The organism is Microbacterium sp. 01T413_2 (assembly GCF_056398985.1).
Map to the genome: position 1 here is coordinate 1 of NZ_JBFTQL010000018.1, position 55649 is coordinate 55649.

At 69.2% G+C, this 55649-nt stretch carries 55 protein-coding genes, 5 tRNA genes and 1 pseudogene (1 of these 61 running past the window's edge); 15 read left to right on the forward strand and 46 right to left on the reverse strand.

Translation table 11 applies throughout. The features are described 5' to 3' along the window. Positions 1-12: 12 nt before the first annotated feature. The 3 genes from AC1DMN_RS10730 to AC1DMN_RS10740 all read right to left on the reverse strand — a co-directional run bounded on the left by AC1DMN_RS10730 (position 13) and on the right by AC1DMN_RS10740 (position 2094). On the reverse strand, positions 13-1272 hold the full coding sequence (locus AC1DMN_RS10730; RefSeq protein WP_477230521.1) for an ABC transporter substrate-binding protein: 1260 nt from the start codon (positions 1270-1272) through the stop codon (positions 13-15). Between the two features lie 195 nt (positions 1273-1467). Then, complete coding sequence (locus AC1DMN_RS10735; protein ID WP_477384202.1) at positions 1468-1671, reverse strand: hypothetical protein; 204 nt, start codon at positions 1669-1671, stop codon at positions 1468-1470. Between the two features lie 57 nt (positions 1672-1728). Further along, positions 1729-2094: a cupin domain-containing protein gene (locus tag AC1DMN_RS10740; RefSeq protein ID WP_440735018.1), complete on the reverse strand. Its 366-nt coding sequence runs from the start codon at positions 2092-2094 to the stop codon at positions 1729-1731. 202 nt (positions 2095-2296) lie between these two features. Here AC1DMN_RS10740 and AC1DMN_RS10745 point away from each other — a divergent pair, with 202 nt between their 5' ends. Next, complete coding sequence (locus tag AC1DMN_RS10745; RefSeq protein WP_477230523.1) at positions 2297-3871, forward strand: amino acid permease; 1575 nt, start codon at positions 2297-2299, stop codon at positions 3869-3871. Between the two features lie 146 nt (positions 3872-4017). Here AC1DMN_RS10745 and AC1DMN_RS10750 read toward each other — a convergent pair whose 3' ends face one another. Genes AC1DMN_RS10750 through AC1DMN_RS10760 form a run of 3 tightly spaced genes read right to left on the reverse strand, consistent with a single transcriptional unit; the run spans position 4018 to position 7447 of the window. Then, positions 4018-4863: a transglutaminase family protein gene (locus AC1DMN_RS10750; RefSeq protein ID WP_477230524.1), complete on the reverse strand. Its 846-nt coding sequence runs from the start codon at positions 4861-4863 to the stop codon at positions 4018-4020. Continuing rightward, the gene (locus tag AC1DMN_RS10755; RefSeq protein ID WP_441975482.1) at positions 4860-5789 is read right to left on the reverse strand and encodes an alpha-E domain-containing protein; all 930 of its coding nucleotides are present in this window, start codon (positions 5787-5789) and stop codon (positions 4860-4862) included. Before AC1DMN_RS10755 ends, AC1DMN_RS10750 begins: the two co-directional genes overlap by 4 nt. After that, positions 5783-7447, reverse strand: a complete 1665-nt coding sequence (locus AC1DMN_RS10760) for a circularly permuted type 2 ATP-grasp protein (protein WP_477384204.1) — start codon at positions 7445-7447, stop codon at positions 5783-5785. Before AC1DMN_RS10760 ends, AC1DMN_RS10755 begins: the two co-directional genes overlap by 7 nt. Before the next feature lie 250 nt (positions 7448-7697). Between AC1DMN_RS10760 and AC1DMN_RS10765 the strand changes: the two genes are divergently transcribed. From AC1DMN_RS10765 to AC1DMN_RS10775, 3 genes are all read left to right on the forward strand, one after another. After that, positions 7698-9236 carry an APC family permease gene (locus AC1DMN_RS10765; protein ID WP_477230526.1) on the forward strand — a complete coding sequence of 513 codons (1539 nt, stop codon included), beginning with the start codon at positions 7698-7700 and terminating at the stop codon, positions 9234-9236. Between the two features lie 172 nt (positions 9237-9408). Beyond that, positions 9409-11085 carry a purine-cytosine permease family protein gene (locus tag AC1DMN_RS10770; protein ID WP_477230569.1) on the forward strand — a complete coding sequence of 559 codons (1677 nt, stop codon included), beginning with the start codon at positions 9409-9411 and terminating at the stop codon, positions 11083-11085. A gap of 147 nt (positions 11086-11232) precedes the next feature. After that, complete coding sequence (locus AC1DMN_RS10775) at positions 11233-11616, forward strand: MmcQ/YjbR family DNA-binding protein (RefSeq protein WP_440735012.1); 384 nt, start codon at positions 11233-11235, stop codon at positions 11614-11616. Positions 11617-11678: 62 nt separating this feature from the next. On the opposite strand, the gene AC1DMN_RS10780 is transcribed toward AC1DMN_RS10775, so the two are convergent. The 6 genes from AC1DMN_RS10780 to serS all read right to left on the reverse strand — a co-directional run bounded on the left by AC1DMN_RS10780 (position 11679) and on the right by serS (position 16829). After that, positions 11679-11770 (reverse strand) — tRNA-Ser (locus AC1DMN_RS10780). A 64-nt stretch (positions 11771-11834) separates the two neighbouring features. Further along, the gene (locus tag AC1DMN_RS10785; protein ID WP_477384206.1) at positions 11835-13082 is read right to left on the reverse strand and encodes an LCP family protein; all 1248 of its coding nucleotides are present in this window, start codon (positions 13080-13082) and stop codon (positions 11835-11837) included. A 27-nt stretch (positions 13083-13109) separates the two neighbouring features. Beyond that, positions 13110-14366, reverse strand: a complete 1257-nt coding sequence (locus AC1DMN_RS10790; RefSeq protein WP_477230528.1) for an LCP family protein — start codon at positions 14364-14366, stop codon at positions 13110-13112. A gap of 59 nt (positions 14367-14425) precedes the next feature. After that, positions 14426-14510, reverse strand: a tRNA-Ser gene (locus tag AC1DMN_RS10795). 136 nt (positions 14511-14646) lie between these two features. Then, entirely contained in the window at positions 14647-15495 is an 849-nt protein-coding gene (locus tag AC1DMN_RS10800) for an HAD family hydrolase (RefSeq protein ID WP_477230529.1), read from the reverse strand. Beyond that, positions 15492-16829 (reverse strand): serine--tRNA ligase, encoded by a 1338-nt coding sequence (gene serS / locus AC1DMN_RS10805; RefSeq protein ID WP_477230530.1) that lies wholly within the window; start codon positions 16827-16829, stop codon positions 15492-15494. The genes AC1DMN_RS10800 and serS overlap by 4 nt, the downstream gene beginning before the upstream one ends. A gap of 133 nt (positions 16830-16962) precedes the next feature. Here serS and AC1DMN_RS10810 point away from each other — a divergent pair, with 133 nt between their 5' ends. Then, positions 16963-17958, forward strand: coding sequence for a diacylglycerol/lipid kinase family protein (locus tag AC1DMN_RS10810; protein WP_477230531.1), 996 nt, complete (start codon positions 16963-16965; stop codon positions 17956-17958). Between the two features lie 6 nt (positions 17959-17964). On the opposite strand, the gene AC1DMN_RS10815 is transcribed toward AC1DMN_RS10810, so the two are convergent. The 4 genes from AC1DMN_RS10815 to AC1DMN_RS10830 form a co-directional block, all read right to left on the reverse strand. Beyond that, on the reverse strand, positions 17965-18684 hold the full coding sequence (locus AC1DMN_RS10815; RefSeq protein ID WP_477230532.1) for a hypothetical protein: 720 nt from the start codon (positions 18682-18684) through the stop codon (positions 17965-17967). Between the two features lie 70 nt (positions 18685-18754). Then, positions 18755-20215, reverse strand: a complete 1461-nt coding sequence (cls, locus tag AC1DMN_RS10820; RefSeq protein ID WP_440735005.1) for a cardiolipin synthase — start codon at positions 20213-20215, stop codon at positions 18755-18757. Positions 20216-20321: 106 nt separating this feature from the next. Next, complete coding sequence (locus tag AC1DMN_RS10825; protein ID WP_309336988.1) at positions 20322-20498, reverse strand: hypothetical protein; 177 nt, start codon at positions 20496-20498, stop codon at positions 20322-20324. 104 nt (positions 20499-20602) lie between these two features. Then, entirely contained in the window at positions 20603-20959 is a 357-nt protein-coding gene (locus AC1DMN_RS10830) for a winged helix-turn-helix transcriptional regulator (RefSeq protein ID WP_440735004.1), read from the reverse strand. A 94-nt stretch (positions 20960-21053) separates the two neighbouring features. Between AC1DMN_RS10830 and AC1DMN_RS10835 the strand changes: the two genes are divergently transcribed. Further along, positions 21054-21908 carry an SDR family oxidoreductase gene (locus AC1DMN_RS10835; RefSeq protein ID WP_477230533.1) on the forward strand — a complete coding sequence of 285 codons (855 nt, stop codon included), beginning with the start codon at positions 21054-21056 and terminating at the stop codon, positions 21906-21908. 271 nt (positions 21909-22179) lie between these two features. Continuing rightward, a complete protein-coding gene (locus AC1DMN_RS10840) occupies positions 22180-23451 on the forward strand; it encodes a DUF4192 family protein (protein ID WP_477230534.1) in 1272 nt (423 codons plus the stop codon). Positions 23452-23570: 119 nt separating this feature from the next. Here AC1DMN_RS10840 and lysS read toward each other — a convergent pair whose 3' ends face one another. The 11 genes from lysS to hpt form a co-directional block, all read right to left on the reverse strand. After that, entirely contained in the window at positions 23571-25097 is a 1527-nt protein-coding gene (gene lysS / locus AC1DMN_RS10845) for a lysine--tRNA ligase (RefSeq protein ID WP_477230535.1), read from the reverse strand. Between the two features lie 102 nt (positions 25098-25199). After that, positions 25200-25889, reverse strand: coding sequence for a DUF2520 domain-containing protein (locus tag AC1DMN_RS10850; RefSeq protein ID WP_441975470.1), 690 nt, complete (start codon positions 25887-25889; stop codon positions 25200-25202). Beyond that, positions 25886-27733, reverse strand: coding sequence for a PH domain-containing protein (locus AC1DMN_RS10855; RefSeq protein ID WP_477230536.1), 1848 nt, complete (start codon positions 27731-27733; stop codon positions 25886-25888). The genes AC1DMN_RS10850 and AC1DMN_RS10855 overlap by 4 nt, the downstream gene beginning before the upstream one ends. Then, positions 27730-28359, reverse strand: coding sequence for a PH domain-containing protein (locus AC1DMN_RS10860; protein WP_441975697.1), 630 nt, complete (start codon positions 28357-28359; stop codon positions 27730-27732). The genes AC1DMN_RS10855 and AC1DMN_RS10860 overlap by 4 nt, the downstream gene beginning before the upstream one ends. A gap of 151 nt (positions 28360-28510) precedes the next feature. Next, positions 28511-29026 carry a DUF3180 domain-containing protein gene (locus tag AC1DMN_RS10865; protein WP_440734998.1) on the reverse strand — a complete coding sequence of 172 codons (516 nt, stop codon included), beginning with the start codon at positions 29024-29026 and terminating at the stop codon, positions 28511-28513. Further along, positions 29023-29577: a 2-amino-4-hydroxy-6-hydroxymethyldihydropteridine diphosphokinase gene (gene folK / locus AC1DMN_RS10870; RefSeq protein ID WP_440734997.1), complete on the reverse strand. Its 555-nt coding sequence runs from the start codon at positions 29575-29577 to the stop codon at positions 29023-29025. The genes AC1DMN_RS10865 and folK overlap by 4 nt, the downstream gene beginning before the upstream one ends. Next, positions 29574-29966 carry a dihydroneopterin aldolase gene (folB, locus tag AC1DMN_RS10875; protein ID WP_440734996.1) on the reverse strand — a complete coding sequence of 131 codons (393 nt, stop codon included), beginning with the start codon at positions 29964-29966 and terminating at the stop codon, positions 29574-29576. Before folB ends, folK begins: the two co-directional genes overlap by 4 nt. A 66-nt stretch (positions 29967-30032) precedes the next feature. Further along, positions 30033-30824 (reverse strand): dihydropteroate synthase, encoded by a 792-nt coding sequence (gene folP / locus AC1DMN_RS10880; protein ID WP_477384208.1) that lies wholly within the window; start codon positions 30822-30824, stop codon positions 30033-30035. After that, positions 30821-31429 carry a GTP cyclohydrolase I gene (gene folE / locus AC1DMN_RS10885; protein ID WP_440734994.1) on the reverse strand — a complete coding sequence of 203 codons (609 nt, stop codon included), beginning with the start codon at positions 31427-31429 and terminating at the stop codon, positions 30821-30823. Before folE ends, folP begins: the two co-directional genes overlap by 4 nt. 3 nt (positions 31430-31432) lie before the next feature. After that, a complete protein-coding gene (ftsH, locus tag AC1DMN_RS10890) occupies positions 31433-33436 on the reverse strand; it encodes an ATP-dependent zinc metalloprotease FtsH (RefSeq protein WP_477384210.1) in 2004 nt (667 codons plus the stop codon). 138 nt (positions 33437-33574) lie between these two features. Beyond that, the gene (gene hpt, locus AC1DMN_RS10895; RefSeq protein ID WP_440734992.1) at positions 33575-34126 is read right to left on the reverse strand and encodes a hypoxanthine phosphoribosyltransferase; all 552 of its coding nucleotides are present in this window, start codon (positions 34124-34126) and stop codon (positions 33575-33577) included. Positions 34127-34246: 120 nt separating this feature from the next. On the opposite strand from hpt, the gene AC1DMN_RS10900 reads away from it, so the two are divergent. After that, a complete protein-coding gene (locus AC1DMN_RS10900; protein WP_477230538.1) occupies positions 34247-34852 on the forward strand; it encodes a DUF937 domain-containing protein in 606 nt (201 codons plus the stop codon). Between the two features lie 66 nt (positions 34853-34918). Here AC1DMN_RS10900 and tilS read toward each other — a convergent pair whose 3' ends face one another. After that, positions 34919-35908, reverse strand: coding sequence for a tRNA lysidine(34) synthetase TilS (tilS, locus tag AC1DMN_RS10905; protein ID WP_477230539.1), 990 nt, complete (start codon positions 35906-35908; stop codon positions 34919-34921). A 161-nt stretch (positions 35909-36069) separates the two neighbouring features. Between tilS and ppa the strand changes: the two genes are divergently transcribed. Continuing rightward, positions 36070-36561, forward strand: a complete 492-nt coding sequence (gene ppa / locus AC1DMN_RS10910; RefSeq protein ID WP_440734989.1) for an inorganic diphosphatase — start codon at positions 36070-36072, stop codon at positions 36559-36561. Positions 36562-36667: 106 nt separating this feature from the next. Here ppa and AC1DMN_RS10915 read toward each other — a convergent pair whose 3' ends face one another. Further along, the gene (locus tag AC1DMN_RS10915; protein WP_477230540.1) at positions 36668-38023 is read right to left on the reverse strand and encodes a peptidoglycan DD-metalloendopeptidase family protein; all 1356 of its coding nucleotides are present in this window, start codon (positions 38021-38023) and stop codon (positions 36668-36670) included. 256 nt (positions 38024-38279) lie between these two features. Here AC1DMN_RS10915 and AC1DMN_RS10920 point away from each other — a divergent pair. The 3 genes from AC1DMN_RS10920 to AC1DMN_RS10930 all read left to right on the forward strand — a co-directional run bounded on the left by AC1DMN_RS10920 (position 38280) and on the right by AC1DMN_RS10930 (position 38604). Then, a tRNA-Glu gene (locus AC1DMN_RS10920) sits at positions 38280-38352 on the forward strand. A gap of 27 nt (positions 38353-38379) precedes the next feature. After that, positions 38380-38453, forward strand: a tRNA-Asp gene (locus AC1DMN_RS10925). A gap of 78 nt (positions 38454-38531) precedes the next feature. Further along, a tRNA-Phe gene (locus AC1DMN_RS10930) sits at positions 38532-38604 on the forward strand. Between the two features lie 184 nt (positions 38605-38788). Here the strand turns inward: AC1DMN_RS10930 and AC1DMN_RS10935 are convergent. From AC1DMN_RS10935 to AC1DMN_RS10950, 4 genes are all read right to left on the reverse strand, one after another. Then, positions 38789-39958, reverse strand: a complete 1170-nt coding sequence (locus AC1DMN_RS10935; RefSeq protein WP_477230541.1) for a Cmx/CmrA family chloramphenicol efflux MFS transporter — start codon at positions 39956-39958, stop codon at positions 38789-38791. Between the two features lie 245 nt (positions 39959-40203). Further along, positions 40204-40488 carry a hypothetical protein gene (locus AC1DMN_RS10940; RefSeq protein WP_477230542.1) on the reverse strand — a complete coding sequence of 95 codons (285 nt, stop codon included), beginning with the start codon at positions 40486-40488 and terminating at the stop codon, positions 40204-40206. Further along, a complete protein-coding gene (locus tag AC1DMN_RS10945; RefSeq protein WP_477230543.1) occupies positions 40485-40724 on the reverse strand; it encodes a hypothetical protein in 240 nt (79 codons plus the stop codon). Before AC1DMN_RS10945 ends, AC1DMN_RS10940 begins: the two co-directional genes overlap by 4 nt. Positions 40725-40918: 194 nt before the next feature. Further along, positions 40919-41575: a response regulator gene (locus AC1DMN_RS10950; RefSeq protein ID WP_477230544.1), complete on the reverse strand. Its 657-nt coding sequence runs from the start codon at positions 41573-41575 to the stop codon at positions 40919-40921. Between the two features lie 358 nt (positions 41576-41933). Here AC1DMN_RS10950 and AC1DMN_RS10955 point away from each other — a divergent pair, with 358 nt between their 5' ends. Continuing rightward, entirely contained in the window at positions 41934-43067 is a 1134-nt protein-coding gene (locus tag AC1DMN_RS10955) for a sensor histidine kinase (RefSeq protein ID WP_440734984.1), read from the forward strand. A gap of 382 nt (positions 43068-43449) precedes the next feature. Here the strand turns inward: AC1DMN_RS10955 and AC1DMN_RS10960 are convergent, their stop codons facing one another. Continuing rightward, the gene (locus AC1DMN_RS10960) at positions 43450-43953 is read right to left on the reverse strand and encodes a MarR family winged helix-turn-helix transcriptional regulator (protein ID WP_477230545.1); all 504 of its coding nucleotides are present in this window, start codon (positions 43951-43953) and stop codon (positions 43450-43452) included. A 72-nt stretch (positions 43954-44025) separates the two neighbouring features. Here AC1DMN_RS10960 and AC1DMN_RS10965 point away from each other — a divergent pair. After that, a pseudogene (locus AC1DMN_RS10965) lies at positions 44026-44754 on the forward strand (EamA family transporter); the annotation flags it as partial. Positions 44755-44877: 123 nt separating this feature from the next. Here AC1DMN_RS10965 and AC1DMN_RS10970 read toward each other — a convergent pair. Further along, positions 44878-45822 carry an amidohydrolase family protein gene (locus AC1DMN_RS10970; RefSeq protein ID WP_477230546.1) on the reverse strand — a complete coding sequence of 315 codons (945 nt, stop codon included), beginning with the start codon at positions 45820-45822 and terminating at the stop codon, positions 44878-44880. Positions 45823-46003: 181 nt separating this feature from the next. Between AC1DMN_RS10970 and AC1DMN_RS10975 the strand changes: the two genes are divergently transcribed. Further along, positions 46004-47374: an MFS transporter gene (locus AC1DMN_RS10975; protein WP_440734980.1), complete on the forward strand. Its 1371-nt coding sequence runs from the start codon at positions 46004-46006 to the stop codon at positions 47372-47374. An 85-nt stretch (positions 47375-47459) separates the two neighbouring features. Here AC1DMN_RS10975 and AC1DMN_RS10980 read toward each other — a convergent pair whose 3' ends face one another. The 11 genes from AC1DMN_RS10980 to AC1DMN_RS11030 form a co-directional block, all read right to left on the reverse strand. Continuing rightward, positions 47460-48188, reverse strand: a complete 729-nt coding sequence (locus AC1DMN_RS10980; RefSeq protein WP_477230547.1) for a DUF2071 domain-containing protein — start codon at positions 48186-48188, stop codon at positions 47460-47462. Beyond that, entirely contained in the window at positions 48185-48541 is a 357-nt protein-coding gene (locus tag AC1DMN_RS10985) for a metalloregulator ArsR/SmtB family transcription factor (RefSeq protein ID WP_441978334.1), read from the reverse strand. The genes AC1DMN_RS10980 and AC1DMN_RS10985 overlap by 4 nt, the downstream gene beginning before the upstream one ends. Positions 48542-48585: 44 nt before the next feature. Further along, positions 48586-49428, reverse strand: a complete 843-nt coding sequence (locus AC1DMN_RS10990) for a DUF6597 domain-containing transcriptional factor (RefSeq protein ID WP_477230548.1) — start codon at positions 49426-49428, stop codon at positions 48586-48588. Positions 49429-49434: 6 nt separating this feature from the next. After that, on the reverse strand, positions 49435-49857 hold the full coding sequence (locus AC1DMN_RS10995) for a hypothetical protein (RefSeq protein WP_477230549.1): 423 nt from the start codon (positions 49855-49857) through the stop codon (positions 49435-49437). A gap of 2 nt (positions 49858-49859) precedes the next feature. Continuing rightward, positions 49860-50456: a TetR/AcrR family transcriptional regulator gene (locus AC1DMN_RS11000; RefSeq protein WP_477230550.1), complete on the reverse strand. Its 597-nt coding sequence runs from the start codon at positions 50454-50456 to the stop codon at positions 49860-49862. A 53-nt stretch (positions 50457-50509) separates the two neighbouring features. Continuing rightward, a complete protein-coding gene (locus AC1DMN_RS11005) occupies positions 50510-51424 on the reverse strand; it encodes an NAD-dependent epimerase/dehydratase family protein (RefSeq protein WP_477230551.1) in 915 nt (304 codons plus the stop codon). Beyond that, complete coding sequence (locus AC1DMN_RS11010) at positions 51421-52047, reverse strand: dihydrofolate reductase family protein (protein WP_477230552.1); 627 nt, start codon at positions 52045-52047, stop codon at positions 51421-51423. Before AC1DMN_RS11010 ends, AC1DMN_RS11005 begins: the two co-directional genes overlap by 4 nt. Before the next feature lie 129 nt (positions 52048-52176). Next, positions 52177-53268 (reverse strand): metallophosphoesterase family protein, encoded by a 1092-nt coding sequence (locus AC1DMN_RS11015; RefSeq protein ID WP_477384212.1) that lies wholly within the window; start codon positions 53266-53268, stop codon positions 52177-52179. Between the two features lie 241 nt (positions 53269-53509). Further along, positions 53510-54610: an ABC transporter substrate-binding protein gene (locus AC1DMN_RS11020; protein ID WP_477230554.1), complete on the reverse strand. Its 1101-nt coding sequence runs from the start codon at positions 54608-54610 to the stop codon at positions 53510-53512. 68 nt (positions 54611-54678) lie between these two features. Next, on the reverse strand, positions 54679-55593 hold the full coding sequence (locus tag AC1DMN_RS11025; RefSeq protein ID WP_477230555.1) for an ABC transporter permease: 915 nt from the start codon (positions 55591-55593) through the stop codon (positions 54679-54681). Beyond that, on the reverse strand, positions 55590-55649 hold the 3' portion of the coding sequence (locus AC1DMN_RS11030) for an ABC transporter ATP-binding protein (protein WP_477230556.1). The gene runs 798 nt beyond the window's last position; only the last 60 of its 858 coding nucleotides appear in the window; its start codon lies off the right edge, out of view — the gene reads right to left on this strand; the stop codon is at positions 55590-55592. Before AC1DMN_RS11030 ends, AC1DMN_RS11025 begins: the two co-directional genes overlap by 4 nt.

Sequence of the window (55649 nt, forward strand, 5' to 3'; positions counted from 1 at the left end):
GTCCGGAGTGGGTCATTTGCCGAGCGTCTGAGAAACCTGCGCAGAGGCAGACTTGAGGAGGGCCGAGGGATCGCCGCCGGTCAGAGACTTCTGCGTGGCTTCGTCGACCGCGGCGAGCACGTCGGTGCTGTCGGCGACGCCGGGCAGGAGCGGGCGGGCCGTACCGGCGAGCTCGGTGAGGGACGCGACCACCGGGTTCGACGAGACGGCCGAGGCAGGAACGTCGGAGCGCAGCGGCGGCCAGCCGGATCCCAGCGACCACTTCGTCGCCACGTCTTTCGTGAAGAAGTAGGCGAAGAACTTCTCGGCTGCCGCCTTCTTGGCGGGATCCGCCTGCGCCGTCACGGCGGCGGAGATGCCGATCGCCGACACGGCATCGGCCTTCGGGCCGGCGGGGACGCCGGCGATGCCGTAGTCGATCTTGTTCTCCGTCGCCACGGAAGCCATCCACGGACCTCCGATCTCCATGGCCGCCTTGCCGGACGAGAACAGCTTGTCGGCGGCGACGCCGTCGAGACCGGTCGGAGAGATCTTGCCGTCCTTCACCGCGGTTGCCCAGTAGGAGAGCGTTTCGGCGTTCGCGCTCGAGTCGAGCACGGACTTCCCGTTGTCCACGATCCCGCCGCCGTTGCCGTAGAACAGGGTGGGCCACACGCCGTTTCCGACGGTGGCGTGATCGGGCAGCGCGAGGCCGTACCGCTCTGGCGTGCCGTCACCGTCGGCGTCGACCGTGAGCTTCTTGGCGTCGGCGACCCATTCGTCCCACGACTTCGGGAAGGACGTGATGCCGGCCTTGTCGAAGAGGGCCTTGTTGTAGATGACCGAGAGCGGCACGAAGCCGGTGGGGATTCCGTAGTACGAGCCGTCGACCTTCTCCATCTCGACCGCGCTCTTGTTGAGCGAGGCACTTGTCACGGCGTCGCTCGCATAGAAGTCGTCGAGCTTGGCGAATGCTCCCTTGCCGGCGTAGACCGGAAGGTTCTCCGCGGGCAGGGCGACGATGTCCGGCCCGGTCTTGGCGGACAGCGCGGGCAGCAGGGTGTCGCCGATGACGGCCCAGGTCTTGGTCTCGGTCTTGATCGTGATGCCCTTCTGGGACTTGTTGAAGTCCTGGACGATCTGGTCGAGCACCTTGCCGTCGGCCTCGGTGTAGCCGTGCCAGAAGGTGAGCGTCACGGGTGCCGAGGAAGCGGATCCGGTTGATCCGGAGCATCCGGTCAGCGCTGCGGTGACGCCGGCGGCGACCACGGCGGCCGCAAGCAGTTTCTTCATTGAATGCCTCTCGTGATTCCGATCGCCTCTGATCGGTCGGGTTTACAACGTTGTACTTCAACGTTGTAAACCCGAGTTTAGACACGCGGATCTGGTACGTCAACGCCTGCTTGTCACGACTTCGACACGACGGGATCACCCGCGGCGCTGCGGCCCTCCTTCGCGACGCTCCGGCACAGCTGAGCGGCGTGATGCCTAAGCGATAACGGCGCCGAGGGCGCCGAACCAGAGCGCGAGGAACCACAACGGCGGCCCGGCGTGACCGGTCGCTGTCCGTACCAGGATGAACACGCCCGCGACGACGAGGATCGACATGATGAGCAATTGGAACCCCACCCACACGACCGGCAGCGACCAGGTCTGGATCCCGGTCKCCTCGTCCCGTTCATCGCGCGTCATGGCTCCCCCTCTGGAGTGCTGTCGGCTGACAGTACCAACGCGCGGCGACGCCCGCTGCTAACTGAGCTCGCGCAGCTGCGCCGTCCGATCTCCACCCGCGTCCCCGGTGTTGAGCGTCCCCTGGGGCTCGAACAGGATCGCCTGGACTTCTCCCTCTGCCTTCGGGCAGTGTTCGACGCCCCGCGGCACGACGAAGAGGTCGTTCGGGTTCAACACGACATCCCGATCTCGGAGCTGGATCGTGAGCTGTCCACTCACCACCATGAAGAGCTCATCGGTCTCGGGGTGCGTGTGCCAGACGAACTCGCCCTGCAGCTTGACCACCTTGAGGTCGTAGTCGTTGATGCTCGCGAGTCGATGCGGCTGCCAATGCTCGCCGATCGTAGAGAGCGCTTCGTGCACGTTGCGAACGTCATCTGCCATGCAGCCGAGCCTAACCGCGCGGCATTCTCAGACATGACGCGCAAATCGTCCTGCGAAACGTGTGTGATCTCCGAGAAACGACGATGTAACGCCCCTCCATGAAACTGGCGCCTTACCGCGGAGCACGGCCCGAGCATCGAGGATCCCGGGAGGCATCTCCGGACTCGGCCGGCTCCAGCCCTTCCAGTGAAAGGAGTCTCTGATGAGCACTTCTCCTGAACACGGCCCGACCCTCGACCCCGAGGACGCCCTCGAGAACGAGCGCGAGCTGACCGGCGACCGCACCATGGCCGTCGAAGACTTCTCCAAAGAGGACGCGGGTTATCACAAGGCGCTCAAGCCCCGGCAGATCCAGATGATCGCGATCGGCGGCGCCATCGGCACCGGCCTCTTCATGGGCGCCGGCGGCCGACTCGCCTCCAGCGGACCCGCCCTCATCCTCGTCTACGCCGTCTGCGGCTTCTTCGCCTTCCTCATCCTCCGCGCCCTCGGCGAACTCGTCCTGCACCGCCCCTCCTCCGGATCCTTCGTCTCCTACGCCCGCGAGTTCTACGGCGAGAAGATGGCCTTCGTCAGCGGCTGGCTCTACTTCCTCAACTGGGCCATGACCTCCATCGTCGACGTCACCGCCGCCGCCCTCTACGTCAAGTTCTGGGCCCACTACTGGCCGCCCCTGCAAGCCGTCCCGCAATGGGTGATCGCCCTCGTCGCCCTCGTCGTCGTGCTGTCCCTCAACCTCGTCAGCGTGAAGCTCTTCGGCGAGATGGAGTTCTGGTTCGCGATGATCAAGGTCACCGCACTGGTCCTGTTCCTCGTGATCGGCACCTGCGTGATCGTCTTCCACGGCACGACCGACATCGGTGTGACCGGATTCTCCGTGATCACCGACCACGGCGGGATCTTCCCCACCGGCGCCGTGGCGCCGCTCCTCGCGATCTCCGGCGTGGTCTTCGCGTACGCCGCCATCGAGCTGGTCGGCACGGCCGCGGGCGAGACGGCGGAGCCGGCGAAGGTCATGCCGAAGGCCGTCAACACCGTCGTGATCCGGATCGCGATCTTCTACGTCGGATCCGTGCTGCTGCTCTCCCTGCTGCTGCCGTTCAGCACGTACAAGGCCGGGGAGTCGCCGTTCGTGACCTTCTTCTCCCACCTCGGGGGCGCCGAAACCGGCGCCGTGGCCGGCTCGGTCATGAACTTCGTCGTGCTCACCGCCGCCCTGTCCAGCCTGAATGCCGGGCTGTACTCCACCGGCCGCATCCTGCGCTCCATGTCCGTCAACGGCTCCGCACCCCGCTTCACCGCCCGGATGAGCCGCAACGGCGTCCCCTACGGCGGCATCCTGCTCACCGCCGTCATCACCTTCGCCGGCGTCGGGATCAACGCACTGTGGCCCTCTCAGGCGTTCGAGATCGTGCTCGAGGTCTCCGCACTCGGCATCATCGGGGGCTGGGCCACCATCATCCTGTGCCAGCTCAAGTTCCACTCGCTCACCAAGAAGGGCGTGCTGCGGCGCACGTCGTTCCGGATGTTCGGCGCTCCCTACACCGGCTATCTCACCCTCGCGTTCCTGGCCTTCGTGCTCGTGACCATGGGCTTCTCCGAGGTGGGCCGCTGGGTGCTGCTCTCCCTCATCGTGATCATCCCGGCGCTCATCGTCGGGTGGTTCGCCGCCCGCAAGGGGATCCTCGCCGCGGCGCGCGAACGCGAGGGCTTCACGGGCAAGCACCCTGTGGTGGCGCACCGCCAGGCGACCGAGGCGCTGCGTTCCGACGGCTGACCGGTACCGCAGACCTCGGCCCTCCCGGATGAAGTCAGGGAGGGCCGAGGTCATTCTCGCGAAGCAGGTCGGATCCGCCCCGGACGACTTCGCCCCGAGCGTCCGAAGACGCCCGGGGCGGGATCCGTCAGGTCACGACGGCCGCGTCACTCCAGCCGTGTGATGTCGACCGAGACGAACAGCTCCGACGCGCCGGATCCGGCGTAGACCCCGCGAAGAGGCGCGATGTCGGAATAATCGCGGCCGACGCCCACGAACACATGCGACGGGCCGATCTCGACGAGGTTGGTGGGGTCGTACCCGCACCACCGGCCCGAGAACCACTCCACCCAGGCGTGCGACTCGCCCACGACGGTCTCCCCCACCTTCGGATCCGCGTCCGGATGCAGATAGCCCGAAACGTACCGGGACGGAATGCCTGCGGCGCGGAGCATCCCGAGCGTCACATGTGCGATGTCCTGGCACACCCCTGCGCGCGCGGGCCATGCGTCGCGGGCCGTCGAGTTCACGCCCGTCACGCCGCGGCGGTAGGTCATCGCCTCGCCGACGATCCGGCAGATGGCCGTCGCCGCGTCATCGATGCCGTCGTGCGAGGCCCGGGTCTCGGCCGCGATTTCGCGCATCTGCTCGTCCGGCTGGGTGGCGTGCGTCTGGATCAGCATCTCCGCGACGTCGAGCGACGTCGCTGCGGCGTGTGAGATCTGCGCCCAGCCGATCTCGCGGCCCCGGGCGGGGACCGTCCGCGTCTCGACGACGCTCGTCGCCACGACGGAGAGCTCCTCATGCGGGGTGAGCACCTCGAAGGCGGTCACCGGGGTTCCCCAATGGTCGTTGTAGGTGTTCGGATGCGTCGCCGGCTGAGTCTCGACGCGAGCCTGCAGCACGAGCTGGCGATCCTGCGTGCGCGGCARCATGCGGGCCTCGTTGTACGAGGCTGTCGCGGGCGAGGCGTACTGGAAGCCGGTGCGGTGCACGATCCTGAGCCTGGTCATAGCGTCTCCTCGGTCCAGACGGGTGCGGCGATCGATGGGAAGTACTGGTCCTGCACGGCGTTGCTGATCGTGGAGACGCTCTCCTGCACGTGATGCATGCTGCTCTCCAGCACGAGCACGAGATCCGCCACGGGACGGTACTCCAGATCCGATCGGAGTCGTCCGATCGCCCGTCCCACGGCGTCGGGTGGCAGCAGCGGCGAACTCTGTCCGATGCGCTGCAGGCTCTCCTCGGCGCGGATCACGCTCGACAGCACCGAGCGCGGGAAATGCCGGTCGATCAGGAGGAACTCCGTCGCCGAGGTCGCGGTCGGCATGGACCGATGCACCCGCAGATGGGCGTCGTACGCATCGCAGCTGCGCAGCAGCGTCATCCAGTTGATCGCACCCCCGCCGTCGGTGCGCGCGGCGGAGACCAGCAGCCGCGCGGTCATGTCGGCGGCCTCCAGCGCACGCCCGAGCACGAAGAAATACCAGGCCTCATCACGGCTCATCGACGTCTCGGCGACGCCATAGGTCAGCGCCGCGCGCTCGCGCACCCACTGGAAGAAGGAGTGGGACCGCTCGAAGTCGACGCGCAGCGGCAGACGGGCGTTGGTCGTGTTCAACACCTCCCAGAGGTCCTGGGAGATCACCTCGCGGGCGCGGCGGGCGTTCTCACGGGCGGAGGACAGCGAATGCGCGACGGAGATGGCCCTGGTCCGATCCGTCGCGAGCGCGCGGAGCGCGTCACCGCGACGCGGGTTGCCCCCGGCCGCATCCGGCATGCCCATGACGGACAGCACGGTGCGGCACACCGACTCCTCGTCGGCCCACGGATCCTCGAGCAGCAGCTGCAGGTGCACGTCGAGGATGCGCGCGGTGCCGTCAGCGCGTTCGACATATCGCCCGATCCAGAACAGCGCCTCGGCGATCCGGCTCAGCATGATGCCTCCTCCTGCCGCCGTTGCTGTTGCTGTTGTTGTTGCTGCTGCTGCTGCTGCTGCTGCTGCTGCTGCTGCGGATCATCCAGCGGCGGCACCGGCAGCGGCAGGACCGCTGCCCCGGAGAGGCCGGCAGCGGTCGGCGCGGCGACCCTGGCGGCGCGGATCGTCGCCGACGCCCGCGGCATCGCCGGATCCTCCAGCACCCAGGTGTCCTTCGAGCCGCCGCCCTGGCTCGAGTTCACGACGAGCTGCCCCTCCGGGAGCGCCACGCGGGTGAGGCCGCCCGGCAGCACCCAGATGTCCTCACCGTCGTTGACCGCGAACGGTCGGAGATCGGAGTGCCGGGGTCGGAAGCCGTCGTCCACGAGCGTGGGGATCGTGGACAGCTGCACGACCGGTTGCGCGATCCACCCTCGCGGATCCTCGCCGAGCGTCTTCCGCGCCGCATCGAGCTCGGCACGCGACGCGGCGGGACCCATGATCAGACCCTTGCCCCCGGACCCGTCGACCGGCTTCACGACCAGTTCGTCCAGCCGGTCGAGCACCTCTTCGAGGGCGCCAGGATCCTCCAGCCGCCAGGTGTCGACGTTCGCCAGGATCGGCTCCTCGGAGAGGTAATAGCGGATCAGGTCGGGCACGTAGGTGTAGACGAGCTTGTCGTCGGCGACGCCGTTGCCCACCGCGTTCGCGATCGTGACGTTGCCGAGCCGGGCCGCGTTCAGGATCCCGGCCGCCCCCAGCATCGAGTCGGGGCGGAACTGCTGCGGATCCAGGTACTCGTCATCCACACGGCGGTAGATCACGTCCACCCGGCGCGGGCCGGTGGTGGTGTGCATCCAGACCCGCCCGCCGGAGCAGAACAGATCGCGGCCCTCCACCAGCTCGACGCCCATCAGCCGCGCCAGCAGCGTGTGCTCGTAGTACGCCGAGTTGAACACGCCAGGTGTGAGCACCACGACCGTCGGATCGTCGGCGGCCGACGGAGCCGCCGCGCGCAGGGCGCCGAGCAGGCGGTTCGGATAGTCGACCACGGGCAGCACGCGCATGTCCGCGAACATCTCCGGCACCATCTGCGCCAGCGCCCGCCGGTTGGCGAGCACGTAGCTCACCCCGCTCGGCACCCGGACGTTGTCCTCCAGCACGCGCCACCCACCCGACTCGTCCCGGATGACGTCGATCCCGGCGACCTGGATCCGCACTCCGTTCGCGGCCACGATCCCCGCCGCCTGCCGGTGGAAGTGGCTCGAGGAGGCGATCAGCGGAGCCGGCACCACGCCGTCCGTGACGCACCGGCGTGCGCCGTACACGTCTGCGAGAAACGCCTCCAGCGCCCGCACCCGCTGCGCGACGCCGAGGTCGACCTCGCGCCACTCGTCGGACGCGATCACCCGGGGGACGACGTCGAGCGGGAACGGACGCTCCTCGCCGGCGAAGTCGAAGGTCACACCCTGTGACAGATACGCCCCGGCGAGCGCCTCGACCCGTCCTTGGAGATCGTCCGCCGACATGTCGCTGAGGGCACGGTGGATGGATCGGTACGGATCCCTGGYGGCGAGTTCCGCGCCCGCATCGTGCGCGTCGAACATCTCATCCCAGGGCGAACCGGATCGGGATCCCGCGATCTGTCGACTCCAGTAGCCGGCGAAGGACGTTTCCATGACTGGACCTTTCCACCCGCGCATTTCGCGGGGATTTCCGGCGGAAGTCCGCGATGCAACATGGCGAGCGCGCTCCGGGGCGGTCCGCCGCACGGATCCGGCCGGCCACCTCGTCCGCATATCAGGCACCCTGACTGTCGAAAGTCGGTAAGTGTGCGGATTTCATCGTGATGCACCCGTAACAGATACGTAATTCGTTGTTATTGCGCGGACATTGACTCGAAACCGTATCCCGCATACGGTTCTGTTCATGTCAACAACACCCATCCAGCTGGAACGCCCCGAAGGCAAGGGGCTGGCGGCCGGAACGCTGGGCCTCTGGGGCTCGACCGTCATCGGCCTGGCGTCCACGGCACCGGTGTACTCCCTCGTCGCCTCCCTCGGATGGGTGGTCATCGCGGTCGGAGCCCAGGCGCCCATCGCGTTCGTGCTCGCCTTCGTGCCGATGCTTCTGATCGCCTTCGCCTATCGGGAGCTGAACAACGCGGTTCCCGACTGCGGCACCACCTTCACCTGGGCCACCAAGGCATTCGGTCCCTGGGTGGGCTGGATGGGCGGCTGGGGCGTCGCGGTCGCCGGCATGGTCGTCCTCGCCAACCTCGCGCAGATCGCCTCCGTGTACTTCTGGTCCCTGATCGGCTTCGATCTCGAGAACAGCGACTGGCGCGTCATCCTCGCCGCGGTCGTCTTCATCGCGGCGATGACCTGGGTCAGCTGGCGCGGCGTCGAGATCGGCGAGCGCATCCAGAACGTGCTGCTCGGCATCCAGTACCTCGCTCTCGTCGTCTTCATCGTCGCCGTCTTCTGGCAGATCGCCAGCGGCAACGCTCCGCACGCGATCGACTTCTCCTGGGAGTGGATGAACCCGTTCGCGTTCACCTCGTGGTCGGGATTCACCGAGGCGATCCTCCTCGCCCTCTTCATCTACTGGGGATGGGACACCTGCCTGGCCCTGAACGAGGAGACGAAGGATCCGAAGCGCATCCCCGGCCGGGCCGCGCTGCTGACCTGCGTCATCCTGCTCCTCACCTATGTCGCGGTGACGATCGCCGCCATGATGTACGCGGGTCTCGGCAAGACCGGGACCGGCCTCGGCAACGAGGAGCACGCGGATGACTTCTTCCTCGCGATCAAGGACGGGCTGCTCGGCCCGTTCGGCTGGGTGCTGGTGGTGGCCGTCATCATCTCGGCGATCTCCTCCACACAGACCACGATCCTCCCGACCGCCCGGGGAACGCTCGCGATGGGCGTCTATCGCGCACTTCCCGCGAGGTTCAAGGAGGTGCACCCGGTCTACAAGACCCCGTCGTTCTCGACGATCATCATGGGCATCGTCGCGGTCGCGTACTACGTCGGCATGACGCTGATCAGCGACAACATCCTGCAGGACTCGATCCTCTCGCTCGGCCTGGCCATCGCGTTCTACTACGCGATCACCGGCTTCGCGTGCGTCTGGTACTTCCGCAGGGACATCTTCACCTCGCCGCGCAGCTTCTTCTTCAAGGGACTGTTCCCCCTGCTCGGCGGGCTCATGCTCGCGGCCGCCTTCGTGCAGTCGGCGATCGACATGTGGGATGTCGATTACGGCTACTCGGTGCTCTTCGGCATCGGCGGCACCTTCGTGGTCGGCATCGGCTCGCTCGCTATCGGACTCGTGCTGATGTTCGTCTGGTACCTGTTCCCCCGATCGAAGAGGTTCTTCCAGGGCGAGAGCCTGAATGTCGACACCCAGGTCATGGTCCCGGAGAACCCGACCGAGTTCCCCCGGTCGATCGACGGAGGCATCTGAGATCGGTCGATCCTGGCGAGGTCTCCCGGAACGGGACTTAACAGGATCGCAACACGGCTGACATCGTCGGCGGCTCCCGGGGGAACAGGATGGCTCCACGAGCGGCGCGGGCTCACCTGCACCGCTCGCTCCGTGTCCATCCCCCGACGAACGGATCCGCATGACCATCGAAATGACCCGCCCCGAGGACGCCGGCCCCACAACGACGGGCGAGGGCGGTGAGACGACCGATGCGCGCGCCGCGACCAAGGAGAGCCTCGAGGACTACACGCTGCGCTTCGCGCCGCGCAGCTACCGCAAATGGGCGCCCGGCGTCGTCGCGACCAGCGCCCTGGGCGGAATCGCCTACCTCGCCGACTTTTCGATCGGCGCCAACATCGGCATCACGCACGGCACCGTGAATGCGCTGCTGGGCATCGCCGTCGCCGCCGTGGTGATCTTCGTGACCGGCATCCCGCTCGCGTACTACGCCGCGCGCTACAACCTCGATCTCGACCTCATCACCCGCGGATCCGGTTTCGGATACTACGGATCCGTAATCACCAACGTGATCTTCGCGACCTTCACCTTCATCTTCTTCGCCCTCGAGGGCTCGATCATGGCGCAGGGCCTTCAGCTCGGCCTCGGGATCCCGCTGTGGGCGGGCTATTTCGTGTCCACCGTCATGGTGATCCCGCTGGTGATCTACGGCATGAAGGCGCTGTCCAAGCTGCAGGTGTGGACGACGCCGCTGTGGCTGGTGCTCATGGTGCTGCCCTTCGCATACCTGGTGATCACGCACCCGTCTTCGATCGGCGACTTCTTCTCGTTCCACGGCCAGGGCGACGGATCCGTGTCCTTCTCGTCCGTCATGCTCGCCGCCGGCGTGTGCCTGTCGCTGATCGGGCAGATCGCCGAGCAGATCGACTACCTCCGGTTCATGCCTCCGAAGACGTCGGCGAACCGGCGCCGCTGGTGGGCCGCTGTGATCATCGCCGGCCCGGGATGGGTCGTGTTCGGCGCGATCAAGCAGGCCGTCGGTCTGTTCCTCGCGGTCTACCTGATCTCGACGCTCGACCCGCAGGCGTCTGCGAGCGCGAACGAGCCGGTGCACCAGTTCCTCGGCATCTACCAGCAGATGGTGCCCGGATGGCTGGCCATGACGCTCGCCGTGGTGCTCGTGGTGATCTCGCAGATCAAGATCAACGTGACGAACGCGTACTCCGGATCGCTCGCGTGGACGAACGCGTACACCCGCATCACGAAGAGTTATCCCGGACGCGTGGTCTTCGTCGTCGTGAACGTGGCCATCGCGCTCGTGCTGATGGAGGCCAACATGTTCGCCTTCCTCAACACCGTGCTCGGGTTCTACGCCAACCTCGGCATGGCGTGGATCGTCACGGTCGCGACCGACATCGCGATCAACAAGTACGTCCTGAAGCTCTCGCCGAAGCAGCCAGAGTTCCGCCGCGGCATGCTCTACGCCTGGAACCCGGTCGGGATCGTCGCCCTGCTGCTGAGCGGCGGCATCTCCATCGCGATGTTCTTCGGTGCGTTCGGAGCGGCCGTGCAGCCGTTCTCGCCGGTGTTCGCCGTGCTGATCGCGTTCGTCGCGACCCCGGTCATGGCGATCCTCACTCGCGGCCGCTACTACCTCCGCCGCACGGATGACGGCATCGACCTGCCCCTGCTCGACGCGGATGGCAACCCCAGCGCGGAGAAGCTGCTCGACGTCGCCACCGGCATCTCCTTCGAACGGCCGGACATGCTCGCCTCGGCGGTACCCGGCCCGAACGGCGAGAAGCAGTACATCTCGTCGCTGTCGCTCGCGACCGACCGCAGCGGGGAGCACGTGCTGCCGGCCCAGTGACCCCGGCGACGGATGCGGGGTGCGCGGTTGTCTCCGCGCACCCCGCATCCGTCTGCAGCGCGAGTGATCACGCCGAATGTCGCGGAGGCCCCGGCGAAGCCCCAGGGCGATTCCGTTCGTGTCCGAGGGGATGCCTAGTCTCGACGCATGGCCACGCTCGATGATCTGCGTCGTGTCGCCGCCCGCCTGCCCGGCAGCGAGGAGCGCGCGATGACCGGCGGTGCCGCCTGGTTCGTCCGCAACAAGCTCTTCGCGTGGGAGTGCTCGCCGTGGCCGAGCATCCCGGAAGACCTCCGTGAGGTCATCGCGTCGGAGCTTGTGGTCGGCGTGAAGGTCGCCGACGCGCTCGATGCGCTCGCGTTGCGGGAAATGGCGCCGGACGTGTTCCTCCGCCAGACGACACGGTGGGGCGAGCCGAAGATCGCGTTCCGGATGCGGGCGATCGACGACGATCATCTCGCCGAACTCGTGACCGAGGCATGGCGGGTGCAGGCGCCCCAGTACCTGCGCCGCGAGTTCGACGACGGGTAGATCCTCGTCAGAAAGAGGGCGGCGGGAGGAAACCCTGAAGATGTCTCTGCTCAGGTACTTCGTGGCGGAGACGGAGGGATTTGAACCCTCGGTCCCCTTGCGAGGACTCCACCTTAGCAGGGTGGTGCACTAGGCCTGACTATGCGACGTCTCCAGATGTCCGGCATGCCGAACACCAGGGACCATCCTAACGGGTCCGCGAGGGCCTTGCGAACCGGCTAGGAGTCGCCGCCGTTCGAGCAGGTCTCCTGGTTCGCCGACTGACCCGTGATGTTCTCGGGCAGCGTGACGGGACCGGCCGTCTCGCCGGGTGCCGGCGTCGCCCCATCCGGCGTCGTCGGGTCGGTGGGCGCGGGTGTGGCCGGCACGACAGCATCGCGCTGACCGGTCACCTGGATCCGCTCGTTCGCGGCGAGCGCCGCCCACAGCAGGTCGGCGCTGTCGCGGTCCGGGATGACTTTGACGCCGGGGTTGTCCGGGTCGTCGAACACCGGATAGTTGACGAAGTTGATCTCGTCGAGCGGCACGTCCTTCATCGCCAGCGCGATCTGCACCAGCAGCCTGGGGCTGGTCAGCGTGGTGCTCGGCGTCACGTTGGACATCACGGTGTTCGCGAGCTTCAGCAGTGTGCCGGGGTTGCCGAGCACCTCGGCGGAGACCATCTTGCGCGCAAGTGACGACATGTACACCTGCTGGTTGCTGCCCCGGCTCAGGTCTCCCCCGTCGCCGACGCCGTGCCGCACGCGCAGGAATTGCAGCGCCCAGTAGCCCTGCAGCGTGTGCGTGCCCGGACCCAGCTCGAGGCCGGTGTTGTCCGGGTCGCTGATGCCGTTGGCGACGCACACGTCGACTCCGCCGATCGCGTCCGTGATCTTCATCACGCCGCCCCACGTCACCTTCGCGGCGAACTGGATGTCGAGGCCCGACACCTCGCTGATCGTGCGGTGCACGCACGCAAGGCCGTTCTTCGGGCCGCCGATGCCGATGGCCTCGTTGAGCGGCGCCTTCTCCCTGGGGCTCGTGTCGTTCCCCTCCGAGTCGACGCACGACGGGATCGGCACCATCAGGTCGCGCGGGAACGTGATGACGGTCACCCGTCGCGGGTTGTCCGAGATGTGCAGCAGAAGGTTCGTGTCGTTGCGCTCACCGCCGGCCTCGGGATCCGAGCACCGGTCGCCGAACTGCGCTTTGAAGTCGTCCTCGCAGACGTCGCTGCCGACGAGCAGCATGTTCACGCCGCCCTTGATCGCGCCGATGTCCGGCGGCACCGACTCCTCGCCGTCGAGGGCGACCGCACCCTCTCCGAAGGTGCGGCTCAGGTCGTACGCGACGTATGCCGCGACGCCGACGCCGGAGACCAGCATCACCGCCAGGACGATGCCGACGATCTTCAGGAGCTGGCTCCCCGCGCTCGGGCGGCTCAGCTGGCCGTGCCCGGTAACCGGCCGTYGCGTGCGGGGAGTCATCCCCACACGCTACCGTCGGGAAGCTGCTCAGCCTTCGAAGCCGTTGCCGTTGGAGCAGGTCTGCTGTGCCGCGGACTGGCCGGAGACGTTCTTCGGCAGCTCGACGGGGCCCGAGGTCGCCCCGGGGGTCGGGGTCGCGGACGGATCCGTCGTCGCGGGATCGGTCGTCGCGGGATCCGTCGGCGTCGGCGTCGCGGAGACGACCGCATCGTCGCGCTGGCCGGCGACCTGGATCGGCTGGTTCGCCGCGAGGGCCGCCCAGAGCTGGTCCGCACTGTCGGTGTCCGGCACGACCTTGTTCGGGTTGTCGGGGTCGGTGAGCACCGGGTAGTTCACGAAGTTGATCTGGTCCAGCGGCACGTCCTTCATCGCCAGCGCGATCTGCACGAGCAACGTCGGGCTGGTCAGGGTGGTGCTGGGGGTGACGTTCGACATCACCGTGTTCGCGAGCTTGAGCAGCGTGCCGGGGTTGCCGAGCACCTGTGCGGACACCATCTTGCGTGCCAGCGACGACATGTACACCTGCTGGTTGCTGCCGCGCCCGAGGTCGCTGCCGTCGCCGACGCCGTGCCGGGTGCGCAGGAACTGCAGGGCCTCGTACCCCTGCAGAGTATGCGTGCCCGGCGTGAGCTTGAGCGCGGTGTCGGGATCGTCGATGCCGTTGGCGATGCAGACGTCGACGCCGCCGATGGCGTTCGTGATCTCGATCACGCCGCCCCAGGTGACCTTCGCGGCGAACTGGATGTCGAGCCCGGACACTTTGCTGATCGTGCGGGCGACGCAGTTCAGCCCGCCCGTCTCGAGCGTGACGTTGATCGGCTGCTTGGACATCTCGCTGGTCGCGTTGCCCTGCGCGTCGGTGCACGACGGGATCGGGACCATGAGGTCACGCGGGAACGTGATGACGGTCACCCGTCGCGGGGCGTCGGAGATGTGCAGCAGCAGGTTCGTGTCGTTGCGCTCGCCCTCGTTGCCCGGATCCGAGCAGCGGTCGCCGAACTCCGCAGAGAACTTCGACTCGCAGATGTCGCTGCCCACGAGCAGCATGTTCACGCCGCCCTTGATCGCACCGATGTCCGGCGGCACCGACGCTTCGCCATCCAGAGCGACCGCGTTCGCACTGAACGTGTGGCCCAGGTCGTAGGCGACGTACGCCGCGACGGAGACACCCGAGACGAGCACCACGGCCATGGCGATGCCGAGGATCTTCATCAGCTGGCTCCAGGCGCTCGGACGGCGCAGCTGGCCGTGTCCGGCGACGGGGCGTCGGGATCGGGGCGTCACGCTCACACGGTGCCTTTCACGTTCAGCGGGGTGAACCGCGCCACCCTGCGCTCACTCAGCGGAGAGTGTGGGATTCGAACCCACGGGACATTGCTGCCCACTGGTTTTCAAGACCAGGTCCTTCGGCCGCTCGGACAACTCTCCTCGGCGCGCATGCGCACGCCGAACAGGGGTTGAGTCTAACGGAGAACCGGGTAGCGCCCTGCGAGCGCTTCTCCATTGTGCCCGGACGCGGCTGGGCGGCCGCTGAGTGAAAGCCTGATGGCGGCGCAGAAGAGGATCAGGAGGCCGCGGGAACGGTGAGCACGATCCGCTCGATGGCCGTGGCGAGTCCGCCGTCCTCGACGTCGCCGGTGACCTCGCTGGCCGCAGCCTTGACCTCCTCGGGCGCCTGCCCCATCGCCACCGCGCGGCCTCCGAAGTCGCGCGCCCAGGCGAACATGCCGAGGTCGTTGCGGCCATCTCCGGCGACCATCACGAGGTCGCCCTCGCCGCCGAGCGTCTCCCGCACGCGAGCCAGAGCGGTGCCCTTGTCCACGCCGCGGGGCGCGATGTCAAGCCACGCGGTCCAGCCGATCGCGTACGACACCTCGTTGAGCCCGGCGTCCTGCACGAGCCGGTGGAAGTCGTCCTCATCGTGGCCCGGCGAGACCACGACCACGCGCGACACCTCCTGGGCGCTCAGCTCAGCGAAGGAGACCTGGCGCCCGCCGTCGAGCGTCCAGTCGTCGAGCTCGGCGGTGTATAGGCGCTGGCCGGATCCGAGCTCCACCATGTACCGCGCGTCGGGCAGACGGTCGTGCAGCAGCGCGAGCACGGCGGAGGGGTCGAAGGTCTCCACGTTCCAGCGCTCATAGCCGTCTACGGCGAGGCCTGCTGCGGCCTCCGCGGCCGACCCGATGCGCCGCATGGTGACCGCACCGTTCGAGCACACCACGAACTCGGGGCGGATCTCGAGCTGGTCGAGGAAGCGGTGCGTGCCCATCCAGCTGCGGCCGGTCGCGAGCATGACCTCGTGGCCTGCGTCGCGCGCGCGAGCCACGGCGTCGGGGACGCCCGGGCTCATCGTCTCGTCCTGCAGCAGGATGGTGCCGTCGATGTCGAGGGCGATGAGCCAGGCGTTCGTCATGCGTTCGAGCCCTCGGCCTCCACGGCGCCTTCGACAGGCTCAGGGACCGATGCGGCGCCGAGCGGGCGGAGCACTTCGAGCCCGCCGAGATAGGGACGCAGGACCTCCGGCACCCGCACGGATCCGTCCTCCTGCTGGTGCGTCTCGAGGATCGCGACGATCCAGCGCGTGGTGGCCAGGGTGCCGTTCAGCGTCGCCACGTGCTGGGTCTTCGCCGTGCCCTCCACCGCGTCCGGCCGGTGCCGGATGTCGAGGCGGCGCGCCTGATACGTGGTGCAGTTCGACGTGGAGGTCAGCTCGCGGAATGCGCCCTGCGTGGGCACCCACGCCTCGATGTCGTACTTGCGCGCGGCACTGGATCCGAGATCCCCTGCCGCCACGTCGATCACCCGGTAGGACAGGCCGAGCGCCGTGAGCATCTCCTCCTGCAGGCCGACGAGGCGAAGGTGCTCGGCCTCGGCGTCCTCGGGGGTCGTGTAGACGAACATCTCGAGCTTGTTGAACTGGTGCACGCGGATGATGCCGCGGGTGTCCTTGCCATAGGAACCGGCCTCGCGGCGGTAGCAGGTGGACCAGCCGGCGTAGCGCAGGGCGCCGCGGGACAGGTCGACGATCTCCCCGGAGTGATAGCCGGCCAGGGCCACCTCGCTGGTGCCGACAAGGTAGAGGTCGTCGTCCTTGTCGAGGTGGTAGACCTCGTCGGCGTGCTTGCCGAGGAAGCCGGTCCCCTGCATGATCTCCGGGCGCACCAGCGTGGGCACGATCATCGGGGTGAATCCGGCGGCGAGAGCCTTGTCCAGCGCGAGGTTCATGAGCGCGATCTCGAGCCGCGCACCGATGCCGGTGAGGAAGTAGAACCGGGCGCCGGAGACCTTCGCCCCGCGCTCCATGTCGATCGCGCCGAGGAGCTCGCCGATGGCGAGGTGGTCGCGCGCCTCGAAGTCGAACGTCGGGGTCTCGCCGACCCGGCGCAGCTCGACGAAGTCGTCCTCGCCACCGGCGGGGACTCCGTCGATGACGACGTTCTCGATCGCGGCGAGCGCGTCCGCCGCGACCTCCGCGGCCTCGTTCGACGCGGCCTGCGCCTGCTTCACCCGCTCGGCGAGGTCCTTCGCCTGCGCGACCAGTGCAGCCTTCTCGTCCTTGGGCGCCTTCGCGACCTGCTTGCCGAACGCGTTCTGCTCGGCGCGCAGCTCCTCGAACGCGGAGAGGGCCGCACGGCGCGATCGGTCGGCCTCGATCGCCGCATCGACGGTCTCCGGCGCGTTGCCGCGCGCGGCCTGGGACTGACGGACGAGCTCGGGCTCGTCGCGGAGAAGGGCGAGGTCGATCACCTGACAAGTCTAGGGCGTCGTCTTCGGGCCTCTCTCTGCGTCGAGTCGTCCCCCTGAGCACGGGATATAGGTCGCGCTCAGGGGGACGACTCGATCGAGAGAAGCGCGGGAGGCCGCGGGCTAGGCTGAGCGCATGACTGACGAGGCCGGACGCCCGCGCGCCGCACTCGTCGTCAACCCGGTCAAGGCCGATGCGCCGAAGCTCGTCGAACTGCTGCGCATGCTGTCGGCCGAGGCGGGCTGGGACGCCCCGCTCATCGTCGAGACCTCCGTGCAGGATCCCGGCCAGGAGGCCACCCGCATCGCCCTCGCCGACGGGGCCGCCGCCGTGCTGGTGGCCGGCGGCGACGGCACCGTCCGCGCCGTGTCCGAGACGATGGCGGGCACGGGCGTGCCTCTGGCGATCGTTCCCAGCGGCACGGGCAACCTCCTCGCCCGCAATCTGGGCCTGGCGCTGGACACCCCGTCGACCGTGATCGACGCGGTGTTCCACGGCGACCGCCATCCGGTCGACATCGGCTGGGCGGAACTGACCCGGGCGGACGGGAACGTGCAGAGGCACGGGTTCGTCGTGCTCGCCGGCATCGGACTGGACGCGCACATGATCGCGAACACCCGTCCGGGTCTCAAGAAGTCCGTGGGCTGGGTGGCCTACGTCGACGGCGCCGCGCGCTCCCTGCCCGGCGCGAAGCCGTTCCGCATCATGTACGCGGTGGACGACCTCAAGCTGCACTCGGTCAAGGTGCACAGCATGCTGTTCGCGAACTGCGGGGCGCTGCCCGCGGGCATCGCGCTCATCCCCGACGCCTCGATCACCGACGGCACCCTCGACGTCGCGGTCATCCAGGCGCGCGGTCCGTTCGGATGGCTGGCGGTGTGGCGCACCGTGTGGTGGCAGAACTCGGTGCTGCGTCGCAGCAAGGCCGGGAGGCGCATGATCGAGCTCACCGGATCCGGCGGCTCGATCCGCTACCTCCAGGGCAGCGATGCGGATGCTGCCACCACCGAGCCCGCCCCCGTCGAACTGGACGGCGACGAGTTCGGCGAGGCCGTGCGGATCCATTGCCGGATCGACCCGGGCGCGCTGCTGGTGGCAGTGCCGGCCGGGCACGTGATCAGCCCGGCCTGACCGACGTCAGCCGATGACGGTGACCGTGCCGTCCAGGTGGTCGCCCTTGAGCGTCAACGCGTAGCCGGCAGGATCGGCGGGCGCGTTCACGCCGAGCATCGTGATCCGGGGCACGAAGTCCATGGTGCAGACCTGGGTGGCGTCGGTCTGGAACGTCACGGTCGCCCCGGTCTTGTCCTGATTCTCGGTCAGATCGGTCACGACCGGCCGGCACGTCGAGGATCCCCAGGTCAGGAGCATGATCCCATTGTCGGAGAACCAACCGGCACTGGGTTTGCCATCGCTGCTGCCGCCGGTGCTGAGCGCGCTGCTCCCCTCGAGGGGAAGCCGCCCCTGGAAGCCGCCGCCGTGGAACGACAGGGTCACGTCCTTGGACGCGTCGATGCCTTCGGGGACTCCGATGTACGTCGCCCGCGGCGCGAAGTCGGCCGTGCACACGGCCTTCGGATCCGGTTCGGCGAGCGTCACCATGACCGTCTGCCCGTCGGCCTTCACGTCCTCGGCGACGGGGGTGCAGGCGAGCGAGGAGGACCCGTAGGTGACGAGCCCGATCCCGCGCCCGCCGTCCAGCCAGGCCGCCGCCGGATCCGTGGACGGCTCGGGCGATGCCGTCGAATCGGCGGTCGGGATGGGCGGGCTCACCGGTTCCAGCTGCGCGCAGCCCGCCAGGGCGATCGTCGCGGACGCGGCGATCGCCGCGATGGCCAGAGCGGTGCGGATCCTCATGCGCTCATGCTATCCAGCGCGGATTCGGGCCACCATGCCCCGGGCGGCCCCGCAGTCGCCCGCGCCGACGCTACTGCAGCGACGAGGTGAGCCGGGCGAGGTTGTCCAGCACCGTGGAACGCAGCGGCTGCTGCATCCACTCCTCCAGCGTCAGCTCGCGGCTGAGCGAACGGTAGCGGTCTTCGACCTCGCGCAGCTCCCGCACGAACTCCTCGCCGCGCACGAGCATCGAGATCTCGAGGTTCAGACCGAAAGAGCGCATGTCCATGTTGCTGGATCCGATGACCGCGACATCGTCGTCGATCGTGAGGCTCTTGGTGTGCAGGATGTACGGCTTGCGATACATCCAGATCCGCACGCCGGCGCGCAGCAGCGCCTCGTAGTAACTGCGCTGCGCATGGTAGACGATCGCCTGATCGCCCTCCTCCGAGACGAACAGCTCGACCTGGAGCCCGCGGTCGCATGCCGTCGAGACGGCGAGCAGCAGCGCCTCGTCCGGCACGAAGTAGGGGCTCACGATCATGATCTTGCGCTCAGCGGCGTACAGCAGGCCGAGGAACAGCCGGAGGTTGTTCTCCGCCTCGAAGCCGGGGCCCGAGGGCACGATCTGGCAGTCCAGGTCGCCGCTGCCGCTCTCCGTCGGCGCGAAAGCGACGGAGTCCGGCACGTCGTCGGTCTCGCTGTACCAGTCGGACAGGAAGACCGCGTTCACGCTCCCGACCACGGGACCGTCGACGCGCACCATCAGGTCGACCCAGTGCAGACCGCGCTTGATGTTCTTCGGCAGGTTGTAGGTCGAGTCGGTGACGTTCTGGGATCCGAGGAACGCCACCTCGTTGTCGACGACGAGGAGCTTGCGGTGATTGCGCAGATCGGGGCGCTGCGTGCGTCCCTTGAGCGGCTGCACCGGCAGCATCAGGTGCCAGTCGGCACCCATCGCATCCAGCCGGGCGATGGTCTGCTTGTAACGCGGTTTCCACCGGTTCGCCCAGTGATCCAGCAGCACCCGCACGGGCACGCCGCGGGCGGCCGTCTCCTCCATCGCGCGGAAGAAGTTGTCGGTCGAGGCGTCCGACTGCAGGATGTAGAACTCGACGTGCACGAACTCGGTCGCGTCCCGGATCGCATCGGCCATGGCGTCGAGCGAGGCCTGGTAGTCGGAGATCAGGTGCGCGCCGTTGTCCCCGAACAGCGGCAGGGCCCCGAGGCGCTGGTTCATGCGCACCAGGGAGGCGAGGCTCTCCGGCATCTCCGCATCGGAGCGCCCCAGATGCAGGTCCTTCGTGACCTCGGCGATGGTCTCGTTGATGAGGTCCTGCTTCTTGCGCCTCGCGCGGGGCAGCCGCGGATTCCCGATCAGCAGGAACAGCAGTACCCCGATGTACGGGATGAAGTAGATCGCCAGCAACCACGCCGTCGCGGCCGTGGGGCGGCGGTTGCGCGGCACGACGATGATCGCGATGATGCGGATCGTGAGGTCGATCAGAAGAGCCGCAACCGCGATGATCAGGGCCCACACGTTGGGGTCCATGCGCCACTCCTGACCCGGGAAGAGTCGCCGATCGGCGACTTCGTCCCACAGTAGCGGCTGGAGCGGACAACGCCCGGAGGCGGCTCAGTGGCAGTTCAGTCGCGGCTCAGGAGGAGCGCGGCGGCAGGCCGCGGGCGGCGCGTTCCTCGGCCTCGATCCGCGCGTGCGTCTGCCGCTCGGTGCGGTCGAAGCGCAGGATCCCGCGGAGCACGAACCAGAACACGACGCAGACGACGATCGTGGGGATCACCGACCACGCGGCGGCCACCCAGAATTCGTCCATGCTGCGATCCTACCCGGGGCTCCGGTGGGCCCGCTGGGAGCGGCCATCGCCGTTCCGCCCGAGAGGCACGAGGAGTGCTCGCCGGCGGTCGGGTGCCCGGCGCGCTACACCATTTCCTCGGCGTGCTCGGCGACCCAGGCGACGAGCGGGAGCATCCTCTCCATGAGGTCGCGGCCGAGCGGGGTCAGGCTGTACTCCACGTGGGGCGGGACGGCGGGGAACGACTCCCGGTGCACGAGGCCGTCCGAAGCGAGCGTGCGCAGGGTGGACGCGAGCATCTTCTCGCTGATGCCGTCGACCCGACGGCGCAACTCGCCCCAGCGCAGGGTGTCGTCCGACAGCGCCGAGAGCACCAGGACGCCCCACTTGCTCATGATGTGGTCCAGAACGACGCGCGTCTGGCATCCCTCCTCGAAAAGCCGATCCTGGGATGACCGGATCTGCGCAAAACTAACGACCATGTGGGTACCTTACCTCAAAGTGGGTACCGATCTTCGGGAAGGTGTCCGTTCCGGGATGCGTTGCGACGTGCGAACCCTCTAGGAAAGGAACGCCATGACCATCCTCGTCACCGGTGCCACCGGCCACCTCGGCCGCCTCATCATCGACAGCCTCCTCGCCCGCGGCGTCGACGCGTCGAGCATCCGAGCAGGCGCGCGCGACATCGCCAAGGCATCCGACCTCGCGGCGCGGGGCGTGCAGGTCGTCGCTCTCGACTACGACGCGCCGGAGACCGTCGCGGCGGCGGCGGACGGTGCGGATGCCGTGATGCTCGTCTCGGGCAGCGAGGTGGGCAAGCGCGCCCCGCAGCACCAGGCCGTGATCGACGCAGCGAAGAACGCGGGCGTCGCGAAGCTCGTCTACACGAGCGCCCCGAAGGCGACGACCAGCGATCTTGTGCTCGCCCCGGAGCACAAGGCCACCGAGGAGGCGATCGCGGCCTCCGGACTCCCCGCCGTGATCCTCCGCAACAACTGGTACACCGAGAACTACGCCGCAGACGTCGCGCGGGCGAAGGACACCGGCGTCATCGCCGCCAGCGTCGGCGACGGCCGGATCGCCTCTGCCAGCCGCGCCGACTTCGCGGAAGCGGCCGCCGTGGTGCTCATGGAGGACGGCCACCTCGGCCAGGTCTACGAGCTCGCCGGCGACATCGCCTGGAACTTCGATGACCTCGCCGCCGCGGCGACCGAGATCACCGGCCGCGAGGTCCGGTACACGCCGCTGAGCACCGAGGAGCACGCGGCCGCGCTGGAGGACGCAGGGCTGGACTCCGGGACGGTCTGGTTCGTGACCACGCTCGACGCGGGCATCCGTGCCGGCGCGCTCGCGGAGACCGACGGCACTCTCGCGCGCCTGATCGGACGCCCCACGACCCCCCTCGTCGACGGCTTGCGCGCCGCGATCTGAACGGCGGTGGTCCCGGCCCGCACAGGGGCCGCTGCGCCATGACGGATCCCAAAGGAACCGTGGAGGCTCGCGGAGACGGCGTTCACCCCTCGTCGAGTTCGACAAGGGGTGAACGCCGGCCGCGCAGGCCGACCCGAACTCCCCGCCCTCGTTTCCGCTGGTGCCCTCAGGAGCACTCGATCAGTCCGCACAATCAGACCCGAGTGGATCCTGTTCCCCTGTTCCGTTCCTGACGCGGAGCCGGGTCCGGCCGGATGCCCATCGTGGATCCATGACAACGATCGTCCATGCCGCGGGCGCCGCCGAGCTGCTCGCCGCCATCCCCGTGCTCACCGGCTTCACTCCGCGCGACTCCGTGGTGCTGCTGCCCTTCCGCGGATCGCGCACCGCCGGCGCGCTCCGCTTCGACCTGCCGGCGGGGTCCGTCGGATCCGCTCCTCCCACCGGGCAGCCGTCGCCCTCGTCGGCTCGGGCTCACCGCGGCACAGAACCCGCCGCCTCGACGCCCGCCCCCACCGCGGAGGAGTTCGCCGCGACGGCGATCGGACTGGCCTGCCGCGTCCCCGACACGGATGCGCTGGCGATCACGGTGTACGCCGACGGCGCGGCTCCCGCAGCGGGACCGACGCCCGGCGCGGAGCTTCCATCCTTGGCTGCGTCCGGCGCCGACGTATGGCTCCCTGAGACAGGGCTTCCCGCCGCGTCGCTCGTGGAGGAACTGGTCCGTCGCGCCGAGGCGTGCGGTCTGCACGTGGTCGAGGCGCTGTTCGTCGGGCCCGGATCCTGGGCGGACTACCGCGACCCGCAGGCCGCGCCGCATCCGCTGGCCGAGGTGCCGGCCCCGCCCTCGGTGCCGGGCTTCGCCGGGCCCGCCCCGGATCAGTTCAGCGGCACCGAGCTGCCGTCCCCCGGACTGTTCGCCGCGGAATCCGTCGGCCGCGCGCTCCTCGCCATCGAACGCGTGCTCGGCTCCGCCACCCCCGGGCGCACACCGCCGGCAGCCGTGGAGCGAACGGATCCGAGAGCCCTGGAGACGGCGCTGCTGCTGGACGATCTGCCGTCGTTCCTGGAGGAGGTGCTGGATTCACCCGAGGCGCTGTCGCCGTTCGCGACGGCCGCGCTCGTGTGGATCCTGAACCGTCCGGCACTGCGGGATGTCGCACTCGTGCAGTGGGCCAGCAGCATCGACCGCGGCGACCAGGCGCTGGCCGCTCAGTTGGGCCACGGCTTGAGCGGATCCGCCGTGCCGCCGGACATCGCCGGCATCCTGATCGGGCACGGCCCGCGTCCGGATTGCGATCGCCTGGGCGTGGCTCTGGCCCTGGTCCGCCGCACGATCACGCTCGCCCCACGCCTGGTGCGGGGCGGCCCGCTCGCGGCCGCCGCGTGGTTGTCGTGGGCGATCGGCCGCTCGACGCACGCCGCGCAGTACCTCGATCAGGCGCAGGCCATGGACCCCGAGCTCACCTTCGCGCAGCTGCTGCGCGCGGTGGTCGACGCCGGCATGCTGCCGGACTGGTCCTTCCGCGCCGCCGCAGCGTGACGCCTACGGATCAGGCCGGCGGATCACGCCTACGGATCAGGCCGGCGAGATCAGGCCCGCGGCGGACGTGCTACTTCACCAGGCTCGTCGTCGCGGCTACTTCGTCAGGCTCGTCGCGGCTACTTCACCAGCGGGAACAGGATCGTCTCGCGGATGCCCAGGCCCGTCACGGCCATGAGGAGGCGGTCGATGCCCATGCCCATTCCGCCGGTCGGCGGCATGCCGTGCTCGAGCGCGCGCAGGAACTCCTCGTCCACGCGCATCGCCTCGAGGTCGCCGCCCGCGGCGAGCTTCGCCTGCTCGACGAAGCGCTCGCGCTGAATGACGGGGTCGACGAGCTCGGAGTACCCCGTGGCGAGCTCGAAGCCGCGCACGTAGAGGTCCCACTTCTCCACGACACCCGGGATCGAACGGTGCTCACGCACGAGCGGCGAGGTGTCGACGGGGAAGTCCATGACGAACGTCGGCCGCTCCAGGCCGCCCTTGACGAAGTGCTCCCACAGCTCCTCGATGAGCTTGCCGTGGGTGGCATGCGGCGGGATGTCGACCCCGTTCGCCTCGGCGAACGCGATGAGGTCGGAGACCGGGTCGGACGGGGTGAACGTGCGCCCCGCCGCCTCGGACAAGGAGTCGTACATCGAGATGCGCGCCCACTGCCCGCCGAGGTCGTACTCGGTGCCGTCGGCCCAGGTGACCAGGGTGGATCCGGCGACTGCGATCGCCGCGTTCTGGATCAGCTCCTGCGTCAGGTCGGCGATGCCGTTGTAATCGGAGTACGCCTGGTAGGCCTCGAGCATGGCGAACTCCGGGCTGTGCGTGGAGTCGGCCCCCTCGTTGCGGAAGTTGCGGTTGATCTCGTACACGCGCTCGATCCCGCCGACGACGGCGCGCTTCAGGTAGAGCTCCGGCGCGATGCGCAGGTAGAGCTCGGTGTCGAAGGCGTTCGAGTGCGTGATGAACGGGCGGGCCGAGGCGCCGCCGTGCTGCACCTGCAGCATCGGGGTCTCCACCTCGAGGAAGTCGTGGCTCGTGAAGGTCTGGCGCAGGCTGGCGTTGACCGCGGCGCGGGCGCGCACGGTGCTCCGCGCCTGGTCGCGCAGGATCAGATCGAGGAAGCGGCTGCGCACGCGGCCCTCCTCGCTGAGCTCACCGTAGGCGTTGGGCAGCGGCAGGATCGCCTTGGACGCGATCGTCCAGCTGTCGGCCATGATCGACAACTCACCACGGCGGCTGGAGATCACCTCGCCGTGCACGAACACATGGTCGCCGAGGTCGACGAGCTCCTTCCACTGCGCGAGGGACTCCTCCCCCACGTTGGCGAGCGAGATCATCGCCTGGATCCGGGATCCGTCACCGGCCTGCAGCGAGGCGAAGCAGAGCTTGCCGGTGTTGCGGCTGAACACCACGCGTCCGGCGACGCCGACGAGCACTCCCGTCTCGGCACCCGGCTCGAGCTCGCCGTACTCGGCGCGCAGCTGCGGGATCGTGTGCGAGACCGGCACCGCCACCGGGAAGGCACCGCCCGCGGCATCCGCACGATCGGCGATCAGCCGCTCGCGCTTGGCGAGGCGCACCTCGCGCTGCTCAAAGGTATCGTCCGCCGCAGCGGTGTCGTCGGTGGGCGCGGTGACGGGCGCGTCGGTCATGTGCAGGGCTCCTCGGAAGTCGCCGCCAAGTCTACCGGCGTGCGCCTTCGCGCCCGTCGAGTGCAGTGCGGGGCTGCACGCCGGGACATACGCAGCGCAGCGTCAGAGCGGATCGCCCGTGGAGACCTCGCGCAGCGCCCTGTCGAAGGTCGAGGAGACGAGCGCCGACAGGTATCCGCCCGGGTTCTCCACACCGATCCCGCGCAGGATCCCGGTCGCCTGCCCGACGATCGAGCGTGCGAACTCCGAGGCCGTCGAGATGGCCTCGGCATAGGCCGGCCGATCCGCTTCCTCGATGACCACCGGCTCGCAGCCGAGCTCGACCGCGAGCGCCTGGGCGATCGGCAGCACCATCGCCGGCGCCGTCACCGCGGCGTACGAGGCGTGCAGCTGGCGCAGATCGAGCGTGGTGCCCGTGAACGAGATCGCCGGATGCACGGCGAGCGGGATCGCACCGCTGCGCACCGCCGGCTCCAGCACATCCGTGCCGTAGGCGGGGTCGGTGTGCAGCACGAGCTGCCCCGGCTGCCAGGCGCCGACCTCGGCGAGGCCCGCCACCAGTCCGGGCAGCTGGTCGTGCGGCACCGCGATCACGACGAGCTGCGACGCACGCACGAGGTCGGGTGCGCCCATCACGGCAACACCCGGGAGCACCGCGGTCGCCCGGTCCGGGTCGGACCCCGCGGTGATGCCGACGAGGGCGTGGCCGGCACCGCCCAGAGCGGCACCGATCACCGGCCCCACATGGCCCGCACCGATGATGCCGACGTTGAGGCGCCCCGCGCGGGTCATGCGGCACCGTCCGCGGATCCGCCCAGGCTTGAAGATCCGCCCGACCCAGCGGATCCGCCCAGCCCAGCGGGGAGTCCGTGCCCGGCCGGGAGACTGTCTCCGGCCGGCAGGCTGTCGCCGGCGGGGCCATATCCGGCTGGAAGACCGTGGCTTGCGGGCGCCGGGTCGTGCTCTTCGGCCCAGCGGTGCGCCCGGTCCGCGGCGGCCGCGCGCGCGGCCTCCACCGACAGCGTGTTCAGCATGCCGAGCAGCGCCTGGCTGTCCAGCCCCGAGACATCGCCCCGCACAGGGCCGACGGCGGAGTGCGCCTGAGCCTTGGCGACGCCCTGCGCCCGGTCGATCGGGCCCTGGTGCAGCGAGAAGCCCTGCAGCCGTGCGAGCGGGAACACGGCCAGTTGCCGCCAGATCCGGCCGCGGCGCAGCAGCAGCGCGAAGTCGGTGAGGGCGGCGCCGTGCCGGCGCCAGGACAGTGGTCGCCGCCACCAGGCGCGCGGCGGGATCGTCGTGTACGGGTCGTCGGCGACGGGGCCGAGCACGCCCTGCTCCCAGATCAGCGGCAGCACGTCGGCGGGGACGTCGGGCAGGATCAGCCCGAGCACGCGCTCCACATCCGCGCGGGCACCCACCGGCAGCACGATGTTGAACTGCTGCGCCTGGCTGGACTGCTGCTGGGACGCGGCCTTGCCGCTCATCCGGTTGATCCGCACCGACCACCAGCCGAACGGCCGCCACAGCAGCGGCTGCATCACCTCGACGGCGAAGATGCGCCCGGGCGGGATCGTCTCCGTCACGGTCGTGAACAGGCCGAACGTGATGCGCACGCCGTCCGGTGTGGGGGCGATCGAGTAACGCAGCGCTCGCGCGATCCTGCTCCAGGTCACCGCGATGGCACCGAGCAGCAGCGGGATGCCCATCGCCAGCGCGATGCCGATCGCGACCGCGCCGCCGGCCGGCCCCGCATCGGCGAGCACCGCGGGCAGGGTGCCGATCATGCCGGCGACGAAGATCACCGCGAACAGTGCGAGCCACGTGAGTCCGGACAGCACRTGCGARCCSACGAGACGCCCGGTGGGGATCCGCAGCACGTGCTCCGGTGCGACGTCATCGAGGTCGACGCCGGCGATCAGCCCGGTGACGCCGGCGTCCATCGACGCCGCGAGCTGCGCGCGCATCGTGCGCGCAGCTGCCGGATCCCCTCCGCGCGTCGCGTCGCGGGCGTGCCGTGCCCCGGAGGCGAGGCGCAGGATGTCGGCGCGCACGGACTCGGCCTTCGCCGTGGAGAGGTATTCCAGCGGCACGTTCGCATCGTTGCCCGCACCGTCGACCTCGAGCTTGGCCAGCCCGATCAGGCGCGCGGGGAACGGACGGGTGAGGTTCACGCCCTGCACCCGGTCGAGCGGCGCACGGCGGTGCGAGCGGAAGATCACGCCCTTGCGCACCTCGACGTGCGCCTCGGTGATGCGGAAGTCGTGGAAGCGCCACATCAGCCAGAACATCGCCACGAGCAGCACCGCCAGGGCGAGCACGCCCAGCAGCACCACCAGCACCAGGTTGTTGTTCAGCACCCAATCGACGGGGTCGCCCCCGAACTCGGGCACCCGCGCCGGCGTGAACATCGAGATGAACCAGTACACGATCTTCTCGCGCAGGTTCGCGATCAGGTATCCGATCACGATCACCAGTACCAGGCCGCCCTTCATGAGCGGCGTGAGCGGGTGCATCCGGTGCCAGTCGCCATCGGCCAGCGAGGGCGTGCCGGGCGCCTGTGCGGGCGGGCTCCCCCAGGAAGCGACCTGCCCCGGCGCGGGGGGCGAGCCGTACGGCGGCTGCTCGGGCGCGCTCACAGGCCCGTCCGGCGCATCTCGGCGACGTCGATGAGAGTGTCGCGCAGCGACTCCGCCGCGTCCTCGGTCATGCCGGGGATCTCGACGCCGGTGGTCGCGGCGGCCGTGACGAGCTTGAGCTTGGCGATCCCGAACGCCCGGTCGACCGGCCCGCGGGTGATGTCGACGAGCTGCATGCGTCCATACGGCACCGCGATCATGCGCTGCCACAGGATCCCGCGCCGGAAGACGATGTCGTCGGCGCGCAGCATGTAGCCGATCGCCCTCGCCTGCCGCGGCAGAATCACGAGCTCGAACAGGACCACGACAGCGATCACGCCCGCCACCGTCCAGGCCCACGGCCAGGGCTGGGCGAGCAGGGTCGTGGCGGCGTACGCGCCGACCGCGATCACCGCGAGCAGGAGGATGCGCAGCAGCACCTCGGCGATCACGTACTTCGGCGAGATCTGGTGCCATACGCCGTCCAGCGCAAGCGCGCCGCGGGCCGTCGGCGTGCGCAGGGCCGGATAGGTGCCGTCGTCGAGCACCGGGGCAGCGGCGGGTGCCGCGTGCACGGGCACCGGGATCCCGGCCGGTGCGGGAGCGGATCCGGGCTGAGCCGGGGGCGCGTAGGCGGGCTGTGCCATGGGCGCGGAGTTGAGCTGTCCCGGCAGCGGGTAGGCGGGGTACGCCAGTGCCTCTGCGGGTGCCTGCGGGGGAACCGGATCCGCGACGGGCCCGGACTGAGCGGCGGCGGCCTGGGCGCGCGCCTGTGCACGCGTCGGCGGCGCGGCGGCGTCAGAGCCCGGGTTCTGCGGCGGTTCGGGGATGGTCGTCATCGTCGTCCTCCAGGCGCGGCCCGTCGTGGCCGTCGGGGTCGTGGGGCCCGTTTCCGGGCAGCAGGCAGAAGCTCTCCGCGATCACCGCCGCGATCGTGAGCACGAGCGCGGCGACGGCTGTCGCGATGATCGAGCCTATCGGCGGGGTGATCGGACGCGAGAGCAGATAGGCCCCCAGGCCGACGGCGAAGCCGGTGATCCCTGCTCCGACCAGGCTCGAGGCCCTCGCGAGCATCGCGATCCGCACAGCGTGGAACGGGTTGACGCGTGGCAGCGACGCCGACCGTGTGCTGCGCCGGATCGGCCACGCCAGCGCGAGCACGGCGATGGCCAGCAGCACGAGGAAGATCGGCAGCAGGATGGCCGGGGCGAAGGTGGCTCTGCCGGCGGTGGTCAGCGCGTGGTCGAGCAGGAACCCGGCCGCCGCACCGGCGAGCGCGAGCACCAACAGCACCACCGGGGAGATCCGCTTCATGAGTCGTCCTCGAGCGCAGCCAGCAGGTCGGAGACCCGCCCGCGTCCCGGCAGCACCGCATCAGGATCCACGTCGAGCCACGGCGCCAGCACGAACGCGCGCTCGAACGCGCGCGGGTGCGGCAGCAGCAGGTGCTCGTCGTCGCTGCGGACGTCGCCGTACGCGATCAGGTCGAGGTCGAGAGTGCGGTCGCCCCAGCGCTCGGCGCGGATGCGACCGTGCTCCTCCTCGATCGCGTGCAGCATGCCGAGCAGCACCTGCGGGGCGAGCCGAGTGGTGACGATCGCGACGGCGTTCGCGAACTCCGGAGCATCCGGATCCGGTCCCTCCAGCCGCACCGCGACCGTGCGGAAGACCTTCGAGACGCGTACGTCGTCCACGAGGGGCAGCCGGCGGATCGCGCGCACCGCCTCATCGATGGTCGAGGTGGTGTCGCCGAGGTTGGAGCCGAGAGCGACGACGGCTTCGACCGGCTCCTCCTCGGGGCGCGGATCGATGACAGGGAGCCTGCGGCCGCGCGGGACGGGCGGGATCGGGTGCGTCGGCGTCATCCTTCGCTCCATTCGCGCTGCGCGTGGCTCACGCGCTGCACCGTCACCGACACGTCGGCGAAGGTCAGCGGGATCGGCGCGTGCGGCTTGTGCACGGTGACCTCGACGCCGTGGATCCGCTCGTCCTCCATCACCACGTCCGCGATGCGAGTGGCGAGCGTCTCCAGCAGGTTGACCGGCTCGCCTGCGACGACGGCAGCGACCCGCTCGGCGAGCTCGCCGTAATGCACGGTGTCGGCGACGTCGTCGCTGATCGCGGCCTGACGCACCGACAGGTGCAGACTCAGGTCGACGATGAAGTCCTGGCCGTTCTCGCGCTCATGGTCGAACACGCCGTGCCGCCCGAACACGGTCAACCCGGTCAGCGTGATCGTGTCGAGGAAGTCCATGCCCCCAGCCTACGGCGGCGGGACGACAAGGCTCGCGGATGTCCGCGGCAGGCGAAGCGCGGGCGCTCAGCCGTCCCAGGCGCCGAGCACGGCGAGCGCGTCGCGCGTCCCGGCGACGTCGTGCACCCGCACGGCCCAGGCCCCGGCGCGCGCCGCGAGCACACTCGTCACGGCCGTCGCGAGATCCTTGCGCGCCTCTTCGGCGTCAGCGCCCAGCGCGTCGGCGAGGAAACGCTTGCGCGAGGTGCCCACGAGCACGCGCGGCCCGAGCGCGACGACGTCGGCAAGCTCGCGCAGCAGCTCCCAGTTCTGGCCGGCGGTCTTCGCGAAGCCCACCCCGGGGTCCACGATGATCCGCGAGGGCGCGATGCCCGCAGATGCCGCCGCCTCGACGCGCTCGCGCAACTCGGTCGCCACCTCGCGTCCCACCCGGGAGTACTCGGCGCGTGCGTACATGTCCGACGAGGGACCGCGCCAGTGCCCCAGCGCGATGTCGGCGCCCGTTTCGGCGACGGCCGCGAGCATCTCCGGATCCGCGAGTCCACCCGAAACGTCGTTGACGATGCGTGCTCCCGCGCGCACCGCCGCGACCGCGGTGGCGGCGTTCAGGGTGTCCACGCTCACCGGGATCCCCTCCGCGGCGAGGCGCTCGATGACCGGCAGCACGCGGCGCTGCTCCTCGGCGACGGACACCCGCACCGCACCGGGCCGGGTGGACTCCCCGCCGATGTCGAGCACGTCGGCCCCCTGCGCGCGCAGCAGCACGCCGTGCCCGACCGCAGGGTCGGGCACGGCATAGCGCCCGCCGTCGCTGAACGAGTCGGGGGTGGTGTTGACGATCCCCCAGATCGCGGTCATGCGCCGCCGAGCCCTGAGGCCGTCGAAGAGCCGATCAGCGCGATCAATTCGGCGCGCGCGACCGGATCCGTGTATACACCGCGGGCCGCGATCGTGAGAGTCGACGCCTCGGTCTGACGTCCACCGCGCATGGTGACGCAGCCGTGCACCGCGTCCATCACCACGAGCACACCCTGCGCATCGAGGTGGGAGGCGATCGCATCCGCGACCTGCTCGCCGAGCCGCTCCTGCACCTGCGGACGCGACGCGAGGATCTCGACCACCTTCACGAGGGCGCCGAGCCCCACCACGTGCTCGCCCGGCAGGTACGCGATGTGCGCGTGCCCGGCGAACGGGAGCAGATGATGCTCGCACACCGAACGGAACCGGATCCCGCGCAGCAGCACGGCGCCCGACGGCAGCGTGTCGGGGGCGGGGCCGTGCGAGACGCTGATCGTGTGTGCGAGGGGAGCCCCCGGATCCTCACCGAGTCCGGCGAAGAACTCGACGTAGAGGTCAGCCATCCGCGCCGGGGTCTGCTTCAGCCCAGGGCGCTCCGGATCCTCACCGATCGCGAGCAGCAGCTCACGGGTCAGGCTCGCGACGCGATCCCGATCGACGGCCATCGCTCAGGCCGTCGCGGGGCGCGGCTTCCCGCCGCCCGCGGTGCCCGGCCGGCGCTCCGTCGACGGCTGCGCCGCCTCGGTCGCCGCCGCACCGACCTCGACACCGCGCTGCGGCATCTCGATCGGGGGCAGCAGCGACACCGGACGGTCCTCGCTGGACAGCCACTGCGGACGCTCGGGGAGCTTGCGGATCTCGGTGAAGATCTCCGCGATCTGGTTGTGATCCAGGGTCTCCTTCTCGAGCAGCTCGCGGGCGAGCTTGTCGAGGATGTCGCGGTTGGCGCTGATCACCTCGTACGCCTCGTTGTGCGCCTGCTCGATGAGCGCGCGCACCTGCGTGTCCACCCGCTCGGCGATCGTCTCGGAGTATTCGCGCCCTCGGCCCATGTCGCGGCCGGCGAACGGCTCGCCGCCCTCGGTGCCGAGCTTGACCGGACCGAGGTCGGTGGTCATGCCGTACTCCAGCACCATCTTGCGGGCGATGGACGTGGCCTTCTCGATGTCGTTCGACGCGCCCGTGGTCGGGTCGTGGAACACGATCTCCTCGGAGACGCGGCCGCCCATCGCGTAGGTGAGCTGGTCCTGCAGCTCGTTGCGGGTCACCGAGTACTTGTCGTCCAACGGCAGCACCATCGTGTAGCCGAGGGCCTTTCCGCGCGGCAGGATCGTGATCTTGGTGACCGGGTCGGTGTAGTTCATCRCCGCCGCCGCGAGCGCGTGGCCGCCCTCGTGGTAMGCCGTGATGAGCTTCTCCTTGTCCTTCATCACGCGGGTGCGGCGCTGCGGGCCGGCGATGACGCGGTCGATGGCCTCGTCGAGAGCGCGGTTGTCGATCAGCTGCGCGTTCGAGCGCGCCGTCAGCAGCGCGGCCTCGTTCAGCACGTTCGCCAGGTCGGCGCCGGTGAAGCCAGGCGTCTTGCGGGCGACGACCTCGAGGTCGACGCCATTCGCGAGCGGCTTGCCCTTCGCGTGCACCTCGAGGATGTGCTGGCGGCCCTTGAGGTCGGGGGCGTCCACGCCGATCTGCCGGTCGAAGCGGCCGGGGCGAAGCAGCGCGGGGTCGAGGATGTCGGGGCGGTTCGTCGCCGCGATCACGATGACGTTCGCGTTCGGGTCGAAGCCGTCCATCTCGACGAGCATCTGGTTCAGCGTCTGCTCGCGCTCGTCGTTGCCGCCACCGAGGCCCGCACCGCGGTGCCGGCCGACGGCGTCGATCTCGTCGATGAAGATGATCGCGGGGGCGTTCTCCTTGGCCTGCGTGAACAGGTCACGCACGCGGGAGGCGCCGACGCCGACGAACATCTCGACGAAGTCGGATCCGGAGATCGAGTAGAACGGGGCGCCGGCCTCACCGGCGACGGCGCGGGCGAGCAGGGTCTTGCCTGTTCCGGGAGGGCCGTACAGCAGCACGCCCTTCGGGATCCGCGCGCCGATGGCCTGGAACTTGCCCGGATCCTGCAGGAACTCCTTGATCTCGTGAAGCTCCTCGATGGCCTCGTCCGCACCCGCCACGTCAGCGAACGTGACGGTCGGGTTCTCCTTGCTCACGAGCTTCGCGCGGGACTTGCCGAACTGCATGATCTTGCTGTTGCCGCCCTGGGCGCTGGACAGCAGCCACCAGAAGAGCAGGCCGAGCAGCACCATGGGGATCAGAATCGACAGGAAGCCGTCGAACCAGCTCGCCTTCGGCACCGCGTCGTTGTAGCCGTCCTTGGGCGCGGCGTCGTCGATCGCCTTCACCACGTCGGCCGCGCGGGCCTGCACGTAGTAGAACTGCACCGCCTTGGAGCCCTTGTACTCCTCGGACAGCGTCATGTCCACGCGCTGGTCGCCGTCGGTGTTGACGACCTTCGTGACGCTCCCCTTCTTCAGCAGGTCGAGACCCTCCTGGGTCGAGACCTGCGAGGAGGATCCGAGGTTGCTGATCAGCAGAAAACCGCCGACCAGGAACAGGCCGATCAGCACCACATAGGTCAGCCAACTGCGCGTGATCTTCTTGACATCCATGATCAGATCAGCGTAGCGCGAGAGACTTGAGGCCCTCCTGGGGATTCGCCCACGGCGTACCTGCCGCTCGGTCCCTGACCCTGTCGAAGGGATATCCCGCGAGAGGGCGCTTCGACGGGCTCAGCGACCGGCAGGACCTTACGCGTACACGTGCGGCGCCAGCACCGCGACGTCGCGCAGGTTGCGGTAGCGCTCGGCGTAGTCGAGGCCGTAGCCGACCACGAACTCCGGCGGGATGTCGAAGCCGACGTACTTGCAGTCGATCACGACCTTGGCCGCCTCGGGCTTGCGCAGCAGCGCGAGCACCTCGATCGACGCGGCGCCGCGGGAGGCGAAGTTCTCCAGCAGCCAGCTCAGGGTCAGGCCGGAGTCGATGACGTCCTCGACGATGAGCACGTGCTTGCCGTGCAGGTCGGTGTCGAGGTCCTTGCGGATCTGCACGACACCGCTCGAGCGCGTGCTCGCACCGTAGCTCGACACCGCCATCCAGTCCATCGGCGCCGAGAACGGCAGCGCCCGGGCGAAGTCGGCCATGACCATGACGGCGCCCTTGAGCACTCCGATCAGCAGCAGATCCTTGCCCGCGTAGTCTTCGGCGACTCGCGCCGCGAGCTCATCGAGCTTGGCGCGGATCTCCTCCTCTGTGACGAGGATGTCGGTCAGGTCGTCGGGGATGTCCGCAGCGCGCATGCATCGATTTTACGGGACCGGATCCGTTCTCCCGCAGGAGTGCCGCGCCCGCTACTGTGAGCGGAGAGGCGGGGTTGCGCTTGGGGGAACCGAGCCCCCGTCGCGGACGGAAGGAGTCCCATGGACATCGACGAGATCCTCAACCAGGTGCCGATCGGCGACATCGCGCAGAAGCTCGGCGTCAGCGAGGACGTCGCGCGGCAGGCGGTGCAAGAAGGCGGCGCCGCTCTGCTCGGAGGCCTTGCCAAGAACGCCGAGACCCCGGAAGGCTCCTCCGCGATCGAAGCGGCCCTCGCCAAGCACGACGGCTTCTCCGGCGCGGCATCGGTGGACGACATCGACGAGGCCGACGGTCAGAAGATCGTCTCGCACGTTTTCGGCGACAGCGCCGACCAGGTCGCGCAGACCCTGACGAACGATCAGAAGACGGCCGGCATCGACTTCGGCAAGCTGCTCCCGATCCTCGCCCCGATCGTGATGGGGCTCATCGCGAACAGCCAGAAGGGCTCCTCGGCGGGCGGCAGCGGCGGTGGTCTCGGCGACATCCTGGGCGGCCTGCTCGGCGGCGGCCAGCAGCAGGGCTCCTCCGCCGGTGGCGGCGGGCTCGGCAGCATCCTCGGCGGCCTCGGCGGCCTGTTCGGCGGCGGTCAGGGTTCCGCGGCCGGCGGCGCGGGCGGCATCGACATCGGCGGCCTTCTCGGCGGCCTTCTCGGCGGCAAGAAGTAGCGCGACGGCAAGACCGTTCCATGGAACGCGGCGTCCTCCGGGCGTCGCGTTCCGTCGTCCGCGGCGCTAGCGGGCGGCGAACACGATGCGGCCGCCGACACGGGCGACCGTGCAACCGGGCAGGTCGAGCGGACCCTGGCCCGACCAGTCGGTCACCAGGCGCGCGACCTCGACGGTCTGCGTGCGGGTCAGGCCGACACCGAACTCGCTCTGCACGACGAGGCGGATCACGCGGTTGCGCAGCGCCGCCGGGTTCGCGGCGAGGGCCGTGGCGCTGACGGAGATCCCTGCTTCAGCGTGCTCCACGATGTCCTCGATGGTCTCGTGGATCATCTCGTCGAACGCTTCCGCGTCCTCACGCAGTTGTTCGGCGGTGCGGGCGAGCGCCTCGGCGATACCCGGCCCCAGCTCGGCTTCGAGCACCGGCAGTACGCGTTCGCGGGCCCGCACGCGCAGGTAGCGGGGGTCGGCGTTGTGCGGATCATCCCAGGGCTCGAGCCCCTCCGCTGCGCAGGCGGTCCGCGTCGTCTCACGGCGCACGGCGAGCAGCGGGCGGATCCACGTGGTGTCGTCCTCATCGACGCGTACGGGAGCCATGCCCTGCAGACTGCCGGCGCCGGATCCCCTCGCCAAGCCGAGCAGCACCGTCTCCGCCTGGTCGTCGAGCGTGTGCCCGAGCAGCACGGGCCCCTCCTCGCGCTGCGCGATCCGGCGCAGCGCGGCGTAACGAGCGGTCCGCGCGTCGGCCTCCGGCCCCTCCCCCGCCTCCGCCACGACGACGCGCTCCACCAGCGCCTCGATGCCGAGCGCCGCCGCCTTCGCCGCTGCCTCGGCCGCGACGCGGTCGGATCCGGCCTGCAGACCGTGATCGACCGTGACGCTCCGCACGCTGATCCCCGCGGCTCGCGCCTCGAACGCGGTCGCCGCGGCGAGCGCCAGGGAGTCGGCGCCCCCGGAGAGCGCCACGATCACGGTGCTCGGTCGTTCGGGCAGCGCCGCCAGCGCAGTGCGCACAGCACGTCGGATCTCGGCGACGGCGGGAGAGAGGGAGGGCACGCTCCCACGCTACCCGGACCGGTTCTCGGCCGCCCTCTGCACGGGCGACGGTCGCGCACCGCTGCGCGCGACGCCGGTGAGCGCGGGGCCCACGCGCGAGGATCCTTACGCGAAGTAGGCTTGTGCGCGGCATCCAACCGTCTTTTCTGAGGAGCACACGCATGGGCGCACACGACGCCGTCATCGAGATCCCGCGCGGCAGCCGCGTGAAGTACGAGGTCGACCACGAGACCGGACGAGTGCACCTCGACCGCGTGCTCTACACGACCTTCGGCTACCCGGCCGACTACGGCTACTTCGACAACACCCTCGGCGAGGACGGCGACCCGCTGGACGTGCTGGTGCTGCTCGACCAGGCCATCTTCCCCGGTGTGGTCGTGAACGTGCGCCCCGTCGCGGTGCTGAAGATGAGCGACGAGGCTGGTGGCGACGACAAGCTCGTCGCCGTGCTGAGCAAGGACCCGCGCTGGTCGCACATCCAGGACGTCGACGACCTGGCCGAGTACACGAAGAAGGAGATCTCGCACTTCTTCGAGCACTACAAGGACCTCGAGCCCAACAAGTGGGTCAAGGTCGACGCCTGGGGCGACGCCTCCGAGGCGCAGCGGATCCTCGACGAGGCCATCGAGCGCTTCGCCAACGAAGGCCACTGACCCGTTCCGGTCCCTGAGGTTCTCGAAGGGACCGAACGCCAGATACGCAGAAGACCCCCGGCGCCGCTCAGCGGCCCGGGGGTCTTCTTGCGTGAGGATCCGAGGATCAGCCCATGTTGACGCCCTGGCCCTCCATGAAGCTGATCGGGTTGATCGGATAGTCGTCCTGGTACACCTCGAAATGCAGGTGGCAGCCGAAGGATCCGCCGGTGTTGCCTGCGTAGGCGATCACGTCGCCGGCATTGACCCACTCGCCGGGATAGACGTTGAACCCGCCGTACTCGATGTGACCGTAACCCGTTCCCATCCCGGAGCCGTCGTTGTTCTCGATCCGGATGTAGTTGCCGTAGCCGCCGTAGTACCAGGCCATCGACACACTGCCCGAGTGCGCGGCGTAGATCGGCGAGCCGCAGCTGCCGTCGGCGAGGTCGACGCCCTCGTGGAAGCTCGACGAGCAGCCGTTGGAGTTGCAGTCGGGCACGCGGGGACCGTAGCCGGAGGACTGGTAGCCGCCGAACGGACGCACCCAGCCGCCGCTGCCGGCCGATGGGCTCCCRCCGCCACCGCCGCCACCGTTCTGGCGAGCAGCCTCTGCGGCGGCCTGGCGAGCCGCCTCCGCCGCGGCCTCTGCAGCCGCACGAGCGGCTTCGCCAGCCTGGTAGCCCGCGACCGTCTTGGCTGTCGTGTCCTGCAGCGAGGCGAGCTGCGCCTGCAGCTGGCCGAGGTGAGTCTGCTGATCGTTGAGCGCAGCCTGGGCGGCTTCCGCCGCCGCTTGCGCCGCCTTGAGCTTGTCCTGCGCGACCTGGGACAGGCGGTCGCGCTCGGCCCGTGCCGCGGTGGCCTGATCCGTCAGCGACTGCGCGGTGTTCTTGGCCACCACGGCCTTGTCATAGATGGCCTGCGTGCCGGAGAGCACGCGGTCCATCTGGCCGAGGCGCTGCAGCAGCTCGTCGGTCTTGGTCGTGGACTTCGAGAAGAACAGCTGCAGGGCCGTGGTGTCGCCGCCGTCGCGCGACAGCTGCGCGGCGATCTGGCCGGCCCTGCTGGCGCTGTCGTCGGCGATCTTCTTCTGCGCGTCGGCCTGGGCCTGCAGATCGTCGGTACGACGGGCCTGCTCGTTCGCGGCCTGCTGCGCAGCGAACGCCTCGTTGCTCGCAGCATCGGCAGCGGCCTTGGTCGTTGCCACGTTCTGCGTGAGGGTGGCGATGAGCCCCTGGATCCGACCGACCTCGTTCGCGGTCGCGTCCTCGTTGGCCTTCGCCGCCTGCACGTCGTCCCAGCTGGGGTAGTCGTCGGCGTAGGCGGCCGGAGCGCCCATGAGAAGGCCGAGGATCAGCGCACCCACGGTGGCGATGCTCAGCGCGACACCGCTGCGGCGGCGTCCGTCGCGCGCCGCGCGGGCACGCCGAACGAGCGACGCCTGTCCGGGTCGACGGGCGTCTTCGATGTTCGGATGGTTCACGCGGCTCCCTTTCGCCGGTTTCACTCATGTCACACTAACAACATCAGCCTCAATAGCAACCTTCGGATCCCGCTCGGGATCGGGAATTCTTCGGGTCGACGGCTGGTGGTCGAGCGTTCGGGGACGGGACGGGACCAACTCCCATTGTGCGCCTTGACACGCCCGGGATCCAGAGCGACGCGCTCTCGATTGGTGTTTTCCCTCAAGAACCCCTTATGCTTGAGCGTCGGCAAGGGAACCCCCGAGGTTCGCCTCCGGCCCCATCGTTTAGCGGCCTAGGACGCCGCCCTTTCACGGCGGTAGCACGGGTTCGAATCCCGTTGGGGTCACTCTTTCCGATACAATTTCATAGTTCTGGCCCTGTAGCGCAGTTGGTTAGCGTGCCGCCCTGTCACGGCGGAGGTCGCGGGTTCAAGTCCCGTCAGGGTCGCTCCAAGCGACAGGCCTTTCCTCGGAAAGGCCTGTCGTATAGGGCGCAGGTCAGAAGCTTCCACCTTCAGGCTTGTGCGGCTCTGTAGCTCAGTTGGTAGAGCGTTCGACTGAAAATCGAAAGGTCACCGGATCGATGCCGGTCGGAGCCACACGGGTGATCGTTACAATCACCCCAGAAACCCTCGCGTAGCTTCTACATCGCGGGGGTTTCGTCTTTTCCTGGTCACGCGCGGTTCCGCCGCTCCCTTGCTCCGACTCCGGTCGTCGAGCGAGCGCGGCTTCCGGTCGTTGAGCGAGCGAAGCGAGACGAAACGCCTCCCCCCATCGGACGGGTCAGCCCATCGCCTCCGCCATGGGTTTCATGAACACCCGCCTGGTGAGGCACATGATCACGAGAGCGCCCGCGGTCAGCGCCGCGGCGATCCATATCGGGGCGGACGGCCCGAGCCCCGTCGCGAGCCCGAGCGCACCGAGCACCGGCCCCGCGGCGGCGCCGGCGTTCAAGGCCGCGGTCGCATACGAACCGCCCAAGGTCGGCGCCCCCGATGCCGCGTACAGCACACCCGTGATCACGGTGCTGCCGACGCCGAACGACAAGAGCCCCTGGACGAGGAGCAGCACGAAAAGCATGACGGGATGCGATGCGACCGATGCCAGAGCGATCCAGCGTGTGAGCAGCAGCGGCCCGGCGACGGCGAGCACGAGACCGGGTCGTCGATCCGACAGTCGCCCCGCGATCGTGACGCCGAGGAAGGATCCGATGCCGAACATCACCAGCGCGACGGAAACCCACCCTTCGGCCAGCCCGGCCGTCTCGGTCACGACGGGCGCGAAGAAGGTGAAGGCCGCAAACGTCCCGCCATTGATCAGCGCGCCCAATGTCATGGCCAGGACGAGCCGCGGATTCGTCAACATGCTGAGCTCTGTCCGGAGCCGCGGCGCGGCCCCCGGGGTTATGGACTTGCCCGGGATGCCGCGGAGGACCCCGAAGACCGCCGGGATGCACAGGATGACGATCGACCAGAACGTCGCTCGCCAGCCGAGCACGGTGCCGAGCAGAGCCCCTGCGGGGACGCCGGCGACGGTCGCGATCGTCGTGCCTGACAGCAGGATCGACAGGGCGCGTCCCTTCTGGTCCCCCGGCACGAGCGTGGTCGCGGTGCTCAGAGCGACGGCGAGGAAGCCCGCGTTCCCGAGAGCGCTGAGCACCCGGGTGATGAGGAGAAGCGAGAACACGGGTGTCAACGCACCGATGACGTGGCTTCCGGCGAACACGAGAAGGCAGACGATCAGCGTGAGCCGAGGCGGCCAGCGGCGAGCGGAGGCCGCCATGACGGGCGCGCCCACGACCATGCCCACTGCGAACGCAGAGTTCAGCAGGCCCGCGGTGCCGACCGAGACGTCGAGTTCGGTTGCGATCGCGGGAAGCAGTCCCGCGAGCATGAATTCCGAAGTTCCCATGACGAAGACCGCCAGGGCAAGCAGATAGAGAGCAAAAGGCATCCAGTACTCCGAGGTGAGTGATCAAGAAGGGGTTCTTTCTTGTCACCACGGCCGGCTCTCCGGGCACGCCCAGACATCCACCCACGCAGATCGTGGGCGTCGTGATCAGTGACTCAGGGGGCTGGCGGTGGGACCGTCAACCCCTGACCTGTCTGACTCGGGACTCGACACGCCTCAAACCTATCGCGTATGCCGTGCGCGGATGTGGACGCCCGGTTCGACGGCCTCAGGCGCTCCGGACCGCTTCATCGCCGGCTGTCCTCGCTGATCCGAGACACGGGGCTCTCCTTCGTCGCGGATCCCGGGGCCACACCGGGGTGCGCCGTCTCGCGGAGGTAGGGGATCGAGATCACCGCGGCCACGAGCAGCGTGCATGCGACGATGAACACCGCCGGCTCCGCCCCGCCCAGGAAGCCGTTGCCCGGCACGTGCGTGAGCAGCGCCGCGAGGCGGCTCGCTCCGATGGCCGCGAAGCCTCCGGCCGCGATCAGCCCGCAGGCCAGTCGCACCCTTCTCAGAGCGGTCATCATGCCGCGGGACTCGCCGTCGGCCACATCAGTTTCAGGAAGACGGCCCCCACGCCGATGACGACGCCTGCCATGAGGAACACCTGTGCCCACAGGAGGGTCGCGGTGAAGAATGTGGAGTCGCGCTCCATGCCGACGAGCGCATATGCGGTCATGGCCGTCCCCGCGAGGACGAGCACGGCCGTGAGACCGATCGCGGCGAACGTCACCACCTTCAGCTGATGGCGAGAGTCGGGCATCTGTCATCTCCTCATGGCGTCACACCCGCCGCGGAAACCGGATCCAGGAACCGGCCCCGTCGAGGCGTGCAGACATGGCGCGAACGGGAACGCGCCTGCATCCATCGTCTCGAGCGCGCGGTTCTCGGCGATAGGACGAAGGTTCAGACATCAATGGACGAAGGTCCAACTCGGCGTTGCAGAGGGCCGAGCGCTCAGGTGAACGAGACGAGCCCCGACCGCGCGGCGCGGATCAGCACCTGGACACGATCGCGGACGCCCCACTTCGCGATGATGTTGCCGAGATGCGCCTTGACGGTCCCCTCTGAGACGTGCATCTCCAGGGCGATCTCCGCGTTGGAAAGACCCGCAGCGAGAAGGCGGACCACCTCGATCTCCCGGTCCGAGAGCGCCTCGAACTCCTCGAGCGGCTCGATCGACGGCGTTGCGGCTTCGCGGATCGAGGCGATCAGTCGGGTCGTGACCCGCGGAGACAGGACGCCGTTGCCTGCGAGCACTCCGTGCACGGCCGCGACGATGTCCTCGGGATCGGTGTCCTTGAGCAGGTAACCGGCGGCTCCCGCCCGGAGCATGGGCATGATCGACTCGATCGACCCGAACGTCGTGATCGCCAGCACCTTCGTGTCCGGCGAGTGCTCGATGATCCCTGCGGTGGCCGCGATGCCGTCAACACCCGGCATCTGCACGTCGACCAGAGCGACGTCGGGACGGAGGCGGCGCGCGGCCGCGATCGCGTGCGCGCCGTCCGGGGATTCCTCCACGACGTCGATGCCCGCGGTGGTCAGGAACACCGCGAGGGCGCGCCGCACCAGCGGGTCGTCATCGGCGATCAACGCGGTCGTCGAGGTCATCCTCAGAGACTACGCGCGCGCGTACTCGCCGAAGGTCAGAAAAGGACTGGACAGAAGTCCTGGCAGCACTGGCCGATGGTCCAATGCGCGCACTCCCGCACGGATCCAGCATGCAGACACCCGACCGAGCGACCCGACGCCCGGCTCAATCTGCGAAGGAAGTGCGCCATGTTCATCGTTGCGACCTATTCCGGAATCTGGGACTGGCTCTGCAAGACGTTCGGCATCTGCAGCTAGTGGTGGCGTCGCAGGCGAGGTGGGGCAGCGCCTCACCTCGCCTGCGACCTTCACGGCCCGGAGAGGGCGACCCACGATAATGAGGGCCATGTCTTCCGAGCCGTCGCCTCCGGTCAACCGGATGAGGAGATTGCTCCGCACGTGGGCATCGTCGCCGCTGGTGAAAGCCGAACGCCTCACGCTGCTCGCGCTGACGGCTGCGGGAGTCGCCATCAGCGTCGTCCTCGTAATCGTTTCCCCCGCGGACGATCTCGTCTCCTCCGTCTTCCAGCTCGCTCTCACGGCGGTGTTCGCCCTCTTCGTGTGGTCACCGCTCCTGGCGGTCATCATGCTGCTGTCGGCGATGTGCGTCTCCTTCGCCGTCGCCAACGAGGGCGCGACGATCGTCGCGCTCGCCGTCGCCATGGGCTGTGTGGTTCGAACCGGGACCAGGCCGCTGCTGGTGACCTTCGTCGGCGGCTTCCTGCTTTCCGCCGCGGCGGCTGCGACCTTCGCGGTACCAGGGCTCACGCTGACCAACGTCGCCGCAGCACTCGTCGTCGCCACGGTCTCCGGAGCGGTCGGGTATCTCCTCACCGTGGGATCCGCCCGCGAGCAACGACTCCAGGAGAGTCTCCGGGCGCAGGAGCAGGCCGAGCAGGAAGCGGCCTTCGCCGAGCGCCAGAGGATCGCGGACGAACTGCACGACGTCATCGCCCACGATCTCACCGTCATCGCGATGTACACCCGGGTCCTGGAACAGCCCATCGACGAAGAGCTCCGCGAACAGTCCCAGCAGACGATCCGCGACGCTGCGAACAAGGCGCTCGGCGATCTGCGCCGGGTGGTCGAGCAGGCGAAAGGTCCTGCGGTCCTCGCCGACCCGCCTCGCGAGAGCCTGGCCGGCGCACTTGAGAACGCGAGGTCGGAGTTGCACGGCGTAGGGTCCGCGCTCGTCCTGGACGGGGACCCTACGGACCCCCGCATCCCCCGCGTCATCGACGCGGCACTCGCGCGCATCGCCCGCGAGTCGATCACCAACGTGCTCAAGCACGGCGGCCGCGGGGCCGTCGAGATCGCCGTGAGAGTCTCGTCCGGCACGGTGCGGATGTCCGTGCGGAGCCCCCTGGCGGCGAAGGGCTCGCGAGAAGCGCTCCCGTCCGGCGGCTACGGCATCATGCGGATGACGGCCCGGGCGCAGCAGCTCGGGGGCGAGCTCACCGTCCGTTCCGAACACCACGCCTGGATCCTCGAGGTGCAGTTCCCCCTCGTCTGAGAACCGGAGTGGGACCGACGGGCTGGGACGGTGCTCCGCGCGACGGCAAGTCTCGGCCAGAAGTAAGGCGATCTCTAGACCTTTGGCCATTCCGGCGGGCGCGGCGCCTTGACATCCTGGGCGGGTCGATGAGCGGAGGGCTTCACGCCAGACTTCCAGGCGGCTTCGGGGGTAACGCAGCCGTCGTCCCAGGTCTCACGCTCATCGAGTCCCCGCCCGGACTTCGTGCTCGCCGTCACCCCATTGCGGACGACACGAAGGACGGCCTGGACCGACTGGAGGACATGCGGGGAGGAACGTCAGGCTCCTCCCCGCATCCACGCGCCTCCCGAGCAGTCCCAAGTGCGCCGCCTGAGCCGCAGCGCCCCGAAGGCCGGGCCAGTCAGTCGCGCGCTTCGAAGTGCGCGAGCCACCCCGCCAGCGTCGTCTCCAGCGCCGCCCGCTCCGACGCGGGCACCATCGCCAGCAGGCGCTGCTCGTTCGCGACATGATCGGCGAAGGCGGCGTCGATCAGCGCCTTGCCCTCCGCCGTCAGGGCGATGACGCGGCCCCGTGCGTCGCCGGATCCGACCCGGCGGGTGACGAGCCCCGCTCCTTCGAGTCTGTCGATGCGCTTGGACATCCCGCCGCTCGTGATCATCGTCGAGGCGGCGAGGTCCGTGGGGCTGGCCTCGTACGGCGCCCCGGAACGGCGCAGCGCCGCCATCACGTCGAAGTCGCCCTCGGAGAGTCCGTGGCGGCGGTAGACCCCGACGAGCTCCTCGGTCAGGGACAGAGCCAGGCGGTGCAGACGCCCGATCGTGCCGATCGGCGTCACGTCGAGGTCTGGGCGCTCCCGCCGCCACGCCTGCTGGATCCGTGTCACCTGGTCATCGATGTCCGCCACCCCTTCACTATATCTTCCAAGGAAGCTATAGTGTCTTCCGTGGAAACTAATCGGAGATGGCTCGCCGTCGCGATGATCGCGCCGATCGCCTGGGGCAGCACCTACTTCGTCACGCGCGAGTGGCTGCCCGATGCGCCCGTCTGGGGCGCGGCGATCCGCGCTCTTCCCGCCGGACTCGTGCTCCTGACTCTGGCCCGCCGCCTTCCCCGCGGCTCGTGGTGGTGGAAGTCCGCCGTTCTCGGAACCCTCAACGTCGGCGCCTTCTTCGTGCTCGTCTATGCCGCGGCGCAGCTGCTGCCGACGAGCATCGCGTCGACGATCATGGCCACCTCCTCGGTCGCGATCGCCGTCGCCGCGTGGGCGATCCTGCGGGAGCGTCCGGGGATCCTGCGACTATTCGGCGCCTTCGTCGGCATCGGCGGCGTCGCACTCATGCTGCTCGGCACCGCGACCTCCGTCGACCCGCGGGGCGTGATCGCCTCGATCGCCGCGATGGCCATGTCATCGGTCGGATTCATCCTCGCCAAGCGCTGGAACGGGGAAGTCGGGATCCTGCCCTCCACCGCCTGGCAGCTCGTCTTCGGCGGACTCGCCCTCATCCCGTTCGCGATCGTCGTCGAGGGCCCGCCGCCCGTCGTCGACGGCGCGGGCCTGGCGGCCTACGGCTATCTCACCCTGGTCGCGACCGCTCTCGCCAACGTCGCGTGGTTCGCGGCGCTGAAGCACCTGCCCGCGGGCACGGTGGGCCTCATCGGCCTGCTCAACCCGGTGACAGGCGTGCTCCTCGGCGTGCTCGTAGCGGGCGAGATCCTCGAAGGACGGCAGCTCGCGGGACTCGCGCTGGTCCTCCTCGGCATCGCCGCACCTCTCGCGCTCGAGAGCCTCCTGGCGCGGCGCCGGAGGCCGCACGCCGCCCGCTCTCGATCAGCCCGCGGGGATCGGCGACGGATCCGCCGAGGACGGCCCGGATCCGGATCCGTCCATCCCCAGCAACCGACGCGGGGTGTTCCAGAGCACGTCGGTCAGCCAGCGATCGCCCAGCCCCCAGCCGTCGAGCACCTCGAGCTGATGCGCGTAGGGGTAGGGAATCGAGGGGAAATCGGTGCCGAGCACGACCTTGGGCCCGAGACCCGCGATGATCTCCGCGTAGCCGGGAGGCAGCAGCGCGATCCGCTCGATGCATGACGTGCCGACCATCGTCGTGTCGAGGTAGACGTTCGGATGCCGTGCGGCCAGCTCGGCGAACCCGAGATAGTCCGGAAGCCCCGCATGCGCGATGACGAGCACGAGCGAGGGATGCCGCTCGGCGAGAGCGCGCACGGGATCGAGCCCCGTGTATCTGCCCTTGTGCGGTCCGTTCCCGCAGTGGATGACGACCGGCGCGCCCGCTGCCGCGGCGCGCTCCCACGCCTCGGTGAGGACCGGATCCAGGGGCGAGAAGTCGCCGACCTGCACATGGATCTTGAACACTCTCGCGCCGCGTTCCAGGGCGCGCTCCGCGATCGATCCCGCGCCCGGCTCCGGGTAGAACGTCGCCGAGGAGATCGCGTCGGGATGCGCCGCCGCGAACTCCGCCGCGTAGTCGTTGAGCCACTGCGCCATCCCGGGGCGATGCGCGTAGCTCAGCGTCGTGAACCGGTTCACTCCGATCGCGCGCAGCTGCGCGACGCGCTCCTCGTCCGTGCCGCGATAGCGGATCGGCCACGCCGGCGCACCGCGCTCTGCCACGCGGTCGAAGAAGTCCCACACCTTCTGCTGCACCCGATCCGGCATGAAGTGCACGTGCAGATCCACGATCCCCGGCACACCCCGCTCCCGCAGCCAGGCGGGGACGGCGGCATCGGAGAGCGGCTCGGAAGGGGCGGACATCGGGGGCAGCCTATGCCGCCACGGCGAGCGCGCGCGGGCACTCGCGGGCACGAGGGCGACGCCGGGCCAGCCATGTGCATTCGTGCACACTCCATCCGCCGCATATGGGCATTGTCGCAATGGCGAAGTCGTCTCAGGCTGGAGAACCGACAGACCTCTCTGATCGTGCAAAGGAGCACACATGGCGTACGAGACCGCATCCCCCACCGGCCTGCGCCGGGTCGTGGCCGCCTCCATGGCGGGCACGGTCGTCGAATGGTACGAGTTCTTCCTCTACGCCTCGGCGTCGACGCTCGTGCTGGGCACCGTCTTCTTCCCGCCGTCGGACGACCCGTTCAGCGGCATCATCGCGGCGTTCGTCACTTACGCGATCGGCTTCATCGCCCGCCCGCTCGGCGGCATCGTGTTCGGCCACCTCGGCGACAAGTACGGGCGCAAGAAGCTGCTGCAGGCCAGCATCCTGATCATCGGCGCCGCGACGTTCCTCATCGGCTGCCTGCCGGGCTTCGCCCAGGTCGGGTACCTCGCACCGGTCCTGCTGGTGCTGCTCCGATTCGCGCAGGGCTTCGCGATCGGCGGCGAATGGGGCGGCGCCGTGCTGCTCGTCGCCGAGCACAGCCCGCGCGAGCGGCGCGGTTTCTGGGCGAGCTGGCCGCAGGCCGCGGTGCCGGTCGGCAACCTGCTCGCCACGCTCGTGCTCTTCGCACTGTCCGCGACGCTGCCGCAGGACGCATTCCTCGGTTGGGGCTGGCGCATCGCGTTCTGGCTCTCGGCCGTGATCGTGCTCATCGGCTGGTACATCCGTACCAAGGTCACCGAGGCCCCCATCTTCCTGGAGATGAAGGCGGCGCAGGAGCAGGAGGCCTCCCAGAGCTTCGGACCCCTCGAGGTCGTGCGCCGCTACCCCCGCGGCGTGCTCGTGGCGATGGGACTGCGCGTCGCGGAGAACATCCTCTACTACGTGGTGGTCACCTTCTCGATCGTCTACCTCACGCAGACCGTCAAGGAGGCGACGTCGGCGACGCTGCTCATCCTGGCCGGAGCGCACGTCGTTCATTTCCTCGTGATCCCGCTGTTCGGGCGGCTTTCCGACCGCTGGGGTCGCAAGCCGGTGTACGCGGCAGGCGCCGTGCTCGGAGCCGCCTGGGGCTTCTTCGCCTTCCCGATGATGGCCACCGCCAACCCGATCGTCATCTGGGCGGCCATCGCTCTCGGCCTCGTCTTCCACGCCGCGATGTACGCGGGTCAGCCCGCGATCATGGCGGAGATGTTCCCCACCCGGATGCGGTACTCCGGCGTCAGCCTCGGCTACCAGGTCACGTCGATCTTCGCCGGTTCGCTGGCGCCGATCATCGCAACGAGCCTGCTCGCGCAGTACAAGTCGAGCGTGCCGGTCGCGATCTACGTGGCGATCGCCTGCGCGATCACGCTGGTCGCCGTGGCCGCCGCCCGCGAGACGAAGGGGGCGGATCTGCGCGCCCTCGACGCGGACGACCGCTCGCGCCTAGCACAGCAGACCAGATCCGTGGATCCCGCCGTCTCACGACACTGAGAGCAAAACGCGAAAGGCCGCCGGCGCTGCGATGCCGGCGGCCTTTCGCATGAGCGTCCCGCGGGCGACGTCCGGAGGGAACGGCTCAGACCGCGAGCGGCCGCGACGCTCCGACGGCGGTCGCCGGAGCCTCCATCGTGATGTCGAGATCGCGCATGACCACGACGTGATCGAGCACGGCCGACCCTCGCGGCAGCGCATCGAAGAACGACGAGTGCACGCTGTGCGCCTGGGCCGCCTCCACCGCCCATTCCTCCGCGGCGAGCGCGACCGCCTCCAGGGTGCGACCGTCGTGACCGAGCGACCAGCCGATCCGCCCGGAGCGGTAGAACGCCGACGCCTCGTCCACCGAGCCGAAGAAGGCGCTCGTCCAGGCACCGCCGACCTCGACGTCCGCATCGAGATGCTCCCCCGAGGCGTCCATGCCCATGGCGTAGCGGCCACCGTGCTCGTCGACGGCGAATCGCGCGCGGCGGTGCACCCCGGGGAACAGCCGGCCTCCGAACAGCACCGGATGCCAGGCCGAGCTGTGGCGCTCCAGGATGAACACGCCCGTGCACACGGTGTCGCCCTCATCCCACTCCACCGCGATCCGATGCGCAGCGTTCTCGGAACGCAGACCGAGACGTGCCGAGAACCAGCGAGGCCGGATCGCGTCGAGCCCGAGCACGCAGAAGCCTCCGATGGCCTGCCCGTCGATCAGCTGCGGGCGCAGCGGTGCGGGCACGAGCGTCCGTGCGATGTCGGGATCGAGCCGGTAGCTCACGAGCAGGCGGCGGCGCAGGTGCGCCTTCACTCCGGGCACGACACTCACGCCGTCACCGCCGAGTGCTCGCCGGTGCCGCCGGGATCACCATCGGACGGGCGCCGCTTTCGCACCTCCCGCAGCACGATCTGTTCGGGGCAGACCGTGGACAGGAAGTCGCCGATCGACAGGGCGAGCCTGTCGCCGGCGAGGGAGTAGAGGATCCGGTTCGCGTCACGCCGTTCGACGATCAGGCCGGCACCCCGGAGGATCCGCAGATGCCGGGAGATCGTCGGACCGCTCACCGCGAACCGCGCCGCGATCTCCCCTGCCGCCTGCTCCCCATCCTTCAGATCCTGCAGGATCTGTCGCCGGGTCGGATGGGCCAGTGCCTCGAACGCGCTGTTCTCCGCTTCGCTCATGAGCGCAATCTAGCACCTGAGCTAAATAGCGAACAATGCACTGCTCACGCATTCACCGCACGGACACCGCCGAACCGCCCGGCGAGGAACGGACGGTACGACGCGGAGTGGTCGTGTCCGCAGGCGCAGCGTTCGACGTCGCCGTGCAGCAGCTCGCGGGGCGTCTGCCCGGTGAGGCGAAGGCACTCTCGGCTCAAATGCGCCTGGTCCGCATACCCGGCGTCCACCGCCAGGCCGGCAATGCCGTCGACGCCGACGCGTCCGCTGGGCGTCGCGCCAGCCTGGGCGAGGGCGAGGAACCCCTGGAACCGAAGGGTGCGCTGCAGCACCTTGGGGCTGAGCCCGACCACGCTCAGCGAACGCCGCCGCAGCTGACTCTCCGACAGCCCCACGTCTGCGGCGACCGCGCCGACCTCGACCGGACGCCAGGGCATCAGCGCCTCGACCGCGGCGCGCAGCAGAGGATCAGCCGCCCTGCCGACCCGGAATCGCTGCAGCAGGAACGCCTCGAGCAGAGCGATCCCTCGGTCGACGGCGCTGGACGCGGCGACATCGTCGAGCAGACGTTCGGCAAGGTCGCCCCACACTTCCACAAGGGGCACGCTCTGGTCGACGAGCTCCTCGAACGGCATCGGCAGCGGCGGTGCACCGCCCGGGCGGAACCGCACGCCGAGGATCGTGGTGCCCGGCGGGATGACCTCGAGCCGATGCCCCGTGAGCGGGCCGAGCAGCCGCGCCGGCCCGCCGACCGCCACGTGGATCTCCACCCCACCGGTGGGCAGATGACGGTGGACGGCGGGCGCGTCGCCGACGTGCTGCACCCAGATCGTGCGCACTACCCCGGCGAGCGCCGCACTCGGCGCCCGCTCGCGGTAGGTGTCGGCCATCGCGCCTCAGTTCTCCTTGGGGAACGCCGCTCGCGTCGGGCGGCGGTTCAGCAGAACGGCGATCGCGACGATCAGGATCCCGATGAGCCCCTGCTCGATCTTCATCCAGATCGGGTACCCCGAGTCCGGCGAGACGATGATCAGGCCGATCCCGATCGGCGCGATGATCGAGATCCACCGCATCCGCGTGAAGGCCCGACGGCTGCCGCGCGCCGCCGCCCTCGTCACGACGACGAACACGAGGCTCGCCACCGCGACGACCGATCCGCGCAGCCACACCACCCAATTCACCTCGGCGGGGTCGACGATCGCAAGGACCGCCGCGGCGGCCAGAGCGATCACCGACACCGCGGCGCACAGCCACCACAGCCGGCGCACGGTGTCGAGGGTCGGGCGGACCGCAGCGAGGCGGTCGACGGTGAGAGTCATGATCAAGCTCCTCCTTCCGGGCGAGTGGCCCGGTGATACAGGGCGACGATCTCGTCGATCGCCACCGCGGTCGCCGCCTCCTCGGACGGCATGGTCATCGCGAATGCGTCGATGGTGGCGCGGATGGAGCGCGCCACCACCAGCGTGTCGAAGACGCGGAACTCGCCCGCCTCCTGCCCCTGCGCGAGAAGCAGCGAGAGCAGCAGCGCCGACGTGTCCTCACGAAGGCCGTTGTCCGCCCGCGGGGCGTTGCGGATGACCTCGATCACGGCGCGCGCGGCCAGCCGGTTGTCGGCGAGGAAGCGCAGGTTGGACCTGAGGTACGCCGCGAGCTTGCCCGCCCACGTCGGCTCCGCCTCCGTCGCGGGGACCATGACGGCGGCAGCCTGCTGCACGATGTGCTCGACGAGCGCGCCCATGAGCGCGGCCTTGTCGGCGAAGTGATACGAGATCATGCGAGTGCTGCTGAGCTCGGCGGCCTCCCGGATCCGGGCGAACGACGCGGCCGCGAATCCCTGCTCCGCGAGCACCCGCATCGTCGCCTCGATGATCTCGGCGCGGCGCTCCTGCGTCGTGCGGTAACTGCGCGTCGGTGTCATGGATTCATAATTACTCAATTGAGTAATTTAAGCAAGGATCAATGGATCCCCGGTCAGCGGGCGTTCTCGCGCCGCCACTCGACGTAGTGCGCGACCGCGCCGGACAGATCGAACGCAGGCTCGAAGCCGGTCTCCGTGCGCATCCGGGTGACGTCGAGGTACGGCGCGTCCTCCACTGTCGCCGCCGGTGCGGTCGACTCGATCCCCGCTCCGGGCAGCGCGGCGTTCAGCGCGTCGACGAGCTGGCGAGCGGTGAACGGAACGCCGCTCGACACGTTGTACGCGGTGTGCGCGAGCGAGGGCGCCGTCATGAGCAGCGCGATCGCGCGACCAGAATCCGGCGCGTAGCCGAAGTCCCCGGCGCCGGCGGGCAGCGGGCGCGGACGCTCGCCGCGCAGCACGGCGCTCACGGTCGACGGCACCGGGTTGAACGGCGATTCCGGATCCATCAGCGGCCCCCACGTGCTGCCGATCCGCAGCAGCACCGGCTGCACACCCGTCCCCGCGAGGGCGAACAGGGTCAACGGCTCGACCGCCTTCTTGAACGCCGCGATCGGATGCGGGGGCACGGCGAGCGGCAACGCGAGGTCCTCCGTCCATGGTCGCTCGCCTCGGCCCTCGTAGGAGCTGATGCTGCCGGCGACGGCGAAGCGGTCGACGCCCCAGGTCCGCGCCGCCTCGAGCGCGGTGAACAACGCCGCTGAATCGCGCCGGAAATAAGGGATCGGATCCGGTTCCGGAATGCTGCCGGCGAGATGCACGACGCCGCCGATGCTGTACCGGTCGCCGAGCGCGAGGAAAGCGTCTCGGTCGGCCACGTCCAGGGTCTCAACGCGGACCCGGCCGGCAAGGAAAGAGGGAACGTCAGAGCGCCGGTGCGCCGTGATCACCACCTCCTCACCGAGGTCGGCCAGCGCGGCCGCGGTGTGCGCGCCGATCATCCCGAGCCCACCGGTGACGAGAATCATCGCGCGTCCTCCCCCACCGCGGCACGTCCGGCGTGCTCGACGAGATAGTGCAAGTGCGTGACGTCGGGTGCGGCCACCACCTCGTGGATCCGCAGCGCGATGTGCTGCGGAAGCTCGTAAAAGAAGCGACGGCCGGCGCCCAGCAGCACGGGCACCTGGTGCAGGATGAGCTCGTCGACGAGCCCGGCCTTGAGCGCCTCCGTGGCGAGCACACCGCCCATGAGCCCCACGTCCTTGCCGTCGGCGAGGGCCTTCGCCGTGTCCACGGCATCGGCGAGTCCCGTGCTCACGATGGTCTGACGCGCGTTCGCCGGCGGGAATGCCTCATGCGACAGCACGACGAGCGGAGCAGTGGGATGCGGTGCCCCGCCGGCGAAGTCATCGGAGTCGGAGTACGTGGTGCGCCCGGCCAGGCTCGCGCCGACGCGCGACGCGAGTGCATCGAACACTCGCGCGCTCGGAGCGGACAGCCGAAACCCGGCGAACACGGTGCTCGGCACGTCGCCGCTGCCGTACCAGTCGAACAGCACCCCGCCGTCGCCGAGTCCGTGCCCTGGTCGCGGATCGCGGCCCGTGATGAATCCGTCGACGGAGACGGACAGACCGCAGATGACCTTGCTCATGATCGAACCTCCTGCTCGTGGATGACTCCGACGATAGAAAGGACCACCGGGCAGGCGATTGAACAGAACGCGCATGACGATGGGCCGGAGATCCGCTCGGGGATCATCCGGCCCTTCGTCAGCTGTGGGTCAGGACCACTGCGCGGACAGCGGGATCCGGATCTGCTTCATCCACTCCTTGCGCTGGAAGTCGCGCGCCTTGATCGTCACGGAGGTGGCGCCGACCTCGACCTGGAGGCCCTGGTTGAACCCGCCGGGCACGACGGACTCGCCGCCCGAGCCGTTGTCGGTCCAGCCGGTCTGGATGGCGCCCGTGTTCACCACGTTGAAGCCGTCGAGGTTGCCCGTGCCCGCGACGATCCGGCGCGCGTACCAGTCGGAGAGCGCCAGATCCCAGTGCGTGTGCCCGGTGAACAGGAACACGTCGGGGTGGCGACCCAGCAGTTCCAGCACACGGTCGGTCTGCAGGTAGTCGGACATGTAGAGCTTGTTCCGCGAGCCCGAGACCGTGTTCGGCAGCGGGTGGTGGCTGATCACCATGACGGGGCGCTTGCGGTCGCGCCAGTACCAGAGCCTGTCCTCGAGCCAGGCGAACTGCGCATCGCTCATCCACACCTCATCCCAGAGGGTGGCGTCGTGGTAGTGCATGTACTTCTCGGTGCCGATCATCAGCACGGGCACGTCGCCGAAGACCTGCTCGTTGTAGATCGTKCTGCGACCGGCGAAGTTGTAGAAGCTCTTGAAGAGCGAATCCTCCGTGGTGCCGTTCGGCCAGGTGGCCTGGGCGAGCGTGTTCGGGTCGGAGTACTTCGGCACGTAGAACTCGTGGTTGCCGATCGCCCACGCGAGCGACTTCGGCGCGGGGTTCGCGGCGAGCACCTTGCTCACCTGTGCGTATTCGAAGTCGTAGCCGCGCGGGGTGATGTCTCCGGCGATCGCGATGCCCTTGCCGCCCGGGTTGATCTGCGCGATGTCCTGCAACGCCACCGCGAAGTCGGCGAGATCGCCCTGGATGTCGCTGATGACGTTGAAGGTGGTGACGGATCCGCCACCGTTGCCGTTTCCGTTTCCGTTGTTGCCCTGTCCGTTGCCGTTGCCCGGCCCCGTGCCGTTGCCGTTACCGGCGGGCAGCAGCCGCGCCGAGGCCGATGCGGCCGACTCCACGGCGAGGAGCGCCCCGGCGGCGGCGCCGGAGGTGATGAGTGAGCGTCGAGAGATCACGATGGTCCTTTGCTGTCCGAGGATCGGCTGTCGCTTTCGAGATCAGCAAAGGCTCCCGAACAGCGCGTGAACGGACGACGACATCGCGGCCTCGATCTGCCGGTTCAGTCGAATCGCCGCGCCGAGTGTGCGCACTGGGCCGGATCCCGCGAGGACCCGCGATCCACGCGAAGATGCCGGGCGCCCCATGTGGGGAGCGCCCGGCATCCTTGTTCAGCCGTGTGGAGGAGTCGGATCCGGMTCAGCCGTCGGAWCCGGCCGCCTTSGTSGTCACCTTCGTGCCGGCGTCCTTGTTGGCCTTCTGCGCGTACTCGTTCGTGAACGTCTTGCTCAGGTCGATCTTGGAGGTGTCCAGGCCGAGCTGCTTCTCCATGTCGAGCACCGTCTTCGGGCCGCCGGCGGGCATGATGCCGTCGGGCAGGAACTGGCCCTTGTCGGTGGTGAGACCGGCGATGTACTGGTCCTTGGTGATCGTGGAGTTGTTGACGTACTCGGCGGGCAGCTTGTTCGCGATGTCSGCSGCGGAGTGCTCGTCGATCCAGTGCATSGTSGCGACCAGGGCGTTGACGACCCGCTGCGTGGCGTCCTTGTGCTTGTTCACGTAGGACGCGTTGCCGATGAGGCCGGCCGCGGGCCACGCCCCGCCGAGCGCCTTCTGCGCGCCCTCGGTGCTGGCGAGGTCGACGACGGAGTGCGCGACGTTCTGCGAGGTGAGCGCCGTCACGGTCGGCTGCGTGGTCATCGCGCAGTCCGCGGAGCCCTGCTTGAGCGCGGCGATCGCCGTCGCGCCGGCGTGCACGGCGACGGTCTGGTAGTCGCTCGTGGACACCCCGCCCTTGTGCGCGATGAACTGGGTGAGCTTGTCGGTGCCCGAGCCCAGGTCGGTGACGCCCATGTTCTTGCCCTTGATGTCGGACGCGCTCTTCACGCCGCTCTTGTCGGTGCACATCAGGCGCTCGCCGGGGGCGCCGGAGAGCTGCACGACRTCGATGACCTCCTTGCCCTTCGGCTGCAGCTCGATCGTGTGGTTGTACCAGGCGCCCGCGAAGTCGACCTGGCCGGAGATCATCGCGTCCTCGGCGCCGACGCCGCCGTTCTGCTCCGTGGAGAGCTCGACGTTCACGCCGAACTTCTTGTAGAAGCCGAGCTGGTCGGCGAGCTTGTACGGCAGATAGATCTGCTTGTCGATGCCGCCGACCATGATCTTCACGGTCTCAGGGGTGCCGTTGCCGGCCGCCGTGGTGCTGGATCCGGAGGATCCGGATGTGCCGCCACTGCAGCCTGCGAGACCGAGCATCAGTGCTCCGGCCGCCGCGACGGCGACGATGCCGCGCTTGTTCATGTGGGTTTCCTTTCGTTGCGCCGATCGGGCCGGCGTTCCTGGTGAGGAGGGATTGCGAGGGAGGGAGTTCAGATCGACGAGGCTTCGGACCGCGTCGGCGGGCGCCAGCGCAGCACCCGCTTCTCGAGCAGCGAGATCAGGTACTCGGCGACGAGGGTGAAGACGGCGATGATGACCATGCAGGCGAACACCGTGTTGGGGTCGAAGGATCCCTGGGCCTGGCTGATGATGAGGCCGATGCCGCGCTGCGCGCCGAGCACCTCTGCCACCAGCGCTCCGATGATGGCGAAGCCGAACGCGGTGTGCAGGCTCGCGATGATCCACGTCATCGCGGAGGGGATCGTGACGTGACGGGCGACCTGCAGGGGCGATGCCCCGAGCACCCGCACGTTCGAGACGAGGTTCGGATCCACTTCCCGCACGCCCTGGAAGGCGTTGAAGAAGACGGCGAAGAACACCAGCACCGCGGCCAGGAGCACCTTGGCGGGCATTCCGAGACCGAACGCGACGATGAAGATCGAGCCGAGCACGATGCGCGGGATCGCGTTGATGATCTTGATGTACGGACCGCACACCTCGGCCAGATACCGGTTGCTGCCGAGCAGGATGCCGGCGATCATGCCGGCGAGCGTGCCGACCGCGAAGCCCAGCAGCGCCTCCTGCACCGTGACCCAGAGGTTCTCCCAGATGGATCCGAAAGCCGTACCCACGGTGAACAGGTGCACCAGGCTGTCCCACACCGCGGAGGGCTGGCCGAAGAAGAACTTGTCCACCCAGCCCATGGCCGTGAACAGCTGCCAGCCGCCGATGACGACGACGGCGAGCCCGATCCGGCCGACCCACACCCAGACGGTGTGGCGGCGGCGAGCGCGACGTCCCGCGGCCTGCAGTTCGGCCTCGCTCTGCTCGGGTGCGCTCAGCGGGCTCGTGTAGGGGCGTCCGGTGGCGTCTGCTGCGGACGCGCGCACGGTCGCGGCGGTCATGCTGCCACCGCCGCGGTCTGGGCGTACGCCCGGTCGACCTCTTCGCGCAGGGACTC

Bases quoted from the DNA above. Each gene is read 5' to 3' on its own strand.
- AC1DMN_RS10730 (WP_477230521.1), bottom strand. From the start codon at position 1,272: ATGAAGAAACTGCTTGCGGCCGCCGTGGTCGCCGCCGGCGTCACCGCA.
- AC1DMN_RS10740 (WP_440735018.1), bottom strand. From the start codon at position 2,094: ATGGCAGATGACGTTCGCAACGTGCACGAAGCGCTCTCTACGATCGGC.
- AC1DMN_RS10745 (WP_477230523.1), top strand. From the start codon at position 2,297: ATGAGCACTTCTCCTGAACACGGCCCGACCCTCGACCCCGAGGACGCC.
- AC1DMN_RS10755 (WP_441975482.1), bottom strand. From the start codon at position 5,789: ATGCTGAGCCGGATCGCCGAGGCGCTGTTCTGGATCGGGCGATATGTC.
- AC1DMN_RS10765 (WP_477230526.1), top strand. From the start codon at position 7,698: ATGTCAACAACACCCATCCAGCTGGAACGCCCCGAAGGCAAGGGGCTG.
- AC1DMN_RS10770 (WP_477230569.1), top strand. From the start codon at position 9,409: ATGACCCGCCCCGAGGACGCCGGCCCCACAACGACGGGCGAGGGCGGT.
- AC1DMN_RS10775 (WP_440735012.1), top strand. From the start codon at position 11,233: ATGGCCACGCTCGATGATCTGCGTCGTGTCGCCGCCCGCCTGCCCGGC.
- AC1DMN_RS10800 (WP_477230529.1), bottom strand. From the start codon at position 15,495: ATGACGAACGCCTGGCTCATCGCCCTCGACATCGACGGCACCATCCTG.
- AC1DMN_RS10810 (WP_477230531.1), top strand. From the start codon at position 16,963: ATGACTGACGAGGCCGGACGCCCGCGCGCCGCACTCGTCGTCAACCCG.
- AC1DMN_RS10815 (WP_477230532.1), bottom strand. From the start codon at position 18,684: ATGAGGATCCGCACCGCTCTGGCCATCGCGGCGATCGCCGCGTCCGCG.
- cls (WP_440735005.1), bottom strand. From the start codon at position 20,215: ATGGACCCCAACGTGTGGGCCCTGATCATCGCGGTTGCGGCTCTTCTG.
- AC1DMN_RS10825 (WP_309336988.1), bottom strand. From the start codon at position 20,498: ATGGACGAATTCTGGGTGGCCGCCGCGTGGTCGGTGATCCCCACGATC.
- AC1DMN_RS10830 (WP_440735004.1), bottom strand. From the start codon at position 20,959: ATGGTCGTTAGTTTTGCGCAGATCCGGTCATCCCAGGATCGGCTTTTC.
- AC1DMN_RS10835 (WP_477230533.1), top strand. From the start codon at position 21,054: ATGACCATCCTCGTCACCGGTGCCACCGGCCACCTCGGCCGCCTCATC.
- AC1DMN_RS10840 (WP_477230534.1), top strand. From the start codon at position 22,180: ATGACAACGATCGTCCATGCCGCGGGCGCCGCCGAGCTGCTCGCCGCC.
- lysS (WP_477230535.1), bottom strand. From the start codon at position 25,097: ATGACCGACGCGCCCGTCACCGCGCCCACCGACGACACCGCTGCGGCG.
- AC1DMN_RS10850 (WP_441975470.1), bottom strand. From the start codon at position 25,889: ATGACCCGCGCGGGGCGCCTCAACGTCGGCATCATCGGTGCGGGCCAT.
- AC1DMN_RS10860 (WP_441975697.1), bottom strand. From the start codon at position 28,359: ATGGCACAGCCCGCCTACGCGCCCCCGGCTCAGCCCGGATCCGCTCCC.
- AC1DMN_RS10865 (WP_440734998.1), bottom strand. From the start codon at position 29,026: ATGAAGCGGATCTCCCCGGTGGTGCTGTTGGTGCTCGCGCTCGCCGGT.
- folK (WP_440734997.1), bottom strand. From the start codon at position 29,577: ATGACGCCGACGCACCCGATCCCGCCCGTCCCGCGCGGCCGCAGGCTC.
- folB (WP_440734996.1), bottom strand. From the start codon at position 29,966: ATGGACTTCCTCGACACGATCACGCTGACCGGGTTGACCGTGTTCGGG.
- folP (WP_477384208.1), bottom strand. From the start codon at position 30,824: ATGACCGCGATCTGGGGGATCGTCAACACCACCCCCGACTCGTTCAGC.
- folE (WP_440734994.1), bottom strand. From the start codon at position 31,429: ATGGCCGTCGATCGGGATCGCGTCGCGAGCCTGACCCGTGAGCTGCTG.
- hpt (WP_440734992.1), bottom strand. From the start codon at position 34,126: ATGCGCGCTGCGGACATCCCCGACGACCTGACCGACATCCTCGTCACA.
- AC1DMN_RS10900 (WP_477230538.1), top strand. From the start codon at position 34,247: ATGGACATCGACGAGATCCTCAACCAGGTGCCGATCGGCGACATCGCG.
- ppa (WP_440734989.1), top strand. From the start codon at position 36,070: ATGGGCGCACACGACGCCGTCATCGAGATCCCGCGCGGCAGCCGCGTG.
- AC1DMN_RS10935 (WP_477230541.1), bottom strand. From the start codon at position 39,958: ATGCCTTTTGCTCTCTATCTGCTTGCCCTGGCGGTCTTCGTCATGGGA.
- AC1DMN_RS10940 (WP_477230542.1), bottom strand. From the start codon at position 40,488: ATGATGACCGCTCTGAGAAGGGTGCGACTGGCCTGCGGGCTGATCGCG.
- AC1DMN_RS10945 (WP_477230543.1), bottom strand. From the start codon at position 40,724: ATGCCCGACTCTCGCCATCAGCTGAAGGTGGTGACGTTCGCCGCGATC.
- AC1DMN_RS10950 (WP_477230544.1), bottom strand. From the start codon at position 41,575: ATGACCTCGACGACCGCGTTGATCGCCGATGACGACCCGCTGGTGCGG.
- AC1DMN_RS10955 (WP_440734984.1), top strand. From the start codon at position 41,934: ATGAGGAGATTGCTCCGCACGTGGGCATCGTCGCCGCTGGTGAAAGCC.
- AC1DMN_RS10970 (WP_477230546.1), bottom strand. From the start codon at position 45,822: ATGTCCGCCCCTTCCGAGCCGCTCTCCGATGCCGCCGTCCCCGCCTGG.
- AC1DMN_RS10975 (WP_440734980.1), top strand. From the start codon at position 46,004: ATGGCGTACGAGACCGCATCCCCCACCGGCCTGCGCCGGGTCGTGGCC.
- AC1DMN_RS10985 (WP_441978334.1), bottom strand. From the start codon at position 48,541: ATGAGCGAAGCGGAGAACAGCGCGTTCGAGGCACTGGCCCATCCGACC.
- AC1DMN_RS10990 (WP_477230548.1), bottom strand. From the start codon at position 49,428: ATGGCCGACACCTACCGCGAGCGGGCGCCGAGTGCGGCGCTCGCCGGG.
- AC1DMN_RS10995 (WP_477230549.1), bottom strand. From the start codon at position 49,857: ATGACTCTCACCGTCGACCGCCTCGCTGCGGTCCGCCCGACCCTCGAC.
- AC1DMN_RS11000 (WP_477230550.1), bottom strand. From the start codon at position 50,456: ATGACACCGACGCGCAGTTACCGCACGACGCAGGAGCGCCGCGCCGAG.
- AC1DMN_RS11005 (WP_477230551.1), bottom strand. From the start codon at position 51,424: ATGATTCTCGTCACCGGTGGGCTCGGGATGATCGGCGCGCACACCGCG.
- AC1DMN_RS11010 (WP_477230552.1), bottom strand. From the start codon at position 52,047: ATGAGCAAGGTCATCTGCGGTCTGTCCGTCTCCGTCGACGGATTCATC.
- AC1DMN_RS11025 (WP_477230555.1), bottom strand. From the start codon at position 55,593: ATGACCGCCGCGACCGTGCGCGCGTCCGCAGCAGACGCCACCGGACGC.